The organism is Breoghania corrubedonensis (assembly GCF_003053845.1).
Taxonomy (GTDB): Bacteria; Pseudomonadota; Alphaproteobacteria; order Rhizobiales; family Stappiaceae; genus Breoghania; species Breoghania corrubedonensis.
On the sequence record NZ_QAYG01000001.1, the window covers coordinates 1,316,896 to 1,372,277 of the forward strand.

Sequence of the window (55,382 nt, forward strand, 5' to 3'; positions counted from 1 at the left end):
CAGGTGCGCGCGCCGTCAAAGGCCGAAACCGCTGCCAGCCTCTCCACGGCCCATCGCCGGGTCCATCAGATTGTGAAGACGGTTGGCGGCGCACTGGGCGAACCTGAGGGTCATCGCCTTGCGCCGCGCCGCGGCCAGCGGATGATCGGGGGCGGGGCGCAGTACGTCGGCACCGAAGCCGTCCGACATCATCAGCCCTGCCTCTTCGGGAAAGATCTCGGCCGGCACGTCGGGATGGGTTGCAAAGAAGAACCGGTCACACCAGGCCCGGTAGTCCGGCCATTTGGAATCGGCACGGAAGTCGGCGACCGACGACTTCACCTCCACGATCCATATCTCGCCCTTTGCGCCGACGGAAACGAGATCCGCGCGCCGGCCCGTGGGCAACGTGAACTCCGCCACACAGGCGGCACCAGAGCGCCGCAGAAGCCTTGATACTCCGCGCCAGACCAACAGTGCGGTTTCCGACTGGCGACCATCTATCAGTCCAGCAGCGATGGATTGCTCGAAGACGTTCATGAACCACCGGTTTCTTGCGTGGACCTCATTGTTCTTGCTATGTTCGTCGAAATCAAGGGCTTCGGTCGGTTTCGAGGTCAACCGGCCTTTCGAAGGCCTCGCCCGTTTCGCCGCGCCGGACCACACTCTGTGACAAAAAATGCAGTGCGACAGGAGAGGAGCCCTTTCGCAACCGCGTGGGACTGTCGTTACAGCCTCTCCGCGGTGTGCGACAAGAAGGCTTCCTTAATCTTTTGGCTTGGTACGCGACCCTGCGTACAGTTCTCGGTATGTTACGAATTATCCTGTTCTTACATGTACTTGATCATCTTGTTGAAATTGAGAATGCGACAAATGAGAGCTTCGGGACGAACGAAATGTTAACGCATGCACGGTTACATGGGCGTCTGGTGACGGACACATGACCGGGCAGCGCGTTACTGGGAATGCGGCCCCGGTGCTACAGGCGGACACGGGGTACGGCAAGGGGCACATGGCCGAAGCAACTCAGCGCAAGGCGAAACCGATGACGACCGCGTCGGATACGCAGTCTCAGGCGACCCGGAAGATGCCGCCCGCGAATTCGGACATCACGGGCACGCCGGAATTTGACGGCCTGCTGTCGCTCTTGCGCGTTGCCACGTGGCTCTACGATCCCCACAAGAACATGATCACCTGGCAGCGCATCTTCGCGGAGACGCCAGGCGAAACCCGCGCGCAAATTACCGAGCGCCTCGGCGACGTGGTGGCTCGCTACAGCGAGGAAGACCGCCCGAACCTGCTGCGGCACTACGAATCGGCCCTGCGCGATGGCCACCATGGTCCGGTAAGGTTCACGGTGATGAACCGCGCCGGCATCCCGACCCATATCGAAAGTGCTGCGATCCGTTCGGAAACAAAGTCCGGCGTGCCGGTGGTGCGCGGCATTTTCCGCAATTGCGAGGAGGATGTGGGGCGGGAGGTGGCGCTACAGGATGCGCTGACCTTGCTGAGCCGGCTAACGTCGATGTCGCCATCCGCGATCATGCTGCTCGACGAGAACGGACTGATCCGGTCCGCCAATCCCCAATTCCTGAGCACCTTTCACATTACCGACGAGCGAATGGTGGTGGCACGCCATATCCGTGCCTCCGGCAACGTGCTCGGCAAGGGCTTCGTGGCCACGATCGTCTCCCTTATGGAGAACGCCAAGGACCTTGTGAACGCGCAACAGCGCTTTCAACTGGCCGACAACTCGATGGTGACGCTCACCTTCCGCTGCCAGCGGTTCGGGGTCAACGCGAATGGCAAGGGGTTGCTGTTTGCCGGAGAAATCACCGACCCGGACGCCATCAACATGGGGGCGGTGTTCGACCGCCTTCCGACGCCGGCCATAGCGGTTACCCTGCATGACAACATGATCGCGGCTGCGAACACAGCAGCGCTGCGCACCTTCGGCCTGAGACGGGAGCATGTGGGTAACGACACGATCACGCAGATCCTGATGCGCGGCAACGATATCGATCAGATCCGCCAGCACATCGCCGCGGATGGCGGCGAGGCGGGTTTCGTGTGTCCGGTACGCAGTCTTCTGGGAGGCGCGCTGAATTACCGGGTCAAGGCGAGCGAGTTTTCCGATGATGGGCGTTCGTTCCTGATCCTGGAATTCCACGAGACGAAGGCCGGCGCGACGCCCCGCGAAAAGACCGCCCAGCACGGCGCGCGCCAGAAAAAGGGCCTGCTGAGCCGTGTCGTGGATCATCTCGACTTCTGAAGCAAGCCGCGTTGTCGGAACGCGCAACGGCAAGGGCAAAGGCGAGATCGCCCTGCGCATTTTCCACGGCTTCCGCTCGCCTCACAAACGCTCCGCGACCTCTTTGCCACGCGGGTTGGGGTGGTTGAACACCATTGCCCCGTCCGTCCGTCCGCGTTCCGCGCGCCACCCTCTTGTGCGTGACTTCGGGAGCGGATCGGCGATGGTGACATGATCCGCAACACCTCGCCTCCGGCATCCGGTGATGAGGTCTCGATCGAAGTTGTTCTATCCGGTTGCCTGCCGCGAGCGATTGAGCTATGCAACGCACATTGACCGGCACAAGTTGCACCCGTAGCTCAGCTGGATAGAGCGCTGCCCTCCGAAGGCTGATGTCAAGGGGTTGGCAGAATATGAGGAGACCAAAAGAGGTAGTAGGAACAAGGATTTGCGAGGCCCTCGTTCTGATCTTTCAACTCGCGAAAAGTTCACGTAAGCACTGCGTAAGCAGTTGCGACACGGCAAGCACCCGTAGCTCAGCTGGATAGAGCGTCGCCCTCCGAAGGCGAAGGCCACAGGTTCGAATCCTGTCGGGTGCACCATTTCCCAATGAAATCCCATGATTGAGCCGCCACAGTTGTCGCATCAGCGTTCGACAATGCCCGAAAACATCTGGGATCGGGACTTGGCACCAATTGGCGGACTGGCTCGGCGAATTTCTCGGCATGGCGCATCATTTTGCTTCGGAGAACGCAGCGTCGATCGATCGCCGACTGGCAGGGCTGGATGCGCCTGAAGGTGTAGCCAGGTTCAAATCAGGAGGGCGCATCCATCACAACTTGCTGCCGGCCAATCCTCTTCACCTCTCGATGCTTCGGATGGAAACAGCGCTCCTCGACCAGCTATTTCGCACGGCAGCGTAGGAAGCGGACCCAATCCAGATACGTTTCACGCGCGTTAACTTGTGCTTCTATCAGTGTGCGTCACTTTTTTGGCGCGATAGCCGCCGACCAAAAACTCGGCTGCTGGCAGGCAAAGGGTCGGTTCCCTCGCTGAGGATCGCGAGATAGCCTCGCAGTTGAAAGCTTGCCCCCGCCCCGCCCGGGTGATCTCTTCAACGATGCTCATCTTCTCCAAGTCGGCCATGGCCAGCGTGGATTGCGTCCCCTCGATCTGGGACAAACGCACCACCTCCTTACGCTTCTACATATAGGGGAAGAGTTTTAGTATCAGTTCGGGCAGGAGAACGCTCAATCAAAGGAGACTTAGGAGCTCGTTTCCTTCTTGATCTGCCGCTTTGACGTACCCGATTTGGGGCCGACTGCTGACGGGCCGCTTCCGCGAGACTTCGCTTGATTGGCGGCCTTTCGGGCGTCTCGGATGCTTCCGATCCTACCAGGCCATATCCGTTCGTCCGATCGTCCGTGTATCCGGAATATATCCGTCACCCAGGCCTGCCGCGCACGACCACACAACGCATGTTTCCGGCGATGCGTGCTGCAGCCATGGCCTCGGCGAGCGCCTCCAGCGGGAATGAACGCGGTCGAATGACGGACAGGTCCAGCAGTCCGGCGCGGGCGAGCGCGAATATGTCGGCAAGTGCGGTGCGGGGATACATGAAGTTGCCGATGATCTCCAACCCCATGCCCATGACCTCAAGGTAATTGATCGGCAGGGGCACGGTCATCGAGCCCATCAGCACCAGCCGCCCGTTGCGCGACAGGCATCCGAGCGCCGCAAGCGTGGCGGACGCGCTGCCGGCCTGGCCGACCATGTCGAAGGCCAGTGCAACGGGACCGCCGGCGGCATCGCGCAATGCCGACGCGTCGGCCTTCACGTCGCCGCTGAGCACCACCGTGCGCAGTCGCGGACCCGCGACATCCGCAAGCGCGGCCAGCGCGGACGCATTGCGGCCGGCAGCGACAACCCGCCCGGCACCCATTGCCAGCGCGACCAGTACCGCCGCGCTGCCATAAGCGCCTGTGGCTCCGGAGATCACGACCGTTTCTCCCGCCGCAAGCCTTCCGCGCCTGAGCCCGCCATAGGGCACAGCGAAGCGCGCAGCAGAGGCCAAGATGTCGGCCTGCACGAAATCGAGCTCTTCCGCCACCGTTACCGCCGAGACCGGCCACAGCGCGTATTCGGCCAGCGTGCCGTCCGGCCAGTCGGCCTGCATCGCCGTACTCGACCCACCGAACGAGGTGATGCCGAGCAAGGCCTGCGCGGGATCGGCGACGTTCTCGCCAGCGGTAAAATGCGAAGACAGCACCACGCGCTGGCCGGGCTTCAGGTGCCAGACGTCGCGCCCGACGGCGGCCACCCGCCCGACGGCGTTGCTGCCCGGCGTGAAGGGACGATCCGGCGCAATATAGGTGGGGAGCTTACCCTCCACATAATCCTGCAGGTAGGAAGGGAGGATGACCGCCTCGATCTCGATCAGGGCGCTGCCGGCGCGCGGCTCGGGAATGGGGCGTTCGACGAGTTCGAGTTTTCCGCCCAGCCTGTCGAGCTGCCAGGCGCGCATCGTCTTGGGCATGACCTGCCCTCCCTACTCGGCACGTAGCGGCGATTCGCCGCCGACCCAACTCGGTCCGGCGACCGGATGGCCCTTCGGGAACCGGCTCGCCGCGTTGTAGGTCAAGACCCAGTTCGGATAACGCGGCGCCTCGGCACTGACCGCATCGAGCGCGGCGAGATCCTCTTCCTCGAGCGCGACGTCGACTGCGCCGATATTGTCGGTCAGCTGATCGACCCGCTTGGCGCCGACGATGACGCTGTCGACCACCGGCCGCGACAACAGCCAGGCCAGCGCCACCTGCGCGGGCGTGGCATCGTGCTTGCCGGCGACCTCGCGAAGCACGTCGATGATGTCGAACACCCGGTCCTCGTCGACCGGCGGGAACTGATTGGCCGCGCCGCGACGGCCGCGGCGGGAATCGGCAGCAGCGCCCTCGCGGGTCACCTTGCCCGAGAGCAGGCCGCCCGCCAGCGGGCTCCAGCACAGCATGCCGACCCCTTGGTCGCTCATCGCCGGCGCCAGTTCGTCCTCGACGCCGCGGCCGGCGAGCGAATAATAGGCCTGCACGGACACGAAGCGGGCAAGCCCCTCCTGCGCGGAGGCGCCCAGCGCCTTCATCATCTGCCAGGCCGCCAGGTTGGAGGCACCGATATAGCGCACCTTGCCCTGCCGCACCGCGTCGTCGAGCGCGCCGAGCGTTTCCTCGATGGGCGTCAGCGGGTCCCAGCGGTGGATCTGGTAGAGGTCGATATAGTCGGTCTTCAGCCGCTTGAGGCTACCCTCCAGCGCATCCATGATGTGGATGCGCGACAGGCCGACATCGTTCGGACCGGCGCCAACGCGCGCATTGGCCTTGGTCGCCAGAACGACGTCCTTCCGCCGCGCGCCGAGCAGATCGCCCAGCAATTCTTCGGACTGGCCGCCGCTATAGACATCGGCGGTGTCGATGAAGTTGATTCCGGCATTGAGCGCCGAGCCCAAAATCTCGCCGGCCGCCATGCGGTCGAGACCGCCGATGCCGCCGGTTCCCTCCAGCGTGCCGCCGAAGGTCATGGTCCCGAGGCAGAGCCGCGAGACGAACGTGCCGGTGTGGCCGAGTTGCGTATAGTGCATGGTCGAAACTCCTGTACTTGACAGTTTCGATATAAGGGTGCTCGCTTGGACGAACGACCTCGCTCCGTCCGCCATTCGTATCCAAAAGTCCAGAAATGCGCGATCCGCTCTCAGACATCCTTTTGGCGATGCGCGTTTCCGGCGCAACGCCGGTGCGCTTCGAAAGCCGGGGCGGCTATGCCATGCGCTTTCCGGCCTTCAGGCACCTCAAGTTCGGCGCCCTGCTGTCGGGAAGCATGGAGTTGCGCCCTTCGAATGGGCCGGCCCTGCATCTGCAGGCGGGTGACTGCTACCTGCTGACCGACGGCGCGCCCTATGCCTCGCGGACGGGCGATCATCCGGAGATCGATGGCGAAGCCTATTTCGCCACCCATCGCGACCCCGACGGCGTGGTGCGGTTCGGTGAGGGTGCGCCGGACAAGATTGTTATCGGAGGGCGTTTCACCTTCGAGGAAACCGGTGCTGAATGGATGCGCCTTGCATTGCCGCCCGCCATTCGCATTCCCGCCGGCTCTCCAGTCGCGGCCCCCTTGCGGACCACGCTGTCGCTTCTGGGGCAAGAGGTGGGCGCCAATGCCGCCGGAGAAGACCTGATCGTCGCACGGCTCGCCGACATATTGCTGGTGCAGGCGCTACGCGCCTATCTGGCCATGACCGGGGATGAGACGCCTAGCTGGCTCGCGGGGCTTGCCGATCCGCGTCTCGGGCGCGCCTTGCGCGCGTTTCACGCCGAAATCGCCGGAGACTGGAGCGTCGGCCGCCTCGCCGCCGAAGCGGGCATGTCGCGCTCGTCCTTTGCCGACATCTTCCGGCGGCGGACCGGGCTGACGCCGATGGACTATGTCGCGCGCTGGCGCCTGTTCCGCATCCGTGCCGAGGTCATGCAGACCGACCGGCCGATCGCGGTCATCGCCGAGGACAATGGCTGGCGCTCGCGCACCTCCTGCAGCCGGGCGTTCAGGGAGCTCTTTGGAGTTTCGCCACGTGAGGCCAAGGCCGGTGCGGCGGTCTTCCTCGCCGCGGAACGACATCAGGCATAGTCGGTCGAAACACTGAGCTCTTTCCATCTCTCCAGTTCGTCGCTCCGTGTGCGCTCGGCCTGCGCAATCGCGGCGACCGCATCCTTGCCGAGCGGCAGACGTAGGGGCGGATCATCCGACGCCACGGCCCTGAGAACGGCCTCCGCTCCCTTGCGGGGATCTCCCGGCTGCTTGCCATCATAGTCGCGCTGCATTCGCGCCGTTGCGCCGACGACCGCGTCATACTCCGGCCGTCCGGCATCGATGGTGGTCGAGGATCCGGCAAAATCGGTCCGAAACCCGCCCGGCTCCACGATGGTGACGCGGACACCGATCAGGCTCATTTCCCGGGCGAGCGATTCCGAAAATCCCTCGACACCCCATTTGGCCGCCGAATAGGCCGCCCGTCCCGGCGCGCCGAGTCGCCCGCCGACCGAGGAAAACTGGACAATATGGCCGTTGCGCTGCTCGCGCATGTGCGGGATGGCCGCCTTGGTCATGATGATGGTGCCGAACAGGTTGGCTTCGATCTGGCGGCGAAAGCTGTCCAGTGAGGTATCCTCGACCGAGCCGACATCACCGTAGCCCGCGTTGTTGACCAGCACGTCGAGCCGCCCGAACGCCGATACGGCAAGCTGCACAGCATTCTCCGCCGCGGCCGGATCGGTGACGTCGAGCGCCGCCGTTCGCACGCGAGCGCCATGATCGCGCATCAGATCGGTAAGTTGGTCGGGATTGCGCGCGGTCGCGACGAGGTTGTCGCCGGACGCGAGGATGGCGTCGCACAAGGCCCTGCCAAAGCCGCGTGACGCGCCGGTTACCAGCCAGGTCCGTGTTATGTGATGCTCTCGTTTTGCTCAATCAATTTTCGACCAGCCCCAGCCGGACCAAGCTCTCGGCGGTGGCGACAATGGCCTCTTCGGGGGAGCGCGGTTGCCAGCCGAGCAGGCGCTGAGCCTTTTCGCCCGAGGCGTTCATGTTGTAGCCGAGCATCGGCACGATCCCCTTCAATGCCGGGTTCCGGCGCGCGGCCAGGCGCACCATCCAGTTGGGCAGCACCCGCGTCGGCACCTTGCTCGCGGCATGGCCCATCCGCTGCCGCAACACCCGTGCGACCTCGACCATCCACAGGCTGTCGCCTGATGTGGCCAGAAAGCGTTCGCCACTGGCGACGGGTTCGGTCATGGCGCGCAGATGCAAATCGGCCACGTCGCGCACATCGACGAAGCAGGAATTGATCTTCGGGCATCCGCGCTGCCCGTCCATCAGGTTCTTGATCAGGCGGATGGAGTGCGAATAATCAGGGCCAAGCGCCGGGCCGAGAACGGCGACCGGATTGATCGCGGAGAGTTCAAGCCCCCGTCCTTCGCTCGCCACGAAATCCCACGCCGCACGTTCGGACAACGTCTTCGACTTCTGGTACGGCGCGACATTGCCGGTCAGGTCGCTCCAGTCCGTCTCCTTGAAGGGCCGATGATAGCCCGGCTTGTGTCCGACGCCGATCGCTCCGAAAGCCGACGTCAGCACGACGCGCTTGACGCCAGCGTTCCGGGCCGCGCGCAGGACCCGCAAATTGCCGTCGACGGCGGGCCTGATCCAGTCCTCCTCGCGGGTCCGATCGCCCGATGGCGTCGGCGATGCGCCATGCATCACATAGGCACAGCCTGCGGCAGCCTCGTCCCAGCCGTCATCGCCGGTGAGATCGGCAACCACGAAAGTCAGGCGTTCGCCCGGTTCGGCGCCGCCTGTCCTGAGGTTGCCACGCACCTCCGCTTCGCGCCCCAGCGAGCGCACTGTTGTGCGTACGGCGTAGCCGGCAGTTAGCAGCGCCATGATGCAGTACTGGGCGATGAACCCGGTTCCGCCGGTGACGAGTACCTGCTTGTCGTTCATGTCGTTTCCCATCAGCTCCTGTCCGAGGGGCGGCCCATGTCGCGACTGCCCTTCACGCGATCGGCGAGGCTCCCCAGTTCCGTCAGGTCGGCATCCGAAAGCAGCAGTTGCGCGCCGCCAACATTCTCATCGAGCCGCGATGGCTTGCGCGTACCCGGGATCGGCACGACGGCGAGCCCGAACACCTTGGAACGGCTGTGCAGCCACGCCAGCGCGATCTGCGCCGCAGTCGCATCATATCGGGCGGCAATCGCCTTGATCGCGTCGATCAGCCGGGCATTGTCGTCCTCGACAAATCGGTCATACAGCTTGCGCACGTCCTTTTCATCGAAGCTGCCGGGGTCGACACGGCCGGTGAGCTGACCGCGACCGAGCGGCGAATAAGGCACGAAGCCCACCCCAAGTTCGGCGGCGGTGGGAACGATGCTGTCCTCGACATGCCGCGAAAACAGCGACCATTCGGTCTGCAATGCCGCGATCGGATGGACCGCATGGGCCTCGCGCAATTCATCCGCCGAAACTTCGGACAGGCCGAGGAAGCGCGCCTTGCCCTGCTTCACGAGATCGGCCATGGCACCGACAGACTCCGCCAGCGGCACTGCCGGATTACGGCGGTGCATGTAATAAAGATCGATCACCTCAATCCCCAGCCTGCGCAGAGATCCATCGACCGCCTGCCGGATATATTCAGGACTGTTCTCGATCCTGACCTGATCGATCGCCGGGCCGAAACGGTTGATCCCGAACTTGGTGGCTATTGTCACATGATCGCGGTTCGCTCGGATGAATGGCGCGATGAATTGCTCGTTCCTGCCTTCGCCGTAGATGTCGGCGGTGTCGAACAAGGTAACGCCGCGCTCCAGCGCCCGGTCCAGAGTTGCGAGCGCCTGTGCGCTGTCAGTCGGGCCGTAATAATCGGTCGCCATGGCCATACAGCCGAGGCCCTGAAGGCCGACGGTCGGTCCTTGCTGGCCCAGTTTCGTCGTGGGCAGCCCCGTCGTGGGCAGCGTTGTCATCTTACTCATGACTCATCACTTTTTGGAAAGGTGCGTGTTTTTGGAAAGGCGCGCGGCGGGTTTGTTGCCATGGAAGCGTTCAACGATCGATCGTTGCCATGACAAAGTCGGGATAGCGATTGCCGGCAACCGTGCCCGCCACCAGCGCATCGTCGAGCGCGCGCATGTCATCGGCGGTGAGGCGGATTGCATCGGCAGCCAGATTGTCCTCGAGGTGCGTTCGCCGCTTCGTGCCCGGGATCGGGACGATATGGTCGCCCTTGTGCAGCAGCCATGCGAGCGCGATCTGCCCCGGCTTCACGCTCTTGGCCTCGGCCATGTCAAACACGACCTGGGCTGCCTTCACATTGGCGTCGTAGTTTTCGCCCTGATAGCGCGGGTCGATGCGGCGGGTGTCGCCCTCGGGATAGTCCTCGGCACGCTTGACGCCGCCGGCGAGGAAGCCGCGTCCGAGCGGACAGAACGGCACAAGACCGATGCCAAGCTCCTTTAAAACCGGCATGACGTCCGGCTCCAGATTGCGCTCCCAGAGCGAATATTCACTTTGCAGCGCGGACACCGGATGCACGGCATGCGCGCGGCGCAGATTGGCGGTGCCGATTTCGGAAAAGCCGAGGTAACGCACCTTGCCTTCGCGCACGAGGTCGCCGACCACACCGGCGAACTCCTCGATCGGCACCTTGCGGTCAAGGCGGTGCTGGTAGAGCAGATCGATATGGTCGGTCTGCAGCCGCTGGAGGCAGCCTTCCACCGCGATACGGACCGCTTCTGGCCGACTGTCGGTTTCGGCGCCGACCTGGCGGCCGTTCTCGAAGCGGAAGCCCACCTTGGTGGCGAGGATCACGCTGTCGCGCCGGTCCTTGAATGCCCGGCCGAGCAGTTCCTCGTTCGTATAGGGACCGTAGCCCTCGGCGGTGTCGAAGAAATTGCATCCCAGTTCCACGGCGCGGTGCAGCGTCGCAATCGACTCCGCCTCGTCCGCCGGGCCATAGGACTGGCTCATGCCCATGCAACCGAGGCCGATCGCGCCGACTTCCAGTCCCTGAGTGCCGAGTTTCCGTCTGCTCAATGTCATAGGATCGCTTCCCGCTGATCTGCTTTCGGTAAATGCCCTGTGATGGATGCTCAGCGAGGCTCGACAATGCGGTGCGGCCACGCGTCGCCGCCGGATCACACAGTTTATTGCACTAAACCTACGTCGCAGGCGTCGGACTGTGAATGCTTGATAATCCGCATGACTTGCGCGATAGTGCGAAAATGAGTGCTGATCCTTTCGCCGATATCCTGAAGTTCGCGAATGCCGAATCCCTTGTGACGGGCGGCTTCACGGCCGGCGGCCCCTGGGCGATCCGCTTCCCGGCACCGGACAAGATCAAGTTCTTCGCGGTCGTGAAGGGACATTGCTGGGTCAGCATCGAGGGTGAAGCGGAGCCCGTTCATTTCGAAACCGGAGACGTGGGGCTTCTGACGGTGCGACGGTCTTTCGTTCTGGCAAGTGCTCCAGATGTCGAGCCGATCGATGCTATGGAACTGTTCTCAGGAGCTGGCCGGTCGACAACACAACTCGGCGATGGCCAAGACTTTGCGCATATCGGCGGTCACGTGCTGCTCGATCCGATCAGTGGGCGGCTTCTGACTGATGTCTTGCCGGCGTGGATTCATGTGCCGGCCGCATCTCCGCAAGCGACCGCGTTTCGTTGGCTTCTCGGCCAGCTTGTCGATGAGCGAGATGCCAACCTGCCCGGCGCGCAGCTCGCATCGGCGCAACTCGCCCAACTGCTTTTCATCCAGATTTTGCGTGCCCACCTGCAAACGTCCGATCTCATGCTAGCCGGGTGGCTGCGGGCCCTGGCCGACCCACGTATCGCGCCGGCGCTGCGCCTGATGCATGGCGAGCCTGGTCGCTCTTGGCACCTGGACGACCTGGCCAAGGCGTGCGCCATGTCCCGAACAAGCTTTGCCTACCACTTCCGGGCAAGGGCGGGGGTCCCGCCGCTGACCTACCTCGCCGAGTGGCGCATGCGGCTTGCGGAACGCGCGTTGCGGGAGGAGGAAACCCCCGTGGCGGCGATAGCCAGATCGCTTGGGTATACGTCCGAAAGCGCGTTCAGCAATGCCTTCAAGCGCATGACGGGCAACTCCCCGCAAAAATTCCGAAATGCTTCTCAAAAAGGGCCCCGGGAAAACCCATCATTCAGGTCGCAAGATACCTACGCGATGCGGACGGCCTCTTCTCCAGCGAACGATTTAGTCGAGGGCGCATAGCCAAAAGGCAGCTGCGCGCCATGTAGTGTTGCGTTCTGTGGAGCGTAGTGCTTTCGCAGACTAAATTGCAGCCTTCGGCTGCTATGGGATAGTCTAACGTTGGATTTAGTTGCGGGGACCAGCACCCATCTTCACTTGTTGTTCCGTAGTGCAGCATAGTGCCTCACCGACAACCGTCCTAACTATCCCGACGGCGTGAAGGCATGGATCCGCTCTGTGACGCGACAGGGAACCGCGAGCTTTCCCCTCACTTGCCTTCCCTCCGCGCTTTGTTGAATGCGCGATCGGTTGCGATGAAACGCTCCAGCATTGGCACGATCAGACGCACAGGATCGGCTGCTGACTGACCCGCCTCTCGGCAGAGGACCTCGGCGTAAGCGACAAGGTCCCTATGCAGGCTGGCAGGGAGTTCCAAAGTCACCTTTACCGGTTTGTCGTCAGGCAATGAGTCCAGCTTGAGCTTCACCATTGTCAGCCTCCATAGGGTTCGAGAACGAGGTCGCGGGTGACAATGACACGCACCGGGAAACCCGGCCGGATGGTGAGCGTCGGCGCGACCTGCAACTGACGCTGAACAATCTGCTGGCCGGCATCGTTGATCGTGTCCTGTGCGCCATTGCGGATCGCCTGGATCAGGCGCTCGTCATCATCCATCGTCAGCTCGGCGCCAACCGAGAGCAGCGTGGAAAGCCCCGCGGCCTTGGCAAGATCCCACCAGTGGTAGTCGATACCGTCCTCGAGCCCGGCATAGCCCTGTGTGTCGGCACCCGGCTGGCGTTCGAGAACGATGGAACGGCCGTTGGGGAAGATCAGCCGGTTCCAAACCAGTAGCACACGCCGATCGCCGAAACCGACATCATTGCTGTATTCGCCGATGATGCGCGTACCCTGCGGAACCAGGAGCGTGTTTCCCGTTGGACTGTCGTAGATATGCTGGGTGACCTGTGCCGTGATCTGGCCAGGGAGATCGGAGCGAATGCCAGTGATGAGCGCGGCCGGAATGACGGACCCGGCCTGCAGCACGTAGGGCGATGCCGGCGCCATCACACGGTCGGGCGCCACGGTGCGCCGGTCCACGGGACCGTTGAGGAAGGCGAGATCGCTGTTCTGTGCCGCGCCCGGTTGGTTGCCGAGATTCAGCCCGGCGATCGATGGTGTCGATGTCTCTCGCGCCGCGCCCGGCGCGGTCTGGAAGAAGACCCGACTGGTGCGCGCGGCCTCTTCCTCGGCCAGGCGCCGCTGCTCCTCAGGATCGACGGCCGGCGCATTGATGGCCGGCGGCGTGACTGGTTGGCCGCGTGCCTGAGCGTCGAGGATCGGACGGCCGAGATCGCCGGGCAGTGGTGGACCGAGCACCGGACCGGTGTAGTCGCTGGGCAACTCATTCAATCCATCCGCGGTGTTGCGGTTCTCGGTCGAGTAAAGCTCGTCGCTGCCCGCGCCATTTTCGGGCGTCTGGAGCGCATAGATCAAAGCAGCACTGACACCGAGGGCGGCGACGAGACCGAGGCCGGCCAGGACACGCCGCGAAAGCCGAGTCACGCGCGGCGGATTTCCCCGCAACCGCATTGGTTCGGCGGTATCGTCCGGCGTCGCTTCGAGTGGGACGCCATCTTCCCTGTTGCCGTCGACATCGCTCATGATCCTGGCCTCCCGTCGGCTCGCACGATCCTGACGATCTGCTGGCGGTCGCCACTGCCGAGGCGCAGCTCAGCGGCCGCGAAGATGCGGTCTACGATCAGGATGTTGCGGTAGATGCGGCTGTTGACGATTTCCGGCTCGCCATCCGAGCCGAGCACGAAGAGCGGCGGCATCTCGCCCTGCACGATCCCGGCGGGGAAGACGATGTAAACACGCCTGCCGTCGTCGAAGGCCGAGACCGGTCGCCAGGGCGGGCTGTCGCCTTGCAGCCCGTAGCGGTAATGACGCGCGGCGGCCGCCGGGATCGCCGGTGTGGACGGCGCCGCGCGCTGCGATGCGGGCGGCTGCGGATAGGCCCAGGCGACGGCGGGCATATAGGTATCGTCGCGAGACCGCAGTTCGATCATGTAGGTCCGGCGATCGGTGGTGATCACCAGGTTGGTCATGATGTCGGGGCGTGTCGGTTTGACAAGGATGTGGACACGCCGGGTTGTCCCGGAGCCGCTTTCGGTGTCCCCGATGATCCAGCGGGCGGTGTCGCCGGCCGCGATCGGACCCGCACCGGTCAGCGCCTCACCGGGCTCAAGCGCTATATTGGTGATCTGCCCGGGCGCGGCATAGACCTGATAGAGGGCGCCTTCGCTCCAAGGATAGATCTGGATCGCGTTGTAATAGCCTTCCCGACGGGGTTCGATGCGCGCGGCCGCATTGGCATTCTCGACCTGGCCGGTCGGCGTGGACGCATCCGAACCACCTCGCGCGACGGTCCAGGCGGGAGGCGAGTGAAGAGGACGCGGCCGTTCGTCGGTCGCGGGTCGCTCGACCGTTGGCAGCGGCGGCACGCTGTTATCGAAGCTAATTTCCGGCGGGCGGTAGGTGGCGCATCCGGCGAGCGCCGACGCGGAAAGCAGCGCAAGCGTCAATGCGGATTTACGGAAAACCGGAAGTACGGGTTTGCGGACGATCGTATTCACTGACCCATCTCCCGCGACCAGTTGATGGCGTTGACGTAGATGCCGAGCGGATTGGCGCGCAGCCTCTCGGCGTCGCGCGGTGGCTGGATGACAATGGTCAGGATCGCCGTCCATCGCTCGGTGGTGGAGAGCTGGCCGTTCTCGTAATGCCGCTCGGTCCAGGCGACGCGGAAAGAGTTCGGCGAGGCCCGGATGACGCTGGAGACCTCGACCGCTATCTGGCTCCGCCCGACTTTCGTGAAGGGATCGTTGGCGCGCGCATAGTCGTTGAGCGCGAGCGCCCCGCGATCGGTGGTGAACTCGTAGGCGCGCAGCCAGTTCTGACGCACGATAATTGCGTCGGCGGGAATCGCACGCACCTGCTCGATAAAGCGCGCCAGATGAAAGGCGATCTGCGGGTCGCTGGGCTCGAATTCCGCTGCCGCGGGACCGACCGCGTGCGCCTCGCCGAGATTATCGACTTCGACGACCCAGGGCACGACCGAGCCGGTCGTGGATTGCCAGACCAGCGCGCCCGCGAAGCCGCCGGAGAGGATCAGGCAGCCGAAGGCCATCAGCCGCCAGTTGCGGGCCTGGACCCGGGCTGAACCGATGCGCTCGTCCCAGACCTGGGCCGCGCGCTGATAGGGTGTCTCCGGCTCAGGGGACTTGCCGTAATGGGTGGCGGATCGTTTGAAGAAGTTCATCAGCGGTTCCCTTCGGAGAGATTAACGGCACTGGCGCCGCCATGGCTGTCGCCGGACCGCACGGCGTGCGCGGCGGCCTGGACACCGTGGGAGAGCCGTTGCGAGCGCTTCATGCGCTTGGCCCAATCCGGCGGACCGTCAGGGGCGGAGGAAGACGGGGAAGCGGTGGCGCCTGAACTGCTGGTGGCATCGCCCAGGGTCCCGCCGGTTGTCTCGAAGGCCGCTCGGGCACCGGATTGAAAACTCTGTTTCATGCTGCCTGCAGCTCTGGCGCCGGCGTGCCGCAACGGAGAGGTGGCCGCGCGTGCGCCGGTGCTCGCGACCGCGCCAAGACCGGAAGCAACGCCGGCAGCGCCGGATTGTCCGGCCGATCCGAGGCTATAGGCGGTTGCCGCCCCACCAGCGGCAGCGGCGCCGCCGCGCGCGGCGGCCGCTGTGCCGGAGAGCGCCATGCCGCCGCCTCTGGCGGCGAGACCCGCCGCGCCCGCGCCTGCAAGGGCAGCGCCGCCCACGGCAAGGCCGGTCCCGACGGCTGCACCCGCGCCAAGCTGCGGGCCGCCCGAGACGATGCCGTTGGCGATGCCCGGTCCAAATATGCCGAGGCCAAGCAGCGACAGCGCCGCGAGCACCACGGCCATAGCCTCGTCGATTGTCGGCGTGAGGCCGCCAAAACCGGCGGTGAATTGCGAGAACAGGGTCGAGCCGATACCGATGATGACGGCCAGCACCAGCACCTTGATGCCGGAGGAGATGACGTTGCCGAGCACCCGCTCGGCCATGAAGGCGGTCTTGCCGAAGAGGCCGAAGGGAATGAGGACGAAGCCGGCAAGTGTCGTCAGCTTGAACTCGATCAGGGTGATGAAAAGCTGGATGGACAGGATGAAGAAGGCGAGCAGGACGAGCGCCCAGGCAAAGAGCAGGCACGCGATTTGGATGAAGTTCTCGAAGAAGGCGACCCAGCCCATCAGGTCGGAAATGGATTCGAGCAGCGGCCGCGCCGCATCGAGCCCGGTCTGGGCGACACGGCCCGGCCGCATCAGATCGGCTGCGGTGAAGCCGGTGCCGGACGCCATCAGGCCGAGGCCGGCGAAGCTCTCGAAGACGATACGGGCGAGATTGTTCCAATTGCCGATGATATAGGCGAAGACACCGACGAACAGGGTCTTCCTGACGAGCCGCGCGATGATGTCGTCGTCGGCGCCCCAGGACCAGAACAGCGCCGCGATCGTGACGTCGATGACGATCAGCGTCGTGGCGATGAAGGCCACCTCACCCCCGAGCAGGCCGAAGCCGCTATCGATATAGCTGGTGAAGACCCCCAGGAAATTGTCGATGACGCCGGTGCCGCCCATGGGTCGTTATTCCTCGTCTCTGGAGGCAGCGCCGGACGCTGCACGGCCGAGGAAACGGTCACGGGTCTCGGCCCAGACCGCGAGACACTCCGCATCACGGACGGCCGCTTCGCCGAGTTGCTGGCAGCGGCGCTGCTCAGCGCGCAGCAGATCGACGGAGGGCGCAAACGCTGGCGCGGGAGCCGGTCGTGCAGGGTCCTCATCGCGCGTCAACTCGATCACCGTCGCCGTGATGGCGAAGGCGACGAAGACGATCGCTCCGATCCGCGCCAACGTCTTGCCCTCCATCGCTGCCTCCTTTCCGGCCACTTGGCCCAAGTCAGTTGTTGCCGGTGTTGAACATCTGCGCGTTGCCGGGCTGGTAGCCGCTGCCGGGCGTCAGGAAGCGCTCGCGTTGGACGCGCCCCTGTTCGGCAGCGGCGGCGCGTTCGGCGTCGGTTAGCGCCTGGGCGCGGCCATTGGCGGCAATGACGGCCGTGAGATCGGATAGTTGCTGGGCCTGGAGTGCGAGGAGCTGATTGCCGGCCTGCGTCGCCTGCAGCGCGCCGGTCGCCCCCTGGCTCTGGTCGACAAGCGCTTCCATCTGGGCGCGGTTGGTCTCGATATTGCCCACCACGCTGGCCTGGACGCGCATGGCGTCCTGCAATCCGCCGACGGTGTTTTGCCAGCGCGAGCGCGCATCGGCCACGAGTTGCTGCTCGGAAGCGCTCAGGTCGATATTGGCGTATTTCTGTTGGAAGGCCTGGTCGATCTGCTGGACGTCGAAGGCAATGTTCTGTGCCTGCTGCAGAAGGGACTGTGTGCGGCCGACCGCCTGCTGCAATTGCTGCAGCGAGGAGTAAGGCAGGCTTGTCAGGTTGCGCGCCTGATTGATCAGCATCTGCGCCTCGTTTTGAAGCGATGTGATCTGGTTGTTGATCTGTTCGAGGGCGCGGGCTGCCTGCAGCACGTTCTGCGCATAGTTGGTGGGATCGTAGACGATCCACGCCGCCGAGGCCGGGGGCGCCAGCACCATCGGCAGCACTGCGACGGGCGCGGCGATGAGCGCGGCGGCAAAGCGGGCCGCGCGCGAACGGGATTTAAATGTCTTCATGGTCAGTCTCCTTCTTGAGCTGGGGGGTGAGATTGCTGAGATCGGGAATGAGATCGGCCGCCCAGTCGGCACCGCGCTCACGCAGCCAGGCGGCGAGGAAGTCCGTGCGGCCATGTTCGGCAAAGATGCGGGCGATGGCGGTCTGATCGGTCTTGGCGGAGGTGGCGCAGAGCGCGAGCGCCACTTCGCTCAAGCCCAGCTCGAAGAGCCGGTTGCCGCGGCGCGACTGGCAGTAATAGTCGCGCTTGGGCGTGGCGCGCGCGAGGATCTCGATTTGGCGGTCGTTGAGGCCGAAGCGGCGGTAGATCCCGGTGATCTGCGGCTCGATCGCCCGCTCGTTGGGGAGGAGAAGCCGCGTCTGGCAGCTCTCGATGATGGCCGGCGCGATCGCCGAACCATCGATGTCGCTGAGGCTTTGCGTTGCGAAGACGACGGAGGCGTTTTTCTTCCTGAGCGTCTTCAGCCATTCGCGAAGCTGGCCGGCAAAGCCCTCGTCGTCGAGCGCCAGCCAACCTTCATCGATGATGATCAGGGTCGGGGACCCGTCGAGCCGGTCCTCGATGCGATGGAAGAGATAGGCGAGCACCGCCGGTGCCGCGCCGGTTCCGATCAGTCCCTCGGTCTCGAAGGCCTGCACACTCGCTTCACCGAGATGCTCGGTCTCCGCGTCGAGCAGCCGCCCACAGGCGCCGCCGATGCAATAGGGCCTGAGCGCCTGCTTGAGGTCATTGGATTGGAGCAGCACGGCAAGGCCGGTGATCGTGCGCTCTCCGGCGGGCGCCGAGGCGAGCGAAGTCAGCGCCGTCCAGAGATGCTCCTTGACCTCTGGCGTGAGCTCGACGCCTTCGCGCATCAGGATCGCAACGACCCAGTCGGCTGCCCAGGCCCGTTCAGCCGTCTCTTCGAGACGGGAGAGCGGCTGCAGCGAGACGCTTTGGTCATCGCCTTCGGTCAGGCCGCCGCCCAGATCATGCCAGTCGCCGCCCATGGCAAGCGCGGCTGCCCGGATCGAGCCCCCGAAATCGAAGGCGAAAACCTGGGCGCCGGCATAGCGGCGGAACTGCAGCGCCATCAGCGCAAGCAGCACAGACTTGCCCGCGCCGGTCGGACCGACGACGAGCGTGTGCCCGACATCGCCGACATGAAGGGAAAACCGGAACGGGGTCGCGCCCTCAGTTTTGCCGAACAGCAGCGGGGGCGCTGCAAGGTGCTCGTCCCGTTCCGCCCCCGCCCACACGGCGCTGAGGGGGATCATGTGGGCGAGATTGAGCGTGGAGATCGGCGGCTGTCGGACATTGGCGTAGACATGTCCGGGCAGCGATCCGAGCCACGCATCGACGGCGTTGATCGTCTCGGGCATCGCGGTGAAATCGCGGCCCTGGATGACCTTCTCGACCAGACGCAACTTCTCGTCGGCGACGCGCGGGTCAGCGTCCCACACCGTTACCGTGGCGGTGACATAGGCGACGCCGGCATAGTCGGCGCCAAGCTCCTGCAGGGCGAGATCGGCATCGGCCGCCTTGTTCGACGCATCGGTGTCGACCAGAACTGACGCCTCGTTGGTCATCACCTCCTTGAGGATGGCGGCGATCGACTTGCGCTTGGCGAACCACTGGCGCCGGATGCGGGTCAGGAGCTTCGTCGCATCGGTCTTGTCCATCAAGATGGCGCGGGTCGACCAGCGATAAGGAAAGGCGAGACGGTTGAGCTCGTCGAGCAGACCGGGGGTGGTCGCCGTCGGGAATCCGGTGATGGTCAGGACGCGCATATGCTCCTCGCCGAGCCGTGGTTCGAGTCCGCCGGCAAGCGGTTGGTCGGCGAGCAGCGCGTCCAGATAGATCGGCGTCTCGGGGACGCGGACGCGGTGGCGCTTCGTCGAGACGCAGCCATGCAGATAGGTCAGCGTCTCGGCGTCATCGAGCCAGCGGCATTCGGGCATGAAGGCATCGACCAGGCGCAATACGCGGTCGGTGCGGTCGGCGAAGCCGGCCATGACCTCATGCGGATCGACGCCCTGCGTCTCGCGGCCCTCATAGAGCCAGCTCTCGGCGCGCGCGGCGTTCTCGGCCGGCGTCAGATAGGTGAAGGTGAGAAAATAGCTCGACTCGAAATGCGCATCGGCTTCCTCGAAGCTTGCCTTGCGTTCGGCGTCGACCAATGCGGATGCGGCATCGGGAAAGCGGCTGTCGGGATAGCTGTTCGAGGGATGGCGCTGCGCCTCGACGAAGATCGCCCAGCCCGATCCGAGACGGCGGAAGGCGTTGTTCAGCCGACCGGCGACGGCGACAAGCTCGGCGGGGACGGCCGAATCCAGGTCCGGTCCCCGGAACCGTGCCGTGCGCTGGAAGCTGCCATCCTTGTTGAGGACGACGCCTTGGCCGACCAGCGCAACCCAGGGCAGGTAGTCGGCGAGCCGGGTGTTGCGATTGCGGTATTCGGCGAGGTTCATCATCGATTGTTCCTCGCGCTCAGACGGACAGATGCGCGGGAATACGCAGGTGCCGGCGGCCGACCTCGACGAAGAGCGGGTCGCGCTTTGCGGCCCAAACCGCCGCGAGATGGCCGACCGCCCAGATCGCAACGCCAACCAGCCAGAGCCGCAGGCCGAGGCCGACCGCGCCGGCGAGCGTGCCGTTCATGATGGCGATGGCGCGCGGGGCGCCGCCCAGCAGGATCGGTTCGGTCAACGCCCGGTGGACGGGCACCAAGAAGCCGAGCAGTTCCCCGCCCTGTTCGTCCGCGCCCGCCATCAGACGAGCGCCCCGCCGCCGAAGGAGAAGAAGGACAGGAAGAAGGAACTCGCCGCGAAGGCGATCGACAGCCCGAAGACGATCTGGATCAGGCGCCGGAACCCGCCGGACGTGTCGCCGAAGGCAAGCGTCAGGCCGGTGATGATAATGATGATGACGGCAAGGATTTTGGCGACCGGCCCCTCGATGGATTCGAGGATCGATTGAAGCGGCGCTTCCCATGGCATGGAGGAGCCGGAGGCATGGGCAGCGGGCGCCGTCACCAGGGCAATGACGGTCACCAATGTCGCGGTCGCCAGTCTCTGGCGGGCGTTACACAGAGTCTGGTTCATGGGTGCGTTCCTTTGCGGTTGCTGTGAGAAGAGGAAATTCCGAAGCCGTGATCGCTCCGGCGACGCGATAGTCGCCATCGGGGCCGAGACCCTCGACGCGGGCGAGTTCGGAAAGACGGCGGGCCGCGCCACGGCCTGACAGCACCGCCACAAGATCGATCGTCTCTGCGATCAGCGCGCGCGGAACGGTGACCACGGCCTCCTGGATGAGCTGTTCGAGGCGGCGCAGCGCACCGAGGGCCGAGCCCGCATGGATCGTGCCGACGCCGCCCGGATGGCCAGTGCCCCAGGCCTTCAGGAGATCAAGCGCCTCACTGCCGCGGACCTCGCCGATGGGAATGCGGTCGGGACGCAGGCGCAACGAAGAGCGGACCAGATCGGAGAGAGAGGCCACTCCATCCTTCGTCCGCATGGCGACGAGATTGGGGGCTGCGCATTGCAGCTCGCGCGTGTCCTCGATGATGACGACGCGATCGGCGGTCTTCGCGACCTCGGCAAGAAGCGCATTGGTCAGCGTCGTCTTGCCGGTCGAGGTGCCGCCGGCGACGAGGATGTTGGCGCGGGCCGCGACGCCGCCGCGCAACGCAGTGGCCTGTTCGGTCGTCATGATGCCGGCGGCGACGTAGTCGTCGAGAGTGAACACCGCGACGGCGGGCTTGCGGATCGCGAAGGCCGGGGCTGCGACCACCGGCGGCAGAAGCCCCTCGAACCGCTCCCCCGTCCCGGGCAGCTCCGCCGAGACGCGCGGGCTCCCGGCATGGACCTCCGCGCCGACATGGTGGGCGACCAGACGGATGATGCGCTCGCCGTCCTCCGACGACAGGCGCTCGCCGCTATCGGACAGGCCCTCGGAGAGACGGTCGATCCACAGCCGCCCGTCCGGGTTCAGCATCACCTCGACGACGCCGGGGTCTTCGAGAAAGGCCGCGATGGCCGGTCCGAGCGCGGTGCGCAGCATCCGCGCGCCGCGTGCGATCCCTTCCGAATTGTTATGTGAGGCTGCCATCCGATCCCCGATTCCAACGGGGACAACTAGGCGATCCCCATGCGGGGATGATTAAAAGAGCCTGATTTGGGGCTTATTCAACAGGTATTTAGCGGCGTAGTAGCGTAGCGTGCAAATACAGGAAAACGGCGACATCGCTTAAGGCAACCGCCCCGCCGGGACGAAAGCATGAGTTGCCGTTGAGTAATATAAATATGAACAGATAAAGCCGATCTTCACCTGCGGTTATTCGGCAGCGAACTGCAGTTTTCAGATCCGTGAAGACCTGTGGATCGCCACTCCGAACATCACGAGCAGCACACCAACCACATCCGCGGCGCTCGGTATCTGTCGCAATACGACCGCACCAATGATCGTTGCGGTCGCGGGCAGTAGCGCCAGTAGAAGGGCGAAGCTGGATCTGGGCAACCGGGACATCGCGAGTTGGTCGCAGACATACGGGATAACCGAGGAACAGACTCCAACGCCAATACCCGCAAGAATGAGCATCGGTGCGCCAAAGGCATTGAGCGCCTGCATGAAGCCGATCGGCATGACGAACAAAAGGGCGACTGACATGGCAGCGCCCAGCCGTTCCACTCCGCCCGAAGCTCCCCCTTCGGAAATCTTGTGGCCGAGAACAATGTACAGGACGAAAAGCATCCCGTTCAGCGTTGCCCAGGCTAGGCCAACAAGATCCGAGGCCAAGACCGGCGCCCCGGCGGCAAAGAGCGAGGGCACATTGATCAGCAACGTCACTCCCGCTAGCGCAAGCGCGAAGGCAAGAAGATTGCGCCCGGTTCGCAATCCCCAAAGCGCAATGCCGATGGTGCCAACGAATTCGATTGCGGCAACGAGCGCGATCGGCAACCGGTCCAGAGCGAGATAGAAAGCCGTGTTCATGATCGCAAGCGTACCTCCGAGCGCAAGCAGGAGCAGCCGCTCGCGAGCGGTTGCGGCACGGAAGGTTCGCCAAGGTTTGGTGATGGGCGCGAACACGAGCGCTGCGGACGCAATCCGAAACCAGGCAACGCCCAAAACCCCGACGAATGGAAACAGCAGGACCGCAAAGGACGGGCCGAGGTAGTGAAAGACCGCCGAGACGCCGAACCAGGCGTGCGGTGGCACTGCTTCCGCAACGCGGGACATGGCACCGGTTGTGCCGTTCACGGGGAGCTCGGAGGTCGCCTCATCGTTCATTCTGAGATAATATAAGGCTGTTGGCGCAAAATATATGGAGGTTGAGCGATATAATGGAAAGAAGGCACGGTAAAGAAAAGGCGAATGGGTCGAACACCCTTCGAATCGAAAATAGCCGGCTTGACCCCGTCGATGCCGCCATCATTCGAGAACTCTATGCCGACGCGCGCATCGCCCGCGCGGAGTTGGCACGCCGCGTCGGCCTCTCCGCGCCAAGCGTCGGGGACCGAGTTCGGCGGCTGGAGGATATTGGCGTCATCACCGGCTATGGCGCGAAGATCGATCCCGCGCGGCTCGGATATGGGTTGACGATTCTTATACGAGCGCGGCCACTGCCAGGTGAAATGAACAGCATGATCGCTGCGATTCGTGAGACGCCGCAGGTTGTCGCCTGTGATCGGGTCTCCGGAGAGGATTGTTTCGTGGCACGGGCCCATGTCCGCGACGTGACCGAGATGGAAGCGGTCATCGACCGGATCGTACCATTCGGGGCGACGAACTCATCCGTCGTCCAATCGACGCCGATTGCGCCGAGACTGGTCGAACTATGAGACCGGAGGCATGATGGGCTACAATGGCATAGTCGAGGGCTACCGGGTCACGCTTCAGCGGCACCCACGGACTCTGTCTCAGCGCACTCTATTTCCTTCGCTGATCGGATCCAGAACGCGACATGACAGAACCTCGTGCCAACAATGCCATGGCGCCGATCAGAAGTGCGGCGCCAAACAGGCCGACGGCTCCAAGGTATTCGTCGAATAGACTCCATGCCAGCGTCGTTGCGGTGAGCGGCTCCATCAATGACGCAATGCTCGCCACGGTCGCCCCTGCGTGCTTCATGCCGGAAAAGAACAACATATAGGCCATGGCAGTTGGCACGAGCCCGATATAGAGAAGCAGGCAGAGGCTTTGGATCGGCATCGTCTCGGGGACCCGGCTTGCCGCGAACGGCAGCAGCAGGAGCGCGCCGACACCGAATCCGATCGCGATCAGCGAGAACGGATGATGACGTGGCGCCAGAATCCGACTGAGCATAGTGAATGCCGCGTAGCTGAAGGCCGAACCAAGTGCCCAGGTGGATCCTGCAATGATAGCGTCGCGTTCGGCGCCGGCATCGGAAGGGACACCAACGAGCATGGCCGTGCCGATGACGCCCATGAGCAATGCGCCGATTACGAGCGGGGCAAGGTGCTCCCCCAGAATTGCGCCTGCGAGCAGCGCAACGATCAGCGGCGCGGTGCAGATGGTGACGAGTGTGGCGATGGCAACGCCGGTCGCCTCCACTGCCGTGAAGTAGAATAGCTGGTAGAGCGCCATCGTCGCGCCGACTAGGAGGATCGCTCCAAGTTCGAGACCGGCAAAGGCAAAAGTGCGGCGGCCGACCCTAAACAGGGACAAGGCGAACAAGGGCGGTGCGGCCAGAGCCAGACGCATGAAGCCGACAAAAACGGGAGAAACATCGGCGGTCCCGTAAAGGAATTTTGAGGCCACGCCGACCGTGCCCCACAAGACGGCCGCCGCCGCGACCAGCAGAACGCCCCGAACGGCGGTCGGCGGCGACGGTTTGTCGATTTGCGCACCCACCGATTTACTCATTGGTATGCCTGATCGCGTCATGGCCGCTTGTCGCCAGGCGGCCACCCCTTGGGATAAGCACTGGGCCCGATGGTGAATCGTTGCGGCGAACGATCGGCCGACGCCATGGCAATGATGCCAAATCCCTCGCCCAAAAAATTTCTCTCAAAGGGGCATTCACGGCGGCTCCGTTGTCTCCCTGTTTCATGGTTCCGCCTCGTTGCATCGCCGTTGTCGTTCGACCCCTGCGTGTTGGAGCAATCCTGAGGCCGAAGCTTCAAATCCTCCAATCTACACTATAGATTTACCATGTCGTTTATAATATAATAATGATTATGAACATTCGTGATATAGAAGCCTTTGTTGCAGTTGCCGAAGCGGGCTCGGTCAACAGGGCTGCCCATCGTCTGAATCTGTCGCAGCCCGCCGTCACACGTAGGCTGCAAAACTTTGAGGCAGCCCTTGGCGATGCGGCGCTGCTTGACAGGAGCGCGAAACCCCCAGTGCTGACGCCGCACGGGCGTCAAGTTCTTGAAAATTGTCGGAGCGTGCTGAAAGCGCTGCGCGAACTCAAAGCAAACTCCACGCCAGGCGTCCCGTCCGGCACATTCAGACTTGGCGTCGCACACGGGCTCTCGGACATTGTTCTGAGCTCCCCGCTCGATGATTTACGGCAGCGCTATGCGCAGGTCCAACTGCGGATCAGCGCGCAGTGGACCAGTGGACTTGTTGAAGATGTGAGAAACGGCAGCCTGGATTGCGCCATTGCGCTGATCGAAAGCAACTCCGCTCTGCCATCCAGCCTGAACGCCGCAGCCCTGGATGTCGAGGATCTGGTTATCGTCGGATCCCGTCAGTTCGAGCTCTCCGGCGCCAACCGCGTTGCAGGTCTCAACGACATTGCCAATCAAGGTTGGATCCTCAATCCGCCGGGCTGTGGCTATCGAGCTGCGATCCAACGACTATTCGATCGGCAAGGCATGGCTCTTGATATTGCAGCGGAGGTGTTCGGGCATGACCTTCAGCTTTCGCTAGTGGCCCGGGGCGCGGGGCTTACCATCGTGCCGCGCCGCAAGCTCGAAACCAGCATCCATCGTCCGGCACTCAGGATCATCCGTGTGTCCGGTCTGGAGTTGCAGACGACGATTACCCTGCTTCATGGAGATGCTCTGGGAAGCTTTGCTTCGGTGACCGACTGGCTTCATGCGCGCATTTCGGCCGAGCTAAACGAACCGACAATCACTGCATAATCTATATTCATTATATGCATTTGTTGCATTTTATACCTTTGGGTAGGATGGAGTGAGAGCGGACGGCCGAATCCAGCGGCCATAGGTGATATCAGATAGATGCCGCTCATCGGGGAGCGGCATGAGGAAAGCGACAGAAACAACAAGGCCGTATCGAGATAGTCCCTTCGGAGCGCCGAAGGGATTGCGGGAAATTTCACCCCACTGGGCGGCCGGAGTGCTCTTGGGTGGGCTTGGTATGCTCGCCTTCAGCGGAACGTTGCCAGCGACGCGGATCGCCGTTCCTTTTTTCGGACCGACCGTCCTCACCTGCAGTCGAATCCTCATTGCCGCAGGGCTAAGCGCGATCACCTTGCTGTTGATAAGCGGCAGATGCGTTCCCCGACGCGATCAGTTCGTCGGCATTGCATGGACCGGCATCGGAATTGCGGTGGGGTACCCTCTGTTCGTTGCCTTGGCCGTTGAAGGCGTGCCAGCCTCTCATGGGGCCGTCGTGATCGGTCTCACGCCGGCCGCGACCGCGATTTTTTCCGTCCTGCGCGCCGGAGAGCGACCGCCTTTGCGGTTCTGGCTTGCCTGCGGAACCGGTGTTCTGGCTGTCGGGCTGTTCGCTCTTTGGGAAGGTGGCGGAAGGATAGTTCCCGCAGACGGTTGGCTTGCGGCGGCGATCCTCAGTGCCGGGATCGGCTATGTCGAGGGCGGGCGGGTGTCGCGAGAACTCGGGGGGACTGTCACGCTGTGCTGGGCCATGATCCTGCTGGCTCCATTGGCCGGCGGCATTCTCATTGGTGCGGCCCTGAGCCGTGCTTGGTCACCTGTTCCCTGGGAGGCCTGGACAGGATTCGGATATGCCTGCGTGATCAGCATGTTTCTGGGGTCGGTCGCCTGGTACAAGGGCCTCGCCGCGGGCGGCATCGCGCGCATCGGGCAGATCAACCTCATTCAGCCGCTTTGCGCTCTGATCTGGTCGGCTTTGCTCCTTGGCGAAAAAGTGTCTTGGCCCTTCTTCGCCACGTCCATCGTGGTTCTTTTTTCAATGGCAATTTGCCTTCGTAGCCGTGTCCGCGTAACGGATCGCGATAGGCGTGTCGATGCGGGGGAGCAGGAAAATGCCGGTAGACCGTGACGAAGCTGTCATTGAGGTCCGGCGTCTTTTCGCAGGCTCCGGGTTCCATTCACCAGCTTTGCATATTGAGCACTTTTGGCTCGGCGCACCCGATGTTGTCCGGGCGCAGCCATGCTGTTCTCGTCGGCGGACAGGAACATGCAGATAGCGAAGTTCGCCACAGCGTGGGCCCGACGGTAATGGAGGTCAGACAGCTAAACTACGTTATTGCGGCGGCGGACAATGAGAGTTTCCGACGAGCTGCAGAAGCACTGCACGTGCGACAGTCCAGCGTCAGTCGAGCGATACGACAGCTTGAAGATGAACTGGGTGTCTCCCTTTTCGAACGACGATCTACTGGTGCGCATCTGACGGATGCCGGACGGAGCTTGCTTGCCGAGGTTCGACCGGCTTTGGAGCAGCTTGGACTGGCACGTAAGAGCGCTGCCGCCGCTGGGCGCGCTGAGATCGGCGTTGTGCGTGTCGGTATTCTCACATCCCTTTCCGGAGGATTCCTACGAGAGCTCATTCGCAGCTACGCCGCGCGACATCCGAGCATTGTAGTCGACATTCGCGATGGCGGCCGGGACGAACATCTCTCGGCAATTAGACGACGGGCGTTGGACGTCGCATTCGTGACCGGCGACCGTCAAGTCGCTGACTGCGAGACATCAACATTGTGGGAAGAGCGTGTCCACGTGGCGCTGCCTACAGAACACCACTTGGCTCGCATGCGGCAACTTGACTGGCCTGATCTGCGAAACGAACGCTTTATCGTGAGTCGCTTTGCGCCAGGTCCCGAGGTGCATGACTACATCATTCGGCGTGCGGCCGACTATAGTACCTATCCAAACATTCACTACCGAACAGCGCACCTTGGAACCCTGCTGAATCTGGTCGGCTTGGGTCAGGGCATCACTTTGGTTTCGGCTGCGTTGACCCAAGTGCAAATGCCAAGCCTCGTACTGCGTCCGTTGACTGACGTGGCCGACATCGTCCCGTTTAGTGCTGTCTGGTCTCGTCACAACGACAATCCTGCGCTACGCCGCTTCGTCAGCGTAGCCCATACACTTGCGGGCCGCGTACGGCGAGGCGCATCCGATTGGTCGCACGAGGCAATGGGAATTATGCCGTCCAAGTGCGAAGCTCATTTGGGCCGGAAAAAACATGGTTCCTCATCACCAGGTCGCGCTGGTTGATGTGGCAAGTGGGGCGGAGAAGCCACTCTCGCTCCAGAGTCCACGGCGCAGAACGGATAGATTCGAACTACACGATTCGGTGAGAAGAGTTGGCCTAGTCGCCCGACGCATCGACATCTTCCGAAATTTCCTGCCTGAGTTTCGGCCCTTTGGCGAGGCGGCGGCCGAGAGCAGTAATGAACGCCTCATAGCGTTCCCCCGCTTTCGCCCGCGCGGCTTGAGCAGCCGGTTCCGGCAAGGCCGGTGTCGTCGCCAACCAGAATCGCACGAAAATGGCCAACGTCTCGACAGAGATCCCGACATCGCGCTCCAGACGTGTCATGCGGCGGTCTAGTTGGTCGAGACGCTTGGCGACAACCGCTTCGCGCTTTTCGGCATGGTCCGGCGACAGGAAGGAGGCGATCGCTGCCTCTGCGATCATCGACTGTGGCTGCTCGCGACGGGCAGCATAGTCCGCCAGCATCGTCATGACGTCCGGGTCGAGATATACGGAGATCTGTGTCTTTTTCTTGCGGCCAGGCATTGGCTAAAGCTCCATCCCGTCCTTGGGATCGAGCGATACCTGCCGCGCCACCCGTTGCATGACACGGGTCATCCCGCTGTTCCGTGCGCTCTCCTCCTGATCGACATCGACAGGGTCGATCTCGAACTCGTTTTCGAGCGGCTCTTTCTTCTCGACGGGCTGAGTGCGGCTGAGCTCAGGCTGACGTCGCCGTTCGGAGTCAGTCGTGTCTTCCTCCCCGGTCGCGTTGCCAGTGGCCTCAGCGATGAGTGCTGGCTTCGGTGGCAATGGCAGCGCGGTCCAGTCGTCGCCTCTGGCCTTGGTCGATGCAATCATAGACGGAGGGGGCAGGATACGTTCCTGGAAGCGCCGGTCCTCGTAGTAGCGAAGCTTCTTCGCGCGGATCGGCGAAATGCCCGCGACCATGACGACTTCGTCCGCGGGCGGAAGCTGCATGACCTCTCCGGGCGTCAGCAGCGGCCGCGCGGTTTCCTGCCGCGATACCATCAGGTGGCCAAGCCAGGGTGAGAGCCTGTGCCCGGCATAGTTCTTCATCGCCCGCATCTCGGTCGCCGTGCCGAGCGCGTCCGATACGCGTTTGGCCGTGCGCTCGTCATTGGTCGCGAAGCTCACCCGGACATGACAATTGTCGAGGATAGAGTTGTTCGGCCCATAGGCCTTTTCGATCTGGTTCAGCGATTGGGCGATCAGGAAGCTCTTGAGTCCGTAGCCAGCCATGAAGGCGAGTGCGCTCTCGAAGAAGTCGAGGCGGCCGAGCGCCGGAAACTCGTCCAGCATCAGCAGCAATTTGTGGCGCGCGGTCCCGGCATGCAGATCCTCGGTCAGACGCCGGCCGACCTGATTTAGGATCAGGCGGATCAGCGGCTTGGTGCGATTGATGTCGGACGGTGGCACGACAAGATAGAGCGTGGCCGGACGCTTGCCGCCGACCATATCGGAGATGCGCCAGTCGCAACGCCGTGTCACCTTGGCGACGACGGGATCGCGGTAGAGCCCGAGGAACGACATGGCGGTGGACAGGACACCGGAGCGCTCGTTGTCCGATTTGTTGAGCAGTTCGCGCGCCGCGCTGGCGATGACGGGATGCGGGCCTGCTTCGCCGAGATGCGCCGTCTTCATCATGGCGGCGAGCGTCGACTCGATCGGGCGTTTCGGGTCCGACAGGAAGGCGGCGACGCCGGCGAGCGTCTTGTCCTTCTCGGCATAGAGGACATGGAGAATGGCGCCGACCAGAAGCGCGTGGCTGGTCTTCTCCCAGTGATTGCGCTTTTCGAGCGAGCCTTCGGGATCGACGAGGATATCGGCGATGTTCTGGACGTCGCGCACCTCCCATTCGCCGCGGCGAACCTCTAGCAAAGGATTGTAGGCTGACGATTTCGGGTTGGTCGGATCGAACAGCAGCACCCGGCCGTGCCGGGCGCGAAAACCAGCCGTGAGCTGCCAGTTCTCCCCCTTGATATCGTGCACGATCGCCGAGCCCGGCCAGGTTAGCAGCGAGGGGATGACCAGACCTACGCCTTTACCCGAGCGGGTCGGCGCAAAACACAGGACATGCTCCGGTCCCTCATGACGCAGATAGTCATCCTTGAGCTTGCCGAGGACGACACCGTCGGGCCCGAGAAGGCCCGCGGCCTTGACCTCATCCGGTTTCGCCCAGCGCGCCGAACCATAGGTGTCGACGCTCTGCGCTTCGCGTGCCCTCCAGACGGACATTAGGATCGCCACCGCGATAGCGATGAACCCGCCGGAGGCGGCGATGATAGCGCCCTCAATGAAGATCGGTGGGGCATAGGCGTCGTAGAAATACCACCACCAGAAGAAGGCCGGAGGGTAGTAGACCGGCCAGCCATAAACCTCGAACCAGGGCGCGCCCAACTGGGGCTGAAAGCCGAGACGCCAAGCAGTCCATTGCGTCGCCGCCCAGGTAGTGGTGGGGACGATCGTGAAGACGATGAGGATTTGCCCCCAGAGAATTTTCGTACCCGACATGGCCGTAGTCCGCTCAAATATCGGAACGCTGGGGGCTAGAAGCCTGACCGACAAGCCCACTTGTTCTCTTGTCGCAAGAACGGCGGCTAGTGGATAAACAACGGCGTGGTACCACGAATTGTCTGGCTGGTCAGAAATGCGGGACGCAGCTGTCATTCTTGCATTCAAATTGAAGGTCGGCTTTGCTGCCATTGTCTCAATTTCATCGAAACGGAAATGGGCCTAGTTCGAACCGAGATGAGTTATGACAGCTTCAAATCCTCTGACGGCGTGCCACTTTGCTATCGCCAGCAGGGCAATGGGCCACTGATCGTAGGTCTACACGGTTTCCCGGATACCTATCAGACGTGGGATGATCTGGGAGCTGGGCTCGCACACCAAGGGTATAGCTTCATTGGCTTGGCGATGAGGGGCTATGCGCCCTCAGGTATACCCGAAAACGGCAATTATGCGATCCACCGACTTGCCCGCGACGTCGTCGAGCTTCTGGATCACATCGGGTGCCAAAGCGCGATTGTGGTTGGCCATGATTGGGGAGCCTCGGCTGCTTATGCCTTGGCAGCACGTTATCCGGATCGGGTCACGGCCATAGTGGCCTTTGCAATTGCCCCCCCGGCTGTTGCACCCGGTGGATTTGGCGAACTTCGGGCAAGACCCCACAATCTTTATCTGAGTCTAGGTGCTTTATCGAATTGGTGGTTTCGACGCAGAAATTTTAGGGAGATTGAGAGACTTTATCGGCTGTGGAGCCCCAGCTGGCAAGTTCCCAGATCTCATCTGGATAGAGTCCGTGACGCTCTCAAAGCAAAAGAGCGGTCACGTGCTGCGATTGACTACTACCGCCTTGGCCGAGCCGCTCAATCCTCAGATGCGCTGATGGTTAAGCTATCCACCCGGTGTCTGGTCCTTTACGGGGAGGACGAACCCGACGTCCGCAAATCCGCGTTTCGTAAGGCCCTCAGCGTCTTAGGAGGCGAGTCTAAAATTGTTGAGATTGCTGGTGTTGGACATTGGCCGCACTTGGAAGCGCCCGATCTCTGTTTGTCGAAAGCAAAGGAATTCTTGATGACGACATCTGGCGCTGCTCAGCGGCAGTCTTAGGCAATCTAGAAATTCAAGCAGCCGTTCATTGGCTCTGCAGCATTCGTCAAATTGGGCTCCAAGCTGACCTTGCGAGCTCCGAATGCTATAAGTGATCACCGTCCCAGCCCTCGTTTGCGGCCGAAGCTCCAGTCGACCCCGCCGTCGGCACGCGCGATCCCGGTGATGTGGCGGCCTAGATGCTTCTCCATCGAGGGCGTCCAGGGCACGAGTTGGAAGCCGAGCCCGTCGTCGATCATCGCGAAGCGGCCAGAGGCAAGCGTCAGGCGCTGGCGATAGGCGCCGGCAACGTGCTCGCCGCTGCCAGCGCGTTGGAACGGCTGCCCGGTCTGAGCCGCGAGCTTCTCGCCGACCTCGTCCACCTCGCGTCGGCGGAGCGTGTCGATGAGATTGCGGCTGAAGACGATCCGCCGGCCTAGCCGCTCCGCAAAGCCCTCGCCGATCAGATGGTCGGCCCGCCTGCCGAGGGCACTTCGCACCTCCGCGCCGAACCCGCTTTCGGAGAGCGCGGCGGGATCACGTGCGATGTTCTGCCGGTCGAGCCAGGTCGCGCCGGATGCGGTCACCTGCCGTTCGATGTCGAGATCGGAGCGCACCGCGAGCGCGACGCGGCGCCGGCCGCGGGAATCGTCATAGGCGCGCAACTCGACGATCGAGCCCGGCGCGCTGTCACCGGCCGCATCGAGATCGGCGAGCTTGATATGGTGGGACCGCCCGTCGACGCCGTCGACCACGGCATAGGCACGGCCCTTCAGTTCGTCATCGAGACCGCGTTCGAGCAGGCGCCCGACAATCGGAACGTCGAGACTTTCGGCCGCCAGAACGAAATCCGCCGAGCCCCTCTTGATGCCACGCTCGGTCAGTGCGCGGTGCATGCGCTTTATGATGTCGCCGCGCTCGCCGAGCTCGCGCATGGTATCCTCGGCCTTGTCGCCGATCATCCATTGGCCGGGACCGACCTGCTCGGCCAAGCCGAGCGTCTCCAGCTTGCGCAGCCGCCCGACCTTGAGCGCGTGGAATTCGTCGGGCTGCTCGCCCGGTGGCGGCGCGAGGTCGATGATGCCGGTGCGCCGGCTCTCGCGAACGAGCTGGCGATCGAGTTGCGTCCAGCGCTCCGTTTCGATCTGACTTTCGAGGGTCCGGCGGATGTCGAGATCGGTGCGCGGCCCGAGTTCTTGAGTGATGAGATCGCGCGCCCGGTCGCGCATGCCTTCCTTGATGTAGTCGCGCGAGATGACGAGGTCCTGACCGTCGTCGCGGACACCACGCACGATCAGATGGACATGCGGGTGTTCGGTATTCCAGTGATCGACCGCCACCCAGTCGAGTTCGGTACTGAGATCCTTCTCCATCTGTCCGACCAGATCGCTGGTGAAGGATCGGAGGTCAGACATTTCCAACGCGTCGTCGGGCGAGACAATGAAGCGGAAATGGTGGCGGTCGCCCTCGCAGCGCTCGGCGAAGGCGCGTCCATCCGCATCCTCCTCTCCCGGCCCGAATAGCCGCGCCTTCTCGTCATCGCGGGTCACGCCGTCGCGGCGCAGATAATCGAGATGCGTGCCGAGCGGCGCGGCGCGCGCGGAATGCCGGACCACACGCGCCTTGATCACCGCGCCGCGCGAGCGTGCGGTGATGAGCCGGTTGGCCTGGATGCTGGCGCGCTGGCCGTGCCCGAAGCGTGAGTGGTTGCGGGAAACGACGCGGCCGGAGCGCGACACGCCTCCGCCCGCCTTCTTCGCGGCCGCGAGCGCCTGGGCGATGAAGGGGCGCGCGGCCTGGGCGCGGGTCGAGCGGATGCGGCCGGGACGGATGCGGAACTCGCGGTCATCGGCCATGGCATCGCTCCGCAATGTGCGAAAATTCGCGTAGACACAGGCCCTTGAGCGATCGGCGCACATTGCGCCAAGGCCCGGCAATGTGCGGAACGCGCGAGAAATCCCAAGCAAAACAACCGACCGACCGGCGCGCAATGTGCGCCCTTTTATCCTGCCATCGGTCGGTTGTTGTGCCTGCCGCTCCCTCATTCGCCCGCCATGATACGCCAGAGCCCGACTGCATGCGAAAAGAGCTGAAGCGCGTCATGGGTCGGCCCCTGTGTCGTCCTGGGCGATGAAAATGCTCTTCGGATGAGAATGATCTTCGGCATCGGGCCGCACCGGCACGGAAGTGGAACGGCGGTCCGAACGCTTGCCCGTGGTTCGGGTTGCCGCCATCCGAGGGTCAGTCGAGCGCGGCACGAAGAGCGGCGCCTCGCGCCAGTCGGGCGGTGGTGACGGCGTAGCCGGAGCGCCCTGCGAAGGCACCGTGGCGTCGAGCGCGGGTGCGAGCAGATCGACATAGGCCCGTGTTTCGGCGGGCAACGGACGCCCGGTCGCCAGGTATTCGTCGTAGCGATCCGGCCCCGCATTGTATGCTGCGAGCATCGGCGGGATCGTGCCGTAGCGGTCGTACATCTCGCGCAGATAGGCCGCGCCCGCCAGGATGTTATCGCGCGGGTCGAAGGGATCGGAGCCGAGCCGATGTCGAACCCGCAGATCATCCCAGGTCGCCGGCATGACCTGCATCAATCCCTGTGCGCCGGCATGGGAGATCGCGCGCGTGTTACCCGCGCTCTCTGCACGCATGACGGCGACGATCCAGCGTTCGGGAATGCCGAACCGCCGTGCCGCCTCGGCAATATGCGCAGCGATGGGATTGCGGACTTCGTGTCGTCCGGCGGGCACCGGCTGAGCGGATGTATCGCCGCCGTCGAGCGCAGCGATTATGAGGCCGGAAAGGAGAAGGAGGGCAATGCGGCCGCAGGGACCGCACCGCCGCAACGTTGCTGACGGACCGATTAGCGGCATCGATCAGTCCTGCTCGTCGCGCTTCTTCGGGCGGGTCCAGTGCAGACCCCAGTCGCGTCCATCCTCGTCCGACTGGAACAGCCGGGCACGCACCGGAAACGCAAATGCCGGGTCATCGAGGACGACGGAGATGAACGTGCCTGCGCGGTCGCCAGTGTGTTTCCAGCCGGCGCCGACCTCGGGGCCGGTCTCGTCGCCGAGATGAACGCGGTAGGCGGGCGCGTTCTCGCTGTCGGCATTCTCGGCCGCGACGAAGGTGAGCGCGCAGTCGAAGGACAGCGAGCGCATGCGACCGCTGTAGCCGTTCTCAGTGCGCGTGAATTGTCCGATCTGTGGCATGGTGATCTCCTGTCTGGATGCGGTGGGATTACGGGAGGGCGTGCGTCTTCACCGCATCGGCGCGTGCCAAACGAAGTGGCCATCGCCGTCTTCGTCGGTGTAGAGAGGGATGGCCCGGCCGATGACAGTCGTTGCCGGAAGCGGCCCGAAATACCGCCCGTCAAGGCTGTCGGGGACTTGCCAGTTCATGAGGAAGAATTCGTCGGCGGCGACGGTGCGGCAGCCGCTCCAGACCGGCAGCGGGCGGTCCAGGCGATCGCGGTCGCGGGCCTCGCCCATCGCGATTCCGTCGACCGTGATGGTGCGGCCGATCCGGCATATGCGCTGTCCCGGCAGCGCGAGGACGCGCTTCAGGATCGGCACGTCGCGGCCGATGTAACCGCGCTCGACCATGTAATCCTCGAGCGGCTCGGGCGGCATCACGGCGACCAGATCGGGGACGTCGAGATGCGCGGCGGGCTCGATCCGATAGAGGCCGATCGGTGCGCTCGCCGACACGTTCCAGACGAGCTTCAGCGATGTCGGAACGATCGCGGCCGCAGCGACGCCCATGGCGGTGAAGTAGGTGAGCATGACGTAGCCGAAGCGGGTCATCGTTTGATCTCCCGCCGCTTGAGCCAAGCCTGGTGGCGCTCCTGCGTGTAGGGACGCGGCTCCTGGCCGGCGCTCATCCGGTGCGCTACATGGCGCCAGTGATCGGGGGCGGCGTCGCAGGGATCGACATCGGCGGCTTCCACCGCGTCGATGTGCTGGAGCACCTTCTCGACCTTCGGCCAGCCTTCGATCTTGAGCAGGATTTCCCCGCCGGGTCGCACGAAAGGGAGCGTCTGGTATGTGGCGCCGGATTCGACGGCGCGCACGATGTCGATGCGTGAGATGACGGTGCCGTAGTCGTTGGCTGCCCAGCGCACGAAGGCGAAGACAGCGCCCGGCCGGAAGGAGACGACGCGCCTGCGTCGGTCAATGATCCGCTCGCCGGCCTCGCGGCCGAAGCGAATCCAGTATTCGATCCTGCCCTCGATCCAGGTCAGTTCGACATGGGTGAGTGCATCGGAAGTGTGGGCGGACGGCATCCGGCCGCCGCCAACGCGGGGGGCCGCGGTGCCGGTCATGAGGGATCTCCTTCGTCTGTGGGGAATTCGCGCGCGAGCAGGTCGCGCAGCATGTCGGCAACCGTGACGCCGCGCTGGAATGCGGCGATCTTGATGCGGCCGCGCAGCTCGGGCGTGATGTCGATGGTCAGCCTTGCGGTGAAGCCGGACGGCTTGCCGTCACGGGGCGCGGCGTCAACGGACCTGATCCACTGCTCGGGATCGCCAGGTCTGGCTGCGAAGGTGCGGCGGTTGGGACGGTCGCTCATGGCAGGAGCCTCCCCACCTCGATCGCGAGCGACGCGATTTCACGGGCTGCGATGCTGTCCGCGTCGCACTCGCAAGCGAGGCGGCCGGACTGGGCGGCCGATGCGAAAATGACGCGCTGACCGATCGTCGTGCTGAGCGCTGGCGGGTCCTGGTTAGCGAGCACATCGCCGATCTCGCGAGCGATGATCGTTCGAGCCGGACAGCGATTGAGGACGAAGCGCACGACCAGTTGCGGTCGGAATATTTGCGCCTCCTTGATCAGCCGGAGGATCTCGGCCGAGGCCCAGCCGTCGAACGGAGATGGTTGAACCGGGATGATAATGACGTCCGCGGCAAGCAGCGCCGAGCGCATCAGTCCCGCGACGCGCGGGGGACCGTCGATGACGACCTGATCGGCAGTACGGGCGAGTTCCGGTGCTTCATGGTGGAGGGTGTCCCGCGCCAGGCCAATGACGCCGAAGCGCCGCGGCAGGCCTTCATGGCCGCGCCGCTCGGACCAGTCGAGCGCCGATCCCTGCGGGTCGGCGTCGATCAGAGTGACCCTGTTCCCGCCTCGCGCCCATTCACCGGCAAGATGCAAAGCGAGCGTCGTCTTGCCGACGCCGCCTTTCTGGTTGAGAAGCGCCACGATCATGAGCCGCCTCCCGTCCCACTTCCGGTTAGCGGATGTGTGCGTGCGACAGGGCCGTTATTGCGGTCGGATAGCGCTGCCGGGCAGCCGTTCTCTCCCTCTTTTCGGCCCCTCGGAGAGGCGTTTTCCCCAGAGCGCGCGCCCCTACAAAAGTTAGATTCTTTGTTAGACTCTAAGTTAAGGGGCCGATTTTCGCTTTGCGCTGAAGAGGTTAGTGCCGGTTCGGGTTCCTGATAGCACGAGGGGTCGGTTCCCGATGGCACGATAGTGCGGGTTCCCGATAGCACGACGGCTTCCACAGGTTCTCCACAGGGCGCCGGTTCGAATGCGAGCAGCGTGCGACCGCCCGCCTCGATTTCGAGGAAGAGAGTGTAGCCCGGCAGCGGCTGACGCTGGATGATGCCCCGCAGTTCGAATGCGAAGCGCTTGAACGGAGAGAGGCTTCCGGATTTGAGGTGAAGGTGCCGGAAGTCAAACCGCCAGCCACGCTTTTGGCGGCCGCCATGCTTACGCACGATCCGGTACAGCCAGCGCTCGATGCCGCCCGTGAGGCCAAAATAGGCGCGGTCTATGGTGAGGACGAGGGCCTCGTCCAGCACCGCCTTGTAGAACCAGTCCGGCACGATGAGCTCGATGCCATCGGGGTTGCCGAACGCATCGGCCCTCTCGGTCCATTCGTTGATCCAGGAGAAGCGGTGCATGCGCCGACCGGTGGTGCGTGCATCGGAGGCAGGTTCATTGCGATATCGTGGATTGGACGGTGGCTGCCGCAGGGTGGTCGCGACAGTCGTCGATTGCAGGCGGTCGAGCGCGGCTCTCAGCCGGCGATAGTCGCGTGCGCTGGTGCCGCGTCCAATGAAGGTGAGAATATCGTATGGAGTGGTAGCGATCAGGCGCGACGTGCGAAAGCCGTTATCGCGCGCCTCGACAATCTGGCTGGCTGCCCAGATCAGGATGTCGGCATCCCAGATCGTGGCCATGCCATGCTCGGGCACGGCTTCCACGCGGATGGCGATCTCGCCAGCGCAGAAGTCTATCGGCTCGACGCGGTGGGATTTGGAGAGGCTGAAGAAAGGATAGGCCATGAGGTCCTGCGCATCGCGCGGCGCAAGGTCGCTCGGCAGAGCACGGAACAGCTCAAGCTGGTCCCTTTCCGATCTGCGAGGACGCGCCGCCATGGAAGTGATCAGCGGTCGTCGGCTGGCGACAGATCGTCGTGGCGCTTGGCCGGCAGCACGGTGCCGACGCCGGGATCGGACGTGGACCGTTTGACTCCCCGTTCCGCCCAAGCCTGCAGGTCGTCGACCGAATAGACGACGCGACCGCCGAGCTTGCGATATTCCGGACCGGTGCCGTAGGTGCGGTGTTTTTCGAGGGTGCGTGCCGAGAGGCTGAGAAAGCGGGCGGCCTCGGGGGTTCTCAGATAGCGCGGCGGTAAACCGGCGGTGGCTGCGGGCATGAGCGTGCCTCCGTGATCCTTGCTGGCGCCGCCGGATATCGGCGGTGCATCAGGGTCACGGTGGCGGAGAAGAAAGGGCGTGGGGGAGTGCGAAGATTCGGGAGAAAATTCGCACCCCTGCCAACCATCAGCTGCGATCTGGACGATGGCCGAGAAGAAGGTTGCGATAGCCGCCGGCCATGAGATCGAAACCGGAGGCGACGCGGCGCATCACGGTGTCGCGAAGTGCCGTCGATTTCCATGTGATGGCGTTGACCGGTTCGGCGCCGAAGACTGTCTCGGCAATTTCCTGATAGGTGGCCCCAGCCTGCCTGCCGTCGATCGTGCGAAGGCTCTCGATCAAACGCTGTCTGCGTTGAGGCGTTATCCGCTTGTCGGGCGAGCAGTGGTGATGGAGGGCGGCATCGCGGAAACGAAACAGCGCATCAATGCGATCCTGCATGAACTGATCGATGAGAGCGACGACTGCCACGGGACCGTCTGGAAGGCGACCGTCCAAGCAAACCGCCGCGAATTGTACTATTCCGAGGGAAAAGTGGACATAGAGGCCATCATCCGCCGCTCGGGCATCGACCGGATCGATGGCGACGCTCACCGTGGGCATGGTTGAAGCCGTCTGAGGCGCCAGGATGAGGACGGCTGGATCGACGGCCGGGCTCCAGAAAATCTCTGCGTCGATGGCGGACAGGCTTGGAGCTATCGGGAAAGCGCAACCCCCAGTGCGCCGTCAGCGCGGTCGCGGCACGTTCGTCCGTGGGATCGATGGCTGCCACCTCCTGTTCGTAGTCAGGATTGCGCCTCAGAAACTCCCACGCGAGTTCAGCGGGATTCAGATCGCTCAGATATTGATAATTCGAGGCGCTTCGCCAGTTCGTGTCCGCCGCCATGCCGAATTCCTCCCCGACTCCACTCGGTGGTACGCATGTCATTGGAAGATCGCGTCAAAATTGAATTCTGCATAGCCTGACAACCAGCATATGGTGATGCGTGTCGCGCATCACCTCAGGTTGCTCAATGATAGGCCGAGCGAAGGAGGTCGCGGTAACCGTTCTCGGTCATCCAGCGTGCACGGGCGAGATGCGTCTCATGAACGTGCTGGGCACGGTCGGGCTGTTCGTCGGGATCGAGACCGAAGATGACGCGGACCACTTCGGCCCAATGTGCGGTGTCCGCTTCGGCATCGAGCAACCGCAAATAGGTCGCAAAATGAGCGCGGTCGTAGTCTGTCAGATGCTCGCTTCTCGGAGGTTCATCCAGAAAGTCACCTTCGCGCATTTGTCCCCCTGTTCCGTGGCGCAACGCCAGGAAGCCTATCGTTAACGCAAATTGACGAAAATTGTAGGGGCTCGCCCGGAATTCGTCGCCATGGTGTTGGCGTGCGGCGAGAGCCAATCTCGTCAGGCCAGTGAGCTCTCATTCTGCTGCTCTGCAACGATCATCACTCCTTCGCCTCGGTCGGAGGACAGGAAGACGATGCCGGCTGCTTCCAGCGCCCTTCGAACCTGATCGCACGTGCTCTCATGCACCTTGAGCCCATTGACGGACTCGAGGCGCTTGAGCGCAGTCAGCGATACCAGGGCCTTTTCAGCGAGCATGTCTTGTGTCCAACCAAGCAATGCGCGTGCGGCCCGTGCCTGTCGGGCGGTGATCATGCATGATCACCTCCACAGACCTCGATACTCACGCCACTAAAACAACTATAATAGTCGCCTTTATGAGATTTGGAAGCAAAAAAGGCTTTCGGAAACAGCTAATCGGTGACTGACGGTGAAACTGATTCGGTCGGCCAAGGTGTCGGCCCCGCCCGGACCTGCCGGGCGGGGCCTGACTGGGCCTCACTCGCCGTTGCGGCGGGTGGGACGGGACCAGATGAGGCTGTAACCGTCGTCTTCGTCGTCGAAGAGGTTGGCATAGATCGGAGCGGTGAAGCTCGGATCGTCGAGCTTGAGGCCGAGATAGTCGCGGCCCTCGTTCGACTGCTTGGACCAGGCTGCCCCGATTTCGGCGCGGCCGACCAGGACGCGGTGGCTGGGGGCGTTCTCGCTGGTCTGGTTGGTTTCGGGGACGATGCGGACGTTCTTGGCCTGCACGTTGAGGGTGACGATTTCGCCGGTGTACTCGTTGCCGGACTTCTTGAAGGTGCCGATGGTTGCCATGGTAGGTCTCCTTGATCACTGGTTTCGAGCCCGCACCATTGCGGCCTCGATGGCGATCGGAGAGGCCGGAGGCGATTGACGGCGCATCGCTTGCGACCGCAGCGTCAGCGGAGGATGGCGATCCGGCGGGTTTCTTGCCGCGCGAGGAATGGCGGCGCAGCCGTCAGGGGAAGAAACTTGACGGGCGTCATTGCGCCATAGGCGATCGAGGCACAGCCGGCCTTCGGCCAGATCAGTCCATTGAAGAGGCCGTTTGGAGCGGTCGGCTCACAGGGATCGTTCAAGGAGACAGTGGCGACACTGTTCGCTCAAGCTTCTGTCCGGCGAAGGAACGGAGATCGTCTTCTACACTGCAGGCTAGTCCGCTTCGTATCCGACTGCGCCACGGGATGCGGCCCCACAGCCCATCACAGTCCAATACCGGTTGCGCTTTGGGGCGGCTTTCTCCATGCCGTCAGGAGGCGCAGAACAATGAAGGAGCTCGCCGGTCCTGCACTCGCCGTTCTTATGCCGCACTCAGTCTTCGATACGGGGCGCGGTATGAGACCCCTTCGTTCCGTCCCGACCTGACATCGGGGTCAGACGCTGACGGTGGTTTGCCCGGTAGGCTCGGGGGCAGCCATAGACGTCACCCGTACGAACGCAGTGATGCCGACCGCCACCGCGCCGATCACGGAGAAGACGGTCTGCCAGGTTTCCGACGGCATGAGATGTTTGACGATGCCGTGGGTGGCGTGGAAGCCCGCGATACCGGCCGGCGCGACGAAGGCCAGCGCAACGACGAGTTTCACCCACATGGGACGGGCGAACAGGATGAGGAACTGCCCGATGCCGAACACAAGGGCTGCGCCGAAAAGGCCTACCAGGACGCTACCCGGCAGACCCGCGCCGGTTTGGTAGGCCCACGTTCCGGCCTCCACGCCGCCGAGCGCGGGCAATGCATAGGTGGCAAGGGTAAACAGCAGCCAGCAGATGGCTCCGATCGCGGCGATGGATCCGAGAATTGCAATAATCATGGTGGAGTCTCCGTAGGATGAGGTTCGAACGGTCGCGCCTCCACCACCGCCATGGCGCAATCAAAAACATATCATATTCACGACTGGGATTCGAGTTGGAAGGTCTGGTTCGAACCCCTACCTTCACATTGACTCCCGCTAATCGAAGCCGAGTCTAGCACCAACAGGGCGCAACTGATCACTCCTCGACCACGATGAATGCCAGTTCATATCGCCAACCGGAAGAACAACATGACCGATGAACACCATCGTCCTTCATCACCCCAATTCTTCAATCAGGAGATGGCGGAAAGCTATGACGAGAAGAACAGCAAGCTCACCCCTATCTCGGACAACATGCATTTCCTCGTGCGTCTCGTTCTCGCGGACCTGCCGCCACAGGCAAGGATTCTCTGTGTGGGGGTCGGCACGGGCGCGGAGATTGTCTCACTTGCGCACGCCCAGACCGGTTGGTCCTTCGTGGGCGTCGACCCTTCGGCGGAAATGCTTGAGGTTTGCCGCAGAAGGCTGAAGCAGGCGAATGTTCTGGACCGGTGCGAGCTTGCGCACGGCTATATCGACCAAGCGCCACAAGGTGAGGATTTCGACGCCGTCCTGAGCATGTTGGTTGCCCATTTCATTGCACGTAGCGACAGGAGCGGCTTCTATCGGGAGATCCGTGATCGGCTGAAGCCCGGCGGATATTTCATCAGCACGGAGATTTGTGTCGATCTCGATTCGGCTGAGTTCCCTGCGATGCTCAAGAATTGGGAGCGTGTTCAAACCCTGATGGGCGCGACGCCGGACTCACTGCAGAAACTCCCAGAGATGTTGCGAGATACGCTGTCGGTGCTGTCGCCTAGCGAAACGAGAACTCTTTTGAAGACAGCCGGATTCGATTTGCCCGTTCCGTTTTTCCAGGCATTTCTGGTCCGCGGCTTCTTCGCGAAGAAATAGGTCAGTGCATCGGATAACCCGCGTTCAATGAAAGCGTTATCCGCGCTGGGGTGCGCGATGTAGCGGGTCATTCGAACCGCCAGACCGGGATGCCGAGCTTGCGGGCCTTGTCGGCAAGGTTCTCCTGAATGCCGGTGCCGGGAAAGACCATGACCCCGATCGGCAGGACGTCGAGCATCTGGTCGTTGCGCTTGAAGGGTGCGGCGCGGCCGTGCTTGGTCCAGTCCGGTGCGAAGCCGATCTGGGTGACGTTGCGATGATCGGCCCAGCGGGCTGCGATCTTCTCGGCGCCTTTCGGCGACTTGCCGTGCATCAGCACCATGTCCGGGTGCTTGGCATGCACTTGGTCGAGCTTGTCCCAGATCAGCTTGTGATCGTTGAACTCGGCGCCGCCGGAGATGGCGACCTTCGGACCTGCGGGCAAGAGCACCTCGCGATTGGCGCGTTTACGCTCGGCGATGAAGTCCCGGCTGTCGATCATCGCCGATGTGAGGGCGCGGTGGTTCACCTGCGATCCGGTGCGCGGTGACCAGGGGGAGCCGGTGGTGCGCAGATAGAGGTCAGCGGCGCTGTCGCGGAAGACCTCCAGACTGTCGCGGCGTTCGATGAGGCTTTGCCCGCTCTCGATGAGGCGTTCGAGTTCGACCGCCTTGATTTCGGAGCCGTCCTGCTCGCGCTGCCCGCGCTTCTGGGCCTGTTCGTTGTCGTCGAGCTTCCGTTCGAGCCGGTCGGCGGCGCGATGGAACATGTTGACGGTCGACCATAGCAGGTCGTCGAGTTCGCCATCGAGGGCGGTATCCGCCATGGTGGCGATCAGGGCGTCGAAGATGTCGGAGACTGCGCCGGCGATGACGTTGTCCTCCGGGACGAGGCGCGGGTCCGGACCGTGGCCGTCGTGGTGGTAGCCATGGAGTTCCAGTTCGTTCAGTGCGTGTTCGGTCGGCGAGGATTCGTGATGGGGTTCGAAGGTGTCGTCGTCGAGTGTCATCGGGTGGCTCCCTTTGTCGGTTGGCCGCGCCCGCCGCGGCCTTCATGGCGCCGAAAGACGGCGGGCGGAGCGGCCCTGCATCCTGGAGCGGTAGCGCAAGGACCGGAGCGTCAGCGGAGGATGGCGGAGGCCGGCGATTTTGTATCGCGATGGAAAGGCCCGAAGGGCCGAGGGAAAATCGTTGGCCGCAGCCATTGCCGGACCGGGCCGCCTGCTGTCCGGTCGCCCTCTGAGAAGGCCGGGGCGCGGCCCTCTCCGGCATCTACAGGGAGTCGTTGACGAAGGCTGCGACGTCACCGCCATTGCCCGCACCGCTGCCCCGTTCAGGCGGACAGAACGGACTCCATGAACCTGGCAACATCCTGCGGGGCGAGTTGGACCCGGATCGAGGCCCGGAAGACGTCGAGACCACGCAAGCGCAGATCCTCGTTGAGATCGCCCAGCAGCGGTGAAAGCGGCCGCGCTTCGATGCCGAGCGCGTCTGCCCGTTCGACGAGCGTATCCCGTGCGCTGTCGCCCGCCGGATCGTCATCGCGCACGATGTAGAGCCGGCGCAGTGTGCCGGGGAACAAGGTGGCGGCGAGATGGGCTGCGGAGAGCGCGGCGACCATCGGCATCTCGGGCAACACGCTGCGCAGGGACAGCATGGTCTCGATGCCTTCGCCCGCCGCCATGACATCGCCCGCCACGCCAAAGCGCACCGCATGGCCGAGCAGATCGCCCATTGCCCGTCGCGGCGTGTCGATCGGGGCCTTGCCGAGTGTCGCCTCGCTGAAACCGCTCGGATCAAGCCATGTGCGATGCGCGCCAGTCTGGTGCCCGTCGAGGTCGGTGACCGATGCGATCAGGGCCGGCCAGGTCTCTGTCGCGCTTTGCTCGTCGGGCCGGAAGTAGCAACGCGGATGGAACCGCAGCGATCCGGTTCCGTGCAAAGCCGTAACACCGCGTTTGCGCAAATACGTTTCTGCGAGAGTACCCACAATTGGCTGCGCCATCGAGAACAGGCGTTTGGCCGCGAGCGGCGAGCCCGTTGGTGCGGGCGACTTGAGTGCTGGGGATGATGCCGGTTCCGGCTCGGGGTGCGGCAGGCTGAGAAACCGCCGGGCCTCGTCAGCCACGTCCCTGAACTCGGTCAAACTGCAGCTTTCGCGGATGACGTCGAGGAGATCACCATGTTCACCCGTTGCGGCGTCGGTCCATTTCCCCGCGGCTCCCTTGCCGGATTCAGGGCCGGTCAGGCGCACGAACATCGAGCGACCCTTGGTGTTGCGCACGTCGCCCACCATCCAGTAACGGCCCTCGCGCCGCCCGCTGGAGAGATATTCGCGGCACACGGCCTCGGCCTGCCGGCCGAGACGATGTGCGAGATCGGATGCGTCGCGGGTCATCATGCCGCCTCCCGCCCGGCGATGCGCTCGACCAGAAACCGCTCCAGCAACCTTGTGAGGACTGCAGCGCCGGACGCGTCGGTCGGGACGAACAGCCGGAACTTCCACGAGATGATCTCGCCGAAGAGGCCATAGGTCTTGAGGCGGTCGCGCATCGTGTCGGTGAAACCGGTGAGCTCGATGCGGTTCGAGCCCATGACGCGGGTGCGGCGAAGTTGAAGGCCTTCGGCGAGGTCGAGGATCGTGCGGCCGTCGGCCAGCGCGGCGAAGGCGTCGTCCGCCGAGAGGCTGGCGGTGCCCGTGGTCGCCGCGTTCGCGGCCCAGGCCGTTGAAACCTTGCGGCCGATGATCCGCTCGCCATCGTCGGTCTGCAGCCGGTAAACCCGCGTCGATTCATTGGGCAGGCGTTTCCAGATCGGCAAAAGCAAGCCGGAAACGATGTGAACGGTGCTGTCGGTAAATTCCGGGACCGCCGCGACCTCAATGTCCCAGATGCGGGCAAAGGTCTCGCGGTCGGTTTGGACCCAGTGAGTGTCGCCCATCATTGTAGTGGGCACCTTGGTGGATTCCATCGGCCGGATCAGGCGCACCCGGCGTTCGACGACACCGTCGTCGTCGATCACGCTGGTAGTCGGGACACGCACCGCGGCTCGGCCCGATCGCTCGTTGACCAGCAGGGCGGCACGCGGATCGGCAAGTTGGTCGAGCGCCTCGTCCAGCGCGATCGGATGGTTGCGCTCCCGCTGCGCGATGGTGAGCAGCGTGGTCTCCGCCCCGGTGGCTGGATGGGTGTGGATCACTTGCCGGTCGGTGACGGTGAACTGCTCGCCCCTCAGCGTCTCCAGCCCGACATCATAGGTGCCGCTGGCGATGGCACCCTCGATCCGGGCGGTGAGGATCTGTTCGAAATGTGCGAACAGGATGTTCTGCAGATCGATGGTGAGCGCCAGCAGCCGGTTGAGGAAGGTGGTGATCGGCGGCAGGTCGTCCTTGATGCCGGTATCATCCATGAGCTTCAGTCCCGTCGAGGTCTCGAATGTCTCGAGCGGGCAATCTTCGACCTTGCCGCCGACGATCATGAGATAGAGCCGGCGCAGCGCGTCGCGCGCATATGCGCTTTCGAGATTGTCCTCGGCACGGAACAGGCCCTGACCGCCGGTCTGGCGCTGGCCTCGCGTGATCGCTCCGAGCGTGTCGAGCCGGCGGGCGATGGTGGAGAGGAAGCGCTTCTCCGCCTTCACGTCGGTGGCGATCGGCCGGAACAGTGGGGGCTGTGCCTGGTTGGTGCGGTTGGTACGCCCCAGGCCCTGGATTGCCGCATCGGCCTTCCAGCCCGGCTCCAGCAGATAATGGACCCGCAGACGCTGGTTCTTCGCCACAAGGTCGGCATGATAGGAGCGCCCCGTGCCTCCGGCGTCCGAGAAGATCAGGATGCGCTTGATGTCATCCATGAAGGCCTGGGTTTCCGCGAGGTTTGCCGAAATCGCGCGACCCTCGACGGCGAGGCGATCCGCCGTGGCGCCGGCACCCGGTTTGCGGACGATGCGGCGCGAGCGGCCCGTTACCTCGGCCACCATATCGGTGCCGAAGCGCTGGATGATCTGATCGAGCGCGCCGGGAACCGGCGGCAACGAGGCGAGCTTCTCAATCAGCCGGTCGCGCCTTGCGACGGCCTCGCGGCTTTCGACGGGCTGGCCGTCGCGGCTAACCGGGCGTGAGCACAGATTGCCCTCCGAGTCGGTAAATGGCTCGTAGAGCTGCACCGGGAAGGAATGGGCCAGATAGTCGAGCACATATTCGCGGGGCGTGATGTCGATCTGGACGTCGTTCCAGTCCTCGGTCGGAATTTCGGCGAGCCGACGTTCCATCAGGGCTTCCCCGGTCGAAACGATCTGGATGACGGCGGCGTGGCCAGCTTCGAGATCGGCGTCGATGGCGCGGATCAGTGAGGGCGTCTTCATCGCCGTGATGAGGTGATTGAAGAAGCGCTGCTTGGCGCTTTCGAAAGCCGAGCGGGCGGCGGACTTGGCCTGCCGGTTCAGCGTACCCTCGCTGCCGGTGACATTGGTCGCCTGCATGGCGGCATCGAGATTATTGTGAATGATCGCGAAGGCGCCGGCATAGGCGTTGTATATGCGCCGCTGCTCGTCGGTGAGTTGATGCTCGATCAGTTCGTATTCGACCCCTTCATAGGAGAGCGAGCGGGCTTGGTAGAGGCCGAGCGCTTTCAGGTCACGCGCCAGCACTTCCATGGCGGCGACACCGCCATCCTCGATCGCCTCCACGAACTCGGCGCGGGTGGCGAAGGGGAAATCCTCGCCGCCCCAGAGACCGAGCCGCTGGGCATAAGCGAGATTGTGGACCGTCGTGGCGCCGGTCGCGGAGACATACACGACGCGCGCATCGGGGAGCGCGTGCTGCAGGCGCAGTCCCGCGCGGCCCTGCTGCGAGGCGGCCTGGTCGCCGCGCTCGCCCTTCGATCCGGCGGCGTTCTGCATGGCGTGGCTTTCGTCGAAAATGATCACTCCATCGAAATCATCCCCCAACCAATCGACGATCTGCTGGACGCGGGAAACCTTCGATCCGCGTTCGTCAGAGCGCAGCGTGGCATAGGTGGTGAATAGGATGCCTTGCGGCAGACGGATGGGCGTGCCCTGGCGAAAGCGGGACAGCGGCGTGACGAGCAGCCGTTCCTGACCGAGCGCCGACCAGTCGCGTTGCGCATCCTCGAGCAGCTTGTCGGATTTGGACACCCAGACGGCGCGGCGACGGCCCTTCAGCCAGTTGTCGAGCAGAATGCCGGCGACCTGACGACCCTTTCCCGCACCGGTGCCGTCACCGAGGAACCAGCCACGCCGGAAGCGGACCGCGTCAGCCACGTCCTCCGCTGCGGCGGTGACGACATCGCAGGTGTCATCGACGGTCCAGGCGCCGGCGAGATACTGCGCATGGGCTTCGCCGGCATAGATGACGCTTTCGAGCTGGGCGTCGGAGAGAATGCCATCGGCAACCAGCGCCGCTGGCAGATGCGGGCGATAGTCCGGTTTCGGGGGTGCGACCGAGGCCATGGCGGCCGACTGGACGAGCTTGGTGGGATGCGCCTGAGAGCCGGGAACACGGATCGACTGAAGCGCGTATTCCTCGTAGATCGCATCGGTGAGATGCCCGCCCTGCGGCGGGGTCCAGTCGACCGTCTCATAGGCGAGCTCTTCTCCCGTCGGTTCGGCGATGGACGATGCGGTGCTGACACCGCCGTGGTTGCGGGGAGCGGCTGAGGTCGGGCGCAACGACGTGGCCCGCTGTCCGGAGACTGCGGGCAATGAGACCGGTGCGCGGGGCGGCATGTCCGCCTCGATCCAGCCAAGCAGCGTCGCGACATCGAGGGCGACACCCCGCGATGGCGGAAAGACGGTGGGATCATCGGCGGCGATTTTGTCGATCACCGTCAGCCGCGTGTCGATGGTGGTGCCATGGCGCGCATAGACTGCGCCGTCGATCGCGGCGGTGAAGACGACGCGCCCGCACTCCTGCAAGCGCGAAAAGGCGTCCCCCCATTTCGGCGTGTTGGGTGCGAAACTGGCGCCGGTGATGGCGACGAGGCGGCCACCGGGCGCCATGCGCGCCAGTGCCGAGGCGACATGACGATAGGCGGCGTCGGCCATCCGCCCGGAGACATTGGCCATCACCGAGAATGGCGGGTTCATCAGCACGACGCTGGGAACGGCACTCGCCTCCAGATAGTCGTGGATCTGGGCCGCATCGAAGCGTGTGATCGAGAGAGCCGGAAAGAGGGAAGAGAGAAACGCGCCGCGCGTCTCGGCCAGTTCGTTGAGATGGAGCCGGCCCCCGGCGATTTCGGCGAGAATGGCGAGCAGGCCGGTGCCGGCTGACGGTTCCAGCACGATGTCGTCCGCGGTGATCGCAGCGGCGGTTGCCGCGGCAAAGCCGAGCGCGAGCGGTGTTGAGAATTGCTGGAAGGCTTCGCTCTCTTCGGAGCGGCGGGTGTGCGAGGGCTGAAGGTCGGCGATCCTTTCGAGCAACAGCAACGCGCCGGCCGGAGACCCGGCTTTGCGCAGAAGCTCCTTTCCGTATTTCCGCAGAAACAGGACGGCGGCACCTTCGCAGACGTCATAGGCGGTTTTCCAGTCCCAGGCGCCGTCGGTATCGGAGCCGCCGAAGGCGGCGTCCATCGCAATACGGAGCGCGGGCGCGTCGATGCGGCGGCCTTGTTCGAGAAGCGGAAGGAGCTGATGGGCGGCGCGGGCGAGCGCCGCCGCGGAAACGATCTCTGTCATGGGGGAGAACCTCGGGAGAGCGGGAACGGGGCAAGCCGGGCAGCGCTCTCTCTGGACTGCACCGGCTCAAACCCGTCCCGGCAACCCTCTCCCTCTCAAGGCTCGGGCGGCCGATAGGCCTCGTAGGGATTTCCGTCGGCGAGGTGACCGTAGGGCGTGAAGAGGAACTCGTCGCCGTCCCGGCCAACCGCGCAGATCACATATCGCACCGCGCCGGTTTCGGCGTCAGTGCATTCGAGCAGGGCGAGGTTGCCGTCGGCGGCGGCGCGCAACAGCGTCTGGAAATTGGCGCGGGCATGGTCGGGAATGCTCATGGCCGGCTTCCGTCGAGCATCTCGGCGAGCCATTCGCCGGTATAGGTCCACGCCACGGTCTCGCCGGTGGCAAGGTCGAGGACATGTGCGCCTCCGCCGAACGCATCGATACGGGGCTGCGAACAGGTATTGGCGTATTGGAAGCCCCACCGTCCGGTCAGCGAGAACGCGGCGGCGCAGCGTTTGACGACCTGGATGACATGTTCCGGATCGCCGGTGACATCATCACGTATCCAGAGACAGGTGCCGCCATGCGCGGGCACGATAGAGAGATCGAATCCTTCGGACGGCGGGTCTTCCGATGCGTTTTCTCCGGACAGGCGGTTGTAGAGGTCGAGCGCGCGCGCCGCGTTCTCCGGTGATCCCACGTCGAGGACGCAGGAGAAGTGGGTGAAGTAGTCGGCCATATCGGGCTCCTGAAACAAAAAGGCCCGGCGCAATGGCCGGGCCGAGATGAGAATGATGGTGTGAGATGCGGGGCGGCGTGGGCCGCCCCGCCTGAGCGACTACTCGGCAGCCACGGTTTGCGGCTCGTCCGCGGGCTCTTCGTCACCTTCGTCTTCGTCGGAGAGGAAGGCCGGCAGAGCTTCGCCGTCGTCCCCCTCGGTATCCGAGGTGGTGCCATCGTCGATGACGGGCAGGCGCAGCGGTTCGGGCAACCAGCCGCTGTCGGCGAGCAGCCGTTCGGCCTCCTTGGCCATGTCCGGCTTCTTCAGATGGTCGATGAGTTGTGCCGTTACCTCGCCCTTGGCCTCGCGCACCGCTTCGAGGATGCGGGGCTTGGTCACCCGGCCGAAATAGTTGTCGACCGTCGGCCGCCATCCGGTTTCCACCATGTCGAGCCCGACGGCACGGGCGAGCCGGTCCGCCTCATGGATGCGCTGCTGAACGCCGCGCGCCGTCGGCCCCGCGCCATAGGGATTGGCCTTCTCATAGAGCGCGTTGACGCCGAAGGAGACGCAGTGAGCGAGTAGCGCCATGCGGCTCGCATCGTCGAGACCGTCGATCTTCTCCCAGAGCGTTTCGTCATCATCGAGAGGCAGATCGGCCTTCCAGGTCTCGTGCCGATCGTCGACGGTCTTGGCGGCCGCGCTGTCTTTCAGGTCATCGCCCTGAACCGGGAAATAGACCTGCCGGACCGACGCCTCCAGGCATCCCGGTGACGAGACGTGCTGGAAGGCATCGCGCACCAGCTTGTGGATCAGCGCGGTCATGGCGACGGATGGATTGTTGGCGAGCGCATCGCGCAGCGCCAGGGACCGATGCGCGGTCAGTTCGATCATCAACCTCTCGGGCAGCGGCTTGATCGCGTCGTCGTCCTCGTCCTGCGGCTCGGGTTCGTCGCCGACGGAAATGACGGTGCGTTGCACGGCGCCGGAACCGACTGCCGCATCGCAATCGCTTTCCACCTCATCGTCGCCCTCGGTCACTTCGTCCTCGGGGCGGACATAGCCACGCTCGACCGAGAGCTGGCCATCGTGGCGGATGCTGACAAATGCGCCGGCACGGCCGATTTCGGCAGGATCGTACTGCTTCGGCCGATCCTCGAAGGCGTCGAGTGCCACCTCGATCTCGCCGAGCCGTTCATCCACTTCGTCGGGCAATTCGTCGGCCTCGGCATATTCGGCCTCCAGACGGTCGAACTCCTCACGCAGGGCTTCGCGTGTGGCCCGTTCCTCGTCGGTGAGATCGACTGGCGCGCCGGTGAGCGCCCGCAAGCCGTTGGTATGGCCATAGGGGAAATCGGCTTCGACCGAGATCCATTTCCACCCCTCCTCGGCAATGGTCTCCGCCTCGGCGGTGAGCTTCTCGCCGACCAGTTTTTCGAGCAGCGCCACGTCCTCGATCCAGCCGCCATCGTCATCCTGAAAGAGGTCGCGCAGGACGGTGCCGCCGGCCTCTTCATAGGCGTCGATCGTCACGAAGCGCACGCGCCGGTCCGAGGCCCGCACGGTATTCTCCGTCAGCATGCGACGGATCTGATAGGGCTCTTTCGACCAGCTATGCTCGATGGCGTCCCAGACCTGTTCCTGGCGGGTATGGTCGGTGGAAACCGAGAAGGCCATGAGTTGATCGAGGGTCATGGCGTCCTCGGCATAAAGGTCGAGGAGCTTTTCCGACACCGAAGCGAGCTTGAGGCGCTGCTTGACGGTGTTGGCCGAGACGAAGAAGCGCGCGCCGATGTCTTCCTCGCTCATGCCCTGTTCCCGGAATTTCTGGAATGCGCGGAACTGGTCGAGGGGATGCAGCGCTGCGCGCTGGACGTTTTCCGCGAGGGAATCTTCCTCGGCCGAAATCTCGCTGTCCGCCTCGCGCACGTTGCAGGGGACCGGCGCGGTGCGGGCCAACCACTTCTTCTTGGCGAGAAGTTCGAGCGCCCGGAACCGGCGGCCGCCGGCCGGAACCTCGAACATGCCGGTCTCATTGCCGTCGTCGTCCACGACCGGACGGACGTTGAGATTCTGCAGGAGGCCGCGACGGGCGATGTCCTCGGCCAGGTCCTCGATCGAGACGCCGGCCTTGATGCGCCGGACGTTCGACTGGGAGAGAACGAGCTTGTTGAAGGGGATGTCGCGCGAGGCGCTGAGGGTGATCTTCTTGGCTGCTGTCGCCATGGTGATTTACTCCGCGACGGGCGCCGAGAGCCTCTCTCTCGGCTTGAAACCCGTCACAGATCAGGGCGCAGCCCTCTCACTCTCCGGGCGGCGCGGTAGCCGCCCTGCGACTCGCCGCCACATGGGGAAATCGGATGCGGATAAAGCGAGCACCAAGTGTCTGCCCGATGCGCAGTCAGATTTCGCCTCGGCCGCGCAGACTAACCTCCCGGCCGATGCCGACGATGATGTGGTCATGAAGCGTCAGACCCATAAGTTTGCAGCCTTTCTGGATTTCCCTCGTCATCGCAATGTCGGATGATGAAGGTTCAGGATCACCGGTAGGATGATTGTGCACGACGATCAGCGCAGTGGCGTTGAGTGCCAGAGCACGTCTCAATACCTCCCGGGGATAGACCGGAACGTGATCGACCGTGCCTATGGCGAGGCACTCATCCGAGACGAGACGGTTCTTCCGGTCGAGATAGAGGACATGAAACCGCTCCACTTCGCCGCGGATGGTGAGTGCGCAATAATCCAGCACTGCCTGCCAAGATGACAACACCGGGTTCTGGTTGAGGTGGCGCAGCAGGATCTGGCGTGCCTCATAGATGGCGACCTGCTCCTGGGCCGAGAGCAGTCCGGACTGAGGCTCCATACCGAGCGTCCTGTGATGTCTTGTCATGTCCAACCGGCCGCGCAGGCCATCGGTCAACAGGATCATGCCACCCTCCTGTCGCAGGAGGTCTCGATCAGGCTGGATTCCGTATCGTCGGGCGCGAAGGCGAGAAGCCAGTCGGCGGCCTTGCTCGCCTGGCTGGCGGCACGGACAATGGCGCGATTGTCCTCGCGCAGCACTTCGAGCCAGGAGCCGATATAGTCGGCATGCCGGACGGTCGGGGCAATGCCGAGCGAGGCGCAGCAGAAGGCGGCGTTGATCTCGGCGATGAGTTCCTCGAAGGCGTATTTCTTCGTGCCAAACGAGCCGGAGAAATCACGCCCCAGACGCGAGACATGGCCTGTCGCGTGGCCCAGCTCATGCAGCGCGGTGCGGTGCCAATTGATGGGCTCGAAATAGGCCTGCGGCGGCGGCACCTGCACATAGTCCTGGGCAGGCACATAGAAGGCACGGTTGCCGCCGATGCGAAAATCGATGCCCGTCGCATTGATCAGCGCTTCGACACGCGGTTCGATCAGACCCGTCGGCACCGGCGGTGCGGCGGTCGCGACATCCTCGGGCAGGTTCTCGCACTGATCGGTGTTGAAGACGGTGAAGCGTTTCAGGAACGGGATCGCCTGGGCATCCTCGCCGGTCTCGCGCGCACGGCGCTTTTCCTCCTCCGGCACGAAACGGTCGGCATAGACGACGGTGGTGCCGTGCTCGCCCTTGCGGACATTGCCGCCAAGCGACAGCGCCTGGCGGAAGGTTAGCCAGCTCTGTCCGGAAAAGCCGCGTTCGATCACGGCGCCCCAGAGCAGCAGGACGTTGATGCCCGAATACTGACGATCGGTGGAGGCGTTCTTTGGAAGGCCAAGAGCCGCCTTCGCGGTCGCCGTTCCCCAAGGCTGAACCCAGGGCACCCGGCCGGCCTCCAACTCGGTGATGATCTTGTCGGTGATTTCGGAATAGAGATTGGTCCGGTCGCCCCTGGCGCCGGATTTGCGGTTCTGTCTGGACATCGAAGGTCTCCGCGACGGGCGCCGGAGGCCTCTCCTCCGGTCCTCATCCCGTCACGGCAAACCCGTCCGCACTCTCACTCTCAAAAGGGGGCGTTGCGGGGGAATCCCCCGCTCGAAGGGGTCGGCCGAGACCAAAGGCTCGGCCGCAGGGGAAGGCTTTCCCCTCCCCATCATCCGGATTGTCGCCCACACTTCCAACCAGCGGCCCGTTGGCTTCCAATCAGCCGTGCTTGAAATCCCAGCCTTGGGGTGATTGGAGCGGCCGGGCCTGTCAGGTGCGTCGGTCGGCTCCGTGAATTTTGCTGCGCTTTTATCTCCAGGTGCGGAGGGTTCGTCACGCCGCCGCCAACTGGCAGTTGCACCCTGCCTCCAGAATCGACTAACTGCCATATATGGCATCTAAATCAATATTGGCAGTCAGATATGGCGGTTAAGATACACTCCATTGGTGCGCGTCGAGCCATTGTGGCATTGGGAGCGAACATCAAGACAGCTCGCTTGAAGCGGCGCATCTCGGTGAAGGATTTCGCCGAGCGAGCCAGTGTGTCCGAGAGGACCATCATCCGACTGGAAAAGGGCGACGACGGCGTCAGTATCGGCACGCTGGCCATGGCCTGCCTCGTGCTCGGTGAAATCGAGAGCGTTTCGACTCTTCTCGATCCGGGCTCCGACGAGGTCGGGCTGCTTCTCGACCGAGAGGCGCTCCCGAAGCGGATCGATCGGAAGCGAGGACCCAGACAGCCAGGGGCGCGGACGGGAAAGCCCGCTCTCCCGGGCGTCGATGACGACGAAGGGGTGGGTTTCTGAACCCGAAACGATGTCGCTTCTGACGAGAGCAAGCATTGGTGCTTGATACCGACTGCCGACAGCGCCCCTCTCAGCGCCAAAGGCTCAAAGAACGCTGACCTGATGGAAGGCTTTCGCTTTTCCTTCACCGTTCTGTGTGATACAAATCCTCACATCATGGATGCTGAAGTGCGAGAACATATATCGATGCCCAAGACCCGCTCCCAACGCGAGACAGCCCGCGATCTCCTCGCGGCGCGTGGGATTCTGCGCCTTGCGGAACTCAGGAACGCCGGCGTGACCGCTGCAACCGTCAGCCGTATGGAAAAGGATGGCGAGGTCATCCGCCTGGCGCGCGGGCTCTACCAGCTCCCCGACGCAGAGCTCGACGCAAACCACAGCCTCGCCGAGGCGGCCAAGCGTTTCCCCAAGGGCGTGATCTGCCTCGTCTCGGCGCTCGCCTTTCATGGAATCACGGATCAGCTTCCCAAGAAGGTGTGGATGGCGATCGGCCGGAACGACTGGACGCCGAAGCCGAGCGACATGCCTGTCCGTGTAGTGCGTTTCTCGGACGATCTGCTTGCCGACAGTGTCGAGACCCATGTGATCGAAGGCGTAACGGTGAAGATATTCGGCGTGGCAAAGACCGTCGCGGACTGCTTCCGACATCGCGGCAAGATCGGCCTCGCCGTCGCGCTCGAAGGCCTCCAAGAGACTCTGCGTCAACGCAAAGCCACGCCGGCCGAGATCGCCAGGGCGGCGGACACAGGCGGGGTCGGCACGG

At 63.7% G+C, this 55,382-nt stretch carries 58 protein-coding genes and 1 tRNA gene (1 of these 59 running past the window's edge); 13 read left to right on the top strand and 46 right to left on the bottom strand.

All coding sequences use genetic code 11. The annotated features are described in order from the left end of the window. Positions 1–15: 15 nt before the first annotated feature. Positions 16–519 (bottom strand): MmcB family DNA repair protein, encoded by a 504-nt coding sequence (locus C8N35_RS05750; protein WP_107989109.1) that lies wholly within the window; start codon positions 517–519, stop codon positions 16–18. Positions 520–991: 472 nt separating this feature from the next. Here C8N35_RS05750 and C8N35_RS05755 point away from each other — a divergent pair, with 472 nt between their 5' ends. From C8N35_RS05755 to C8N35_RS05765, 3 genes are all read left to right on the top strand, one after another. Then, positions 992–2,251, top strand: a complete 1,260-nt coding sequence (locus C8N35_RS05755; RefSeq protein ID WP_170122027.1) for a PAS domain-containing protein — start codon at positions 992–994, stop codon at positions 2,249–2,251. Between the two features lie 504 nt (positions 2,252–2,755). Then, positions 2,756–2,832 (top strand) — tRNA-Arg (locus tag C8N35_RS05760). Between the two features lie 93 nt (positions 2,833–2,925). Next, positions 2,926–3,153, top strand: a complete 228-nt coding sequence (locus C8N35_RS05765) for a hypothetical protein (protein WP_107988595.1) — start codon at positions 2,926–2,928, stop codon at positions 3,151–3,153. Between the two features lie 34 nt (positions 3,154–3,187). Here the strand turns inward: C8N35_RS05765 and C8N35_RS23830 are convergent, their stop codons facing one another. The 3 genes from C8N35_RS23830 to C8N35_RS05780 form a co-directional block, all read right to left on the bottom strand. After that, the gene (locus C8N35_RS23830; protein ID WP_107988596.1) at positions 3,188–3,412 is read right to left on the bottom strand and encodes a hypothetical protein; all 225 of its coding nucleotides are present in this window, start codon (positions 3,410–3,412) and stop codon (positions 3,188–3,190) included. Between the two features lie 262 nt (positions 3,413–3,674). Then, positions 3,675–4,766 (bottom strand): zinc-binding dehydrogenase, encoded by a 1,092-nt coding sequence (locus tag C8N35_RS05775; protein WP_210203393.1) that lies wholly within the window; start codon positions 4,764–4,766, stop codon positions 3,675–3,677. A gap of 12 nt (positions 4,767–4,778) precedes the next feature. Continuing rightward, positions 4,779–5,861, bottom strand: a complete 1,083-nt coding sequence (locus C8N35_RS05780; protein WP_107988597.1) for an aldo/keto reductase — start codon at positions 5,859–5,861, stop codon at positions 4,779–4,781. Between the two features lie 95 nt (positions 5,862–5,956). Between C8N35_RS05780 and C8N35_RS05785 the strand changes: the two genes are divergently transcribed. After that, the gene (locus tag C8N35_RS05785) at positions 5,957–6,901 is read left to right on the top strand and encodes an AraC family transcriptional regulator (protein ID WP_107988598.1); all 945 of its coding nucleotides are present in this window, start codon (positions 5,957–5,959) and stop codon (positions 6,899–6,901) included. Here the strand turns inward: C8N35_RS05785 and C8N35_RS05790 are convergent. The 4 genes from C8N35_RS05790 to C8N35_RS05805 form a co-directional block, all read right to left on the bottom strand. Continuing rightward, positions 6,892–7,719, bottom strand: a complete 828-nt coding sequence (locus C8N35_RS05790) for an oxidoreductase (RefSeq protein ID WP_107988599.1) — start codon at positions 7,717–7,719, stop codon at positions 6,892–6,894. The genes C8N35_RS05785 and C8N35_RS05790 overlap by 10 nt on opposite strands. Before the next feature lie 22 nt (positions 7,720–7,741). Continuing rightward, on the bottom strand, positions 7,742–8,773 hold the full coding sequence (locus C8N35_RS05795) for an SDR family oxidoreductase (RefSeq protein ID WP_107989111.1): 1,032 nt from the start codon (positions 8,771–8,773) through the stop codon (positions 7,742–7,744). An 11-nt stretch (positions 8,774–8,784) separates the two neighbouring features. After that, positions 8,785–9,798 carry an aldo/keto reductase gene (locus tag C8N35_RS05800; RefSeq protein ID WP_245926668.1) on the bottom strand — a complete coding sequence of 338 codons (1,014 nt, stop codon included), beginning with the start codon at positions 9,796–9,798 and terminating at the stop codon, positions 8,785–8,787. Positions 9,799–9,868: 70 nt separating this feature from the next. Then, on the bottom strand, positions 9,869–10,864 hold the full coding sequence (locus tag C8N35_RS05805) for an aldo/keto reductase (protein WP_107988601.1): 996 nt from the start codon (positions 10,862–10,864) through the stop codon (positions 9,869–9,871). 182 nt (positions 10,865–11,046) lie between these two features. Between C8N35_RS05805 and C8N35_RS05810 the strand changes: the two genes are divergently transcribed. After that, positions 11,047–12,054 carry an AraC family transcriptional regulator gene (locus tag C8N35_RS05810; RefSeq protein ID WP_210203440.1) on the top strand — a complete coding sequence of 336 codons (1,008 nt, stop codon included), beginning with the start codon at positions 11,047–11,049 and terminating at the stop codon, positions 12,052–12,054. Between the two features lie 247 nt (positions 12,055–12,301). On the opposite strand, the gene C8N35_RS05815 is transcribed toward C8N35_RS05810, so the two are convergent. From C8N35_RS05815 to C8N35_RS05870, 12 genes are all read right to left on the bottom strand, one after another. After that, positions 12,302–12,523 carry a DUF2274 domain-containing protein gene (locus tag C8N35_RS05815; RefSeq protein ID WP_107988603.1) on the bottom strand — a complete coding sequence of 74 codons (222 nt, stop codon included), beginning with the start codon at positions 12,521–12,523 and terminating at the stop codon, positions 12,302–12,304. Positions 12,524–12,525: 2 nt separating this feature from the next. Beyond that, positions 12,526–13,695, bottom strand: a complete 1,170-nt coding sequence (locus tag C8N35_RS05820) for a TraB/TrbI/VirB10 family type IV secretion system protein (protein WP_107988604.1) — start codon at positions 13,693–13,695, stop codon at positions 12,526–12,528. Further along, the gene (gene trbG, locus C8N35_RS05825) at positions 13,692–14,669 is read right to left on the bottom strand and encodes a P-type conjugative transfer protein TrbG (RefSeq protein WP_107988605.1); all 978 of its coding nucleotides are present in this window, start codon (positions 14,667–14,669) and stop codon (positions 13,692–13,694) included. Before trbG ends, C8N35_RS05820 begins: the two co-directional genes overlap by 4 nt. Then, positions 14,666–15,355: a conjugal transfer protein TrbF gene (trbF, locus tag C8N35_RS05830; protein WP_107988606.1), complete on the bottom strand. Its 690-nt coding sequence runs from the start codon at positions 15,353–15,355 to the stop codon at positions 14,666–14,668. The genes trbG and trbF overlap by 4 nt, the downstream gene beginning before the upstream one ends. Next, positions 15,355–16,707: a P-type conjugative transfer protein TrbL gene (trbL, locus tag C8N35_RS05835; protein WP_107988607.1), complete on the bottom strand. Its 1,353-nt coding sequence runs from the start codon at positions 16,705–16,707 to the stop codon at positions 15,355–15,357. The genes trbF and trbL overlap by 1 nt, the downstream gene beginning before the upstream one ends. Before the next feature lie 6 nt (positions 16,708–16,713). Further along, entirely contained in the window at positions 16,714–16,995 is a 282-nt protein-coding gene (gene trbK-alt, locus C8N35_RS05840) for a putative entry exclusion protein TrbK-alt (protein WP_107988608.1), read from the bottom strand. Between the two features lie 31 nt (positions 16,996–17,026). Next, positions 17,027–17,800, bottom strand: a complete 774-nt coding sequence (trbJ, locus tag C8N35_RS05845; protein WP_107988609.1) for a P-type conjugative transfer protein TrbJ — start codon at positions 17,798–17,800, stop codon at positions 17,027–17,029. After that, on the bottom strand, positions 17,787–20,252 hold the full coding sequence (gene trbE / locus C8N35_RS05850; RefSeq protein ID WP_107988610.1) for a conjugal transfer protein TrbE: 2,466 nt from the start codon (positions 20,250–20,252) through the stop codon (positions 17,787–17,789). Before trbE ends, trbJ begins: the two co-directional genes overlap by 14 nt. Positions 20,253–20,268: 16 nt before the next feature. Next, positions 20,269–20,550 (bottom strand): VirB3 family type IV secretion system protein, encoded by a 282-nt coding sequence (locus C8N35_RS05855; protein WP_107988611.1) that lies wholly within the window; start codon positions 20,548–20,550, stop codon positions 20,269–20,271. After that, positions 20,550–20,882 (bottom strand): TrbC/VirB2 family type IV secretion system protein, encoded by a 333-nt coding sequence (locus C8N35_RS05860; RefSeq protein WP_107988612.1) that lies wholly within the window; start codon positions 20,880–20,882, stop codon positions 20,550–20,552. The genes C8N35_RS05855 and C8N35_RS05860 overlap by 1 nt, the downstream gene beginning before the upstream one ends. Further along, on the bottom strand, positions 20,863–21,888 hold the full coding sequence (gene trbB, locus C8N35_RS05865; protein WP_107988613.1) for a P-type conjugative transfer ATPase TrbB: 1,026 nt from the start codon (positions 21,886–21,888) through the stop codon (positions 20,863–20,865). The genes C8N35_RS05860 and trbB overlap by 20 nt, the downstream gene beginning before the upstream one ends. A gap of 249 nt (positions 21,889–22,137) precedes the next feature. Next, positions 22,138–23,067 (bottom strand): EamA family transporter, encoded by a 930-nt coding sequence (locus tag C8N35_RS05870; protein ID WP_107988614.1) that lies wholly within the window; start codon positions 23,065–23,067, stop codon positions 22,138–22,140. Between the two features lie 53 nt (positions 23,068–23,120). On the opposite strand from C8N35_RS05870, the gene C8N35_RS05875 reads away from it, so the two are divergent. After that, positions 23,121–23,618, top strand: a complete 498-nt coding sequence (locus C8N35_RS05875) for an Lrp/AsnC family transcriptional regulator (RefSeq protein WP_107988615.1) — start codon at positions 23,121–23,123, stop codon at positions 23,616–23,618. Positions 23,619–23,706: 88 nt separating this feature from the next. On the opposite strand, the gene C8N35_RS05880 is transcribed toward C8N35_RS05875, so the two are convergent. Beyond that, entirely contained in the window at positions 23,707–24,663 is a 957-nt protein-coding gene (locus C8N35_RS05880; protein ID WP_107988616.1) for a DMT family transporter, read from the bottom strand. A gap of 314 nt (positions 24,664–24,977) precedes the next feature. Here C8N35_RS05880 and C8N35_RS05885 point away from each other — a divergent pair, with 314 nt between their 5' ends. The 3 genes from C8N35_RS05885 (at position 24,978) to C8N35_RS05895 (ending at position 28,196) form a co-directional block, all read left to right on the top strand. Next, entirely contained in the window at positions 24,978–25,892 is a 915-nt protein-coding gene (locus tag C8N35_RS05885; protein ID WP_170122028.1) for a LysR family transcriptional regulator, read from the top strand. 121 nt (positions 25,893–26,013) lie between these two features. Next, a complete protein-coding gene (locus C8N35_RS05890; RefSeq protein ID WP_107988618.1) occupies positions 26,014–27,018 on the top strand; it encodes an EamA family transporter in 1,005 nt (334 codons plus the stop codon). Next, entirely contained in the window at positions 27,015–28,196 is a 1,182-nt protein-coding gene (locus tag C8N35_RS05895) for a LysR family transcriptional regulator (RefSeq protein ID WP_245926669.1), read from the top strand. The genes C8N35_RS05890 and C8N35_RS05895 overlap by 4 nt, the downstream gene beginning before the upstream one ends. Before the next feature lie 94 nt (positions 28,197–28,290). Here C8N35_RS05895 and C8N35_RS05900 read toward each other — a convergent pair whose 3' ends face one another. Together C8N35_RS05900 and C8N35_RS05905 are read right to left on the bottom strand one after the other, a co-directional pair. Next, on the bottom strand, positions 28,291–28,719 hold the full coding sequence (locus C8N35_RS05900) for a CopG family transcriptional regulator (protein WP_107988619.1): 429 nt from the start codon (positions 28,717–28,719) through the stop codon (positions 28,291–28,293). Positions 28,720–28,722: 3 nt separating this feature from the next. After that, positions 28,723–30,708 (bottom strand): conjugal transfer protein TraG, encoded by a 1,986-nt coding sequence (locus C8N35_RS05905; protein WP_107988620.1) that lies wholly within the window; start codon positions 30,706–30,708, stop codon positions 28,723–28,725. 237 nt (positions 30,709–30,945) lie between these two features. Here C8N35_RS05905 and C8N35_RS05910 point away from each other — a divergent pair, with 237 nt between their 5' ends. Beyond that, positions 30,946–31,809 carry an alpha/beta fold hydrolase gene (locus C8N35_RS05910; RefSeq protein ID WP_170122030.1) on the top strand — a complete coding sequence of 288 codons (864 nt, stop codon included), beginning with the start codon at positions 30,946–30,948 and terminating at the stop codon, positions 31,807–31,809. 95 nt (positions 31,810–31,904) lie between these two features. On the opposite strand, the gene C8N35_RS05915 is transcribed toward C8N35_RS05910, so the two are convergent. The 15 genes from C8N35_RS05915 to C8N35_RS05985 form a co-directional block, all read right to left on the bottom strand. Continuing rightward, entirely contained in the window at positions 31,905–33,644 is a 1,740-nt protein-coding gene (locus C8N35_RS05915; RefSeq protein ID WP_107988622.1) for a relaxase/mobilization nuclease domain-containing protein, read from the bottom strand. A gap of 243 nt (positions 33,645–33,887) precedes the next feature. Then, positions 33,888–34,655 (bottom strand): lytic transglycosylase domain-containing protein, encoded by a 768-nt coding sequence (locus tag C8N35_RS05920; RefSeq protein ID WP_107988623.1) that lies wholly within the window; start codon positions 34,653–34,655, stop codon positions 33,888–33,890. A gap of 3 nt (positions 34,656–34,658) precedes the next feature. Continuing rightward, a complete protein-coding gene (locus C8N35_RS05925; protein WP_107988624.1) occupies positions 34,659–34,994 on the bottom strand; it encodes a DUF736 domain-containing protein in 336 nt (111 codons plus the stop codon). Between the two features lie 48 nt (positions 34,995–35,042). After that, entirely contained in the window at positions 35,043–35,588 is a 546-nt protein-coding gene (locus C8N35_RS05930; protein WP_107988625.1) for a S26 family signal peptidase, read from the bottom strand. Beyond that, positions 35,585–36,106, bottom strand: a complete 522-nt coding sequence (locus C8N35_RS05935; RefSeq protein WP_107988626.1) for a DUF2840 domain-containing protein — start codon at positions 36,104–36,106, stop codon at positions 35,585–35,587. The genes C8N35_RS05930 and C8N35_RS05935 overlap by 4 nt, the downstream gene beginning before the upstream one ends. Next, positions 36,103–36,354 (bottom strand): ribbon-helix-helix protein, encoded by a 252-nt coding sequence (locus C8N35_RS05940; RefSeq protein WP_107988627.1) that lies wholly within the window; start codon positions 36,352–36,354, stop codon positions 36,103–36,105. Before C8N35_RS05940 ends, C8N35_RS05935 begins: the two co-directional genes overlap by 4 nt. Continuing rightward, on the bottom strand, positions 36,351–36,989 hold the full coding sequence (gene parA, locus C8N35_RS05945; RefSeq protein WP_107988628.1) for a ParA family partition ATPase: 639 nt from the start codon (positions 36,987–36,989) through the stop codon (positions 36,351–36,353). Before parA ends, C8N35_RS05940 begins: the two co-directional genes overlap by 4 nt. After that, positions 36,986–38,164, bottom strand: coding sequence for a replication initiator protein A (locus tag C8N35_RS05950; RefSeq protein ID WP_107988629.1), 1,179 nt, complete (start codon positions 38,162–38,164; stop codon positions 36,986–36,988). Before C8N35_RS05950 ends, parA begins: the two co-directional genes overlap by 4 nt. 8 nt (positions 38,165–38,172) lie before the next feature. Then, entirely contained in the window at positions 38,173–38,445 is a 273-nt protein-coding gene (locus tag C8N35_RS05955) for a helix-turn-helix transcriptional regulator (RefSeq protein WP_107988630.1), read from the bottom strand. A gap of 127 nt (positions 38,446–38,572) precedes the next feature. Further along, complete coding sequence (locus C8N35_RS05960) at positions 38,573–39,049, bottom strand: DNA -binding domain-containing protein (protein WP_107988631.1); 477 nt, start codon at positions 39,047–39,049, stop codon at positions 38,573–38,575. After that, complete coding sequence (locus tag C8N35_RS24480) at positions 38,997–39,374, bottom strand: transcriptional regulator domain-containing protein (RefSeq protein ID WP_428977087.1); 378 nt, start codon at positions 39,372–39,374, stop codon at positions 38,997–38,999. The genes C8N35_RS05960 and C8N35_RS24480 overlap by 53 nt, the downstream gene beginning before the upstream one ends. Before the next feature lie 82 nt (positions 39,375–39,456). Further along, positions 39,457–39,720, bottom strand: coding sequence for a DNA -binding domain-containing protein (locus C8N35_RS05965; RefSeq protein WP_107988632.1), 264 nt, complete (start codon positions 39,718–39,720; stop codon positions 39,457–39,459). A 122-nt stretch (positions 39,721–39,842) separates the two neighbouring features. Further along, complete coding sequence (locus tag C8N35_RS05970) at positions 39,843–40,097, bottom strand: hypothetical protein (RefSeq protein ID WP_107988633.1); 255 nt, start codon at positions 40,095–40,097, stop codon at positions 39,843–39,845. A 183-nt stretch (positions 40,098–40,280) separates the two neighbouring features. After that, positions 40,281–40,601, bottom strand: coding sequence for a DUF736 domain-containing protein (locus C8N35_RS05975; protein ID WP_044418038.1), 321 nt, complete (start codon positions 40,599–40,601; stop codon positions 40,281–40,283). Positions 40,602–41,179: 578 nt separating this feature from the next. Continuing rightward, a complete protein-coding gene (locus tag C8N35_RS05985; protein ID WP_107988634.1) occupies positions 41,180–41,617 on the bottom strand; it encodes a hypothetical protein in 438 nt (145 codons plus the stop codon). Between the two features lie 231 nt (positions 41,618–41,848). Between C8N35_RS05985 and C8N35_RS05990 the strand changes: the two genes are divergently transcribed. Then, positions 41,849–42,553 (top strand): class I SAM-dependent methyltransferase, encoded by a 705-nt coding sequence (locus C8N35_RS05990; RefSeq protein ID WP_107988635.1) that lies wholly within the window; start codon positions 41,849–41,851, stop codon positions 42,551–42,553. Between the two features lie 67 nt (positions 42,554–42,620). Here C8N35_RS05990 and C8N35_RS05995 read toward each other — a convergent pair whose 3' ends face one another. The 8 genes from C8N35_RS05995 to C8N35_RS06030 all read right to left on the bottom strand — a co-directional run bounded on the left by C8N35_RS05995 (position 42,621) and on the right by C8N35_RS06030 (position 53,812). Further along, a complete protein-coding gene (locus tag C8N35_RS05995) occupies positions 42,621–43,541 on the bottom strand; it encodes a DUF2493 domain-containing protein (protein WP_107988636.1) in 921 nt (306 codons plus the stop codon). Positions 43,542–43,864: 323 nt separating this feature from the next. Continuing rightward, positions 43,865–44,929, bottom strand: a complete 1,065-nt coding sequence (locus C8N35_RS06000) for a DUF7146 domain-containing protein (protein ID WP_107989113.1) — start codon at positions 44,927–44,929, stop codon at positions 43,865–43,867. Then, complete coding sequence (locus C8N35_RS06005; protein WP_107988637.1) at positions 44,929–49,224, bottom strand: strawberry notch family protein; 4,296 nt, start codon at positions 49,222–49,224, stop codon at positions 44,929–44,931. The genes C8N35_RS06000 and C8N35_RS06005 overlap by 1 nt, the downstream gene beginning before the upstream one ends. A 95-nt stretch (positions 49,225–49,319) precedes the next feature. After that, positions 49,320–49,538 carry a DUF6117 family protein gene (locus C8N35_RS06010; RefSeq protein ID WP_107988638.1) on the bottom strand — a complete coding sequence of 73 codons (219 nt, stop codon included), beginning with the start codon at positions 49,536–49,538 and terminating at the stop codon, positions 49,320–49,322. Continuing rightward, positions 49,535–49,945: a hypothetical protein gene (locus C8N35_RS06015; RefSeq protein WP_107988639.1), complete on the bottom strand. Its 411-nt coding sequence runs from the start codon at positions 49,943–49,945 to the stop codon at positions 49,535–49,537. The genes C8N35_RS06010 and C8N35_RS06015 overlap by 4 nt, the downstream gene beginning before the upstream one ends. Positions 49,946–50,044: 99 nt before the next feature. Then, positions 50,045–52,153 carry a ParB/RepB/Spo0J family partition protein gene (locus C8N35_RS06020; protein ID WP_107988640.1) on the bottom strand — a complete coding sequence of 703 codons (2,109 nt, stop codon included), beginning with the start codon at positions 52,151–52,153 and terminating at the stop codon, positions 50,045–50,047. 175 nt (positions 52,154–52,328) lie between these two features. Continuing rightward, on the bottom strand, positions 52,329–52,856 hold the full coding sequence (gene radC / locus C8N35_RS06025) for a RadC family protein (protein ID WP_245926671.1): 528 nt from the start codon (positions 52,854–52,856) through the stop codon (positions 52,329–52,331). After that, the gene (locus C8N35_RS06030; RefSeq protein ID WP_107988641.1) at positions 52,853–53,812 is read right to left on the bottom strand and encodes an ArdC family protein; all 960 of its coding nucleotides are present in this window, start codon (positions 53,810–53,812) and stop codon (positions 52,853–52,855) included. The genes radC and C8N35_RS06030 overlap by 4 nt, the downstream gene beginning before the upstream one ends. Before the next feature lie 423 nt (positions 53,813–54,235). On the opposite strand from C8N35_RS06030, the gene C8N35_RS06035 reads away from it, so the two are divergent. After that, the gene (locus C8N35_RS06035; protein WP_107988642.1) at positions 54,236–54,619 is read left to right on the top strand and encodes a helix-turn-helix domain-containing protein; all 384 of its coding nucleotides are present in this window, start codon (positions 54,236–54,238) and stop codon (positions 54,617–54,619) included. 186 nt (positions 54,620–54,805) lie between these two features. Next, positions 54,806–55,382: the 5' portion of a type IV toxin-antitoxin system AbiEi family antitoxin domain-containing protein gene (locus C8N35_RS06040; RefSeq protein WP_107989115.1), read on the top strand. The gene runs 41 nt beyond the window's last position; only the first 577 of its 618 coding nucleotides appear in the window; its start codon is at positions 54,806–54,808; its stop codon lies off the right edge, out of view.

Bases quoted from the DNA above. Each gene is read 5' to 3' on its own strand.
- C8N35_RS05755 (WP_170122027.1), top strand. From the start codon at position 992: ATGGCCGAAGCAACTCAGCGCAAGGCGAAACCGATGACGACCGCGTCG.
- C8N35_RS05870 (WP_107988614.1), bottom strand. From the start codon at position 23,067: ATGAACGATGAGGCGACCTCCGAGCTCCCCGTGAACGGCACAACCGGT.
- C8N35_RS05880 (WP_107988616.1), bottom strand. From the start codon at position 24,663: ATGAGTAAATCGGTGGGTGCGCAAATCGACAAACCGTCGCCGCCGACC.
- C8N35_RS05995 (WP_107988636.1), bottom strand. From the start codon at position 43,541: ATGACACTCGACGACGACACCTTCGAACCCCATCACGAATCCTCGCCG.
- C8N35_RS05935 (WP_107988626.1), bottom strand. From the start codon at position 36,106: ATGACCGGCACCGCGGCCCCCCGCGTTGGCGGCGGCCGGATGCCGTCC.
- trbB (WP_107988613.1), bottom strand. From the start codon at position 21,888: ATGGCAGCCTCACATAACAATTCGGAAGGGATCGCACGCGGCGCGCGG.
- C8N35_RS05960 (WP_107988631.1), bottom strand. From the start codon at position 39,049: ATGCCCACGGTGAGCGTCGCCATCGATCCGGTCGATGCCCGAGCGGCG.
- C8N35_RS05970 (WP_107988633.1), bottom strand. From the start codon at position 40,097: ATGATCACCGCCCGACAGGCACGGGCCGCACGCGCATTGCTTGGTTGG.
- C8N35_RS05930 (WP_107988625.1), bottom strand. From the start codon at position 35,588: ATGACCCGCTTCGGCTACGTCATGCTCACCTACTTCACCGCCATGGGC.
- C8N35_RS24480 (WP_428977087.1), bottom strand. From the start codon at position 39,374: ATGACATGCGTACCACCGAGTGGAGTCGGGGAGGAATTCGGCATGGCG.
- C8N35_RS05820 (WP_107988604.1), bottom strand. From the start codon at position 13,695: ATGAGCGATGTCGACGGCAACAGGGAAGATGGCGTCCCACTCGAAGCG.
- trbE (WP_107988610.1), bottom strand. From the start codon at position 20,252: ATGATGAACCTCGCCGAATACCGCAATCGCAACACCCGGCTCGCCGAC.
- C8N35_RS06035 (WP_107988642.1), top strand. From the start codon at position 54,236: ATGGCGGTTAAGATACACTCCATTGGTGCGCGTCGAGCCATTGTGGCA.
- C8N35_RS05990 (WP_107988635.1), top strand. From the start codon at position 41,849: ATGACCGATGAACACCATCGTCCTTCATCACCCCAATTCTTCAATCAG.
- C8N35_RS05800 (WP_245926668.1), bottom strand. From the start codon at position 9,798: ATGAGTAAGATGACAACGCTGCCCACGACGGGGCTGCCCACGACGAAA.
- C8N35_RS06010 (WP_107988638.1), bottom strand. From the start codon at position 49,538: ATGAGCATTCCCGACCATGCCCGCGCCAATTTCCAGACGCTGTTGCGC.
- trbF (WP_107988606.1), bottom strand. From the start codon at position 15,355: ATGAACTTCTTCAAACGATCCGCCACCCATTACGGCAAGTCCCCTGAG.
- C8N35_RS05855 (WP_107988611.1), bottom strand. From the start codon at position 20,550: ATGGCGGGCGCGGACGAACAGGGCGGGGAACTGCTCGGCTTCTTGGTG.
- C8N35_RS05785 (WP_107988598.1), top strand. From the start codon at position 5,957: ATGCGCGATCCGCTCTCAGACATCCTTTTGGCGATGCGCGTTTCCGGC.
- C8N35_RS05955 (WP_107988630.1), bottom strand. From the start codon at position 38,445: ATGCCCGCAGCCACCGCCGGTTTACCGCCGCGCTATCTGAGAACCCCC.
- C8N35_RS06030 (WP_107988641.1), bottom strand. From the start codon at position 53,812: ATGTCCAGACAGAACCGCAAATCCGGCGCCAGGGGCGACCGGACCAAT.
- C8N35_RS05905 (WP_107988620.1), bottom strand. From the start codon at position 30,708: ATGTCGGGTACGAAAATTCTCTGGGGGCAAATCCTCATCGTCTTCACG.
- C8N35_RS05860 (WP_107988612.1), bottom strand. From the start codon at position 20,882: ATGAACCAGACTCTGTGTAACGCCCGCCAGAGACTGGCGACCGCGACA.
- C8N35_RS05910 (WP_170122030.1), top strand. From the start codon at position 30,946: ATGAGTTATGACAGCTTCAAATCCTCTGACGGCGTGCCACTTTGCTAT.
- C8N35_RS05795 (WP_107989111.1), bottom strand. From the start codon at position 8,773: ATGAACGACAAGCAGGTACTCGTCACCGGCGGAACCGGGTTCATCGCC.
- C8N35_RS06005 (WP_107988637.1), bottom strand. From the start codon at position 49,224: ATGACAGAGATCGTTTCCGCGGCGGCGCTCGCCCGCGCCGCCCATCAG.
- C8N35_RS05925 (WP_107988624.1), bottom strand. From the start codon at position 34,994: ATGCCACAGATCGGACAATTCACGCGCACTGAGAACGGCTACAGCGGT.
- C8N35_RS05775 (WP_210203393.1), bottom strand. From the start codon at position 4,766: ATGCCCAAGACGATGCGCGCCTGGCAGCTCGACAGGCTGGGCGGAAAA.
- C8N35_RS06015 (WP_107988639.1), bottom strand. From the start codon at position 49,945: ATGGCCGACTACTTCACCCACTTCTCCTGCGTCCTCGACGTGGGATCA.
- parA (WP_107988628.1), bottom strand. From the start codon at position 36,989: ATGATCGTGGCGCTTCTCAACCAGAAAGGCGGCGTCGGCAAGACGACG.
- C8N35_RS05950 (WP_107988629.1), bottom strand. From the start codon at position 38,164: ATGGCGGCGCGTCCTCGCAGATCGGAAAGGGACCAGCTTGAGCTGTTC.
- C8N35_RS05805 (WP_107988601.1), bottom strand. From the start codon at position 10,864: ATGACATTGAGCAGACGGAAACTCGGCACTCAGGGACTGGAAGTCGGC.
- C8N35_RS05885 (WP_170122028.1), top strand. From the start codon at position 24,978: ATGAACATTCGTGATATAGAAGCCTTTGTTGCAGTTGCCGAAGCGGGC.
- trbL (WP_107988607.1), bottom strand. From the start codon at position 16,707: ATGGGCGGCACCGGCGTCATCGACAATTTCCTGGGGGTCTTCACCAGC.
- C8N35_RS05890 (WP_107988618.1), top strand. From the start codon at position 26,014: ATGAGGAAAGCGACAGAAACAACAAGGCCGTATCGAGATAGTCCCTTC.
- C8N35_RS05975 (WP_044418038.1), bottom strand. From the start codon at position 40,601: ATGGCAACCATCGGCACCTTCAAGAAGTCCGGCAACGAGTACACCGGC.
- radC (WP_245926671.1), bottom strand. From the start codon at position 52,856: ATGATCCTGTTGACCGATGGCCTGCGCGGCCGGTTGGACATGACAAGA.
- trbJ (WP_107988609.1), bottom strand. From the start codon at position 17,800: ATGAAGACATTTAAATCCCGTTCGCGCGCGGCCCGCTTTGCCGCCGCG.
- C8N35_RS05900 (WP_107988619.1), bottom strand. From the start codon at position 28,719: ATGCCTGGCCGCAAGAAAAAGACACAGATCTCCGTATATCTCGACCCG.
- C8N35_RS05965 (WP_107988632.1), bottom strand. From the start codon at position 39,720: ATGCGCGAAGGTGACTTTCTGGATGAACCTCCGAGAAGCGAGCATCTG.
- C8N35_RS05810 (WP_210203440.1), top strand. From the start codon at position 11,047: ATGAGTGCTGATCCTTTCGCCGATATCCTGAAGTTCGCGAATGCCGAA.
- C8N35_RS05815 (WP_107988603.1), bottom strand. From the start codon at position 12,523: ATGGTGAAGCTCAAGCTGGACTCATTGCCTGACGACAAACCGGTAAAG.
- C8N35_RS05750 (WP_107989109.1), bottom strand. From the start codon at position 519: ATGAACGTCTTCGAGCAATCCATCGCTGCTGGACTGATAGATGGTCGC.
- C8N35_RS06000 (WP_107989113.1), bottom strand. From the start codon at position 44,929: ATGACCCGCGACGCATCCGATCTCGCACATCGTCTCGGCCGGCAGGCC.
- C8N35_RS05780 (WP_107988597.1), bottom strand. From the start codon at position 5,861: ATGCACTATACGCAACTCGGCCACACCGGCACGTTCGTCTCGCGGCTC.
- C8N35_RS05875 (WP_107988615.1), top strand. From the start codon at position 23,121: ATGGAAAGAAGGCACGGTAAAGAAAAGGCGAATGGGTCGAACACCCTT.
- C8N35_RS05915 (WP_107988622.1), bottom strand. From the start codon at position 33,644: ATGGCCGATGACCGCGAGTTCCGCATCCGTCCCGGCCGCATCCGCTCG.
- C8N35_RS05920 (WP_107988623.1), bottom strand. From the start codon at position 34,655: ATGCCGCTAATCGGTCCGTCAGCAACGTTGCGGCGGTGCGGTCCCTGC.
- C8N35_RS06020 (WP_107988640.1), bottom strand. From the start codon at position 52,153: ATGGCGACAGCAGCCAAGAAGATCACCCTCAGCGCCTCGCGCGACATC.
- trbK-alt (WP_107988608.1), bottom strand. From the start codon at position 16,995: ATGGAGGGCAAGACGTTGGCGCGGATCGGAGCGATCGTCTTCGTCGCC.
- C8N35_RS05985 (WP_107988634.1), bottom strand. From the start codon at position 41,617: ATGATTATTGCAATTCTCGGATCCATCGCCGCGATCGGAGCCATCTGC.
- C8N35_RS05940 (WP_107988627.1), bottom strand. From the start codon at position 36,354: ATGAGCGACCGTCCCAACCGCCGCACCTTCGCAGCCAGACCTGGCGAT.